Genomic DNA, 57,237 nt, shown 5'->3' on the forward strand with positions numbered 1-57,237 from the left:
TCTTATATTCAAAAAGACAGTAACAAAAAAAGGCCACCTTGCGGCAGCCCTTTCTCAATCAATCGCTCGATTAGTGGTGATGACCACCTTCGCCATGAACATGTCCATGCTCAACTTCTTCTTCAGTTGCCGCACGAACTTCAACGATTTCAACATCAAAGCTTAGAGGCTTTCCTGCTAAAGGGTGGTTACCATCTAAAACTACGCCGTCTTCTTCAACGCCTACAACAACGACTGGTTGTTGACCGTTTGGTGTTTGCGCCATGAATTGCATACCTACTTCAATGCTATCAACGCCTTGGAAGTTTTCACGTGGCACTTTTTGAATCAATTCTTGATGAATTGGTCCGTAACCTTCTTCTGGTGTTACTTCTACTTTCAATGCATCGCCCGCAGCTTTACCTTGAATCGCGTTATCTAAACCTTCGATGATGTTTTGAGCACCACTTAGGAAAACTAAAGGCTCTTGACCTGCTGAAGAGTCAAGAACTTGGCCACCTTCGTCGGTTAGTGTGTAGTGCATGCTCACCACTGTGTTCGGTGCGATTTGCATTGTAATCTCCTAATTATATATTGGCTGGGAACGAGTGCCGAAGAACTGCAATAACTTATTGCCAAACACTGCCACATCACGAACCCTAATGTGAATTCAACAATAATGGTAACGAAGCAATCTTTGCTTTACTACCGTATCAGGCATTTTCTTCAAAAATACAGCGGATTTTATTAGATTTTAGGCAAGAACTGACGAATATCTAATGTATGGCTTTTTCCTAACCAGCACGCCCCCTGCGTGTGATCCCAAAGTTCATCTCCGCTCAATGGATGTAGGAGAACATCTAAGCCGCCACGATTTTGAATCAGCCAAGGCATGATGTCTCCCAAAATAGCGGATGAAAATGAAATTTGCACACTCCACATAGGATGAGGACCAACTTTCTTTTCGTGGAAACGCCCCACACGTACGTCAAACAGCTTAGCGGCTTCATGGGCAACCTGCTGCGCTTCTGATAAGCCATCATGATCTGAATAGTACAAATGTGCGTGGTAGGCTTTAAACTCTTGCGATGGCATAAGCGATCTCATATTGAATGGTTTCGATCAATCATAGCATCTCTAACCACTGTAATAGAGTGATCGACCTTTAACTGTCTGTTTCATATAGTGAAACAAAGCACTCAAGACTATGGTCTAAAGGCATTCAGCATAAGCTGTGCTACATTAAGCACATCTCGTAGCTAGTAATGGAACATGTCACGCGATGACAGCATTTTGGGTAATTCTTGCAATACTCTACATCTTAGGACTTTTCTGGATTGCTAATTGGGGCGATAAGGACAGTCCAATTGCTAAACGACTCACCCGACACCCTCTTGTCTATAGCTTATCCCTAGCTATTTATTGTACCGCTTGGACTTTTTACGGAGCCATTGGTGAAGCCACTCGGTCAGGCTGGAGCTATTTGCCCATTCTGCTAGGACCTGTTCTGTTGTATCTGTTTGGATTTGGCATTCTACGAAAGATGATCTTTGTAAGCCGCAGGCAAAACATCACCTCGGTCGCAGACTTTATCTCTTCGCGCTATGGCAAAAGACCACTCACTGCCCCAGTTGTCATCCTGATCTGCATGCTCGCAGTAATCCCTTATATTGCACTTCAACTTAAAGCCATAGGCTCAAATTTTGCATTATTTGTAAACCAAGATGAAAGCTCCGCCAGCCTAGTGGTCTTTGTTGCAACCGTATTGATCGGGGTCTTTGCGATGTTGTTTGGTACACGCAAGGTCGAAGTAACAGAGTACCGCTCAGGTATGATGCTAGCGATTGGCAGTGAGTCGCTGTTTAAATTAGTGGCCATTATAGCGGTAGGCTTGGTCGCTATTTTTGCGATTCCCCATGATTCTATTGAAAGCTTTATCAAAAGCGCCGACTTGAGCGAATGGCGCAGCGACACCTTTCTCTCATTTCCATTTATTATGCAAACACTGATGGCCGCCGCTGCGGTCATTTGTTTACCTCGCCAATTTCATGTCACGGTGGTCGATCATCAGAATGACAAGCAGTCACGCACAGCACGATGGGTATTCCCTTTATACTTGCTCATTTTTGCTGCGCTTATTCCCCCTATTGCCATTGTCGGACAGAGCCTCTTTAGCAGTGACGTAAACGGTGATACCTATGTCATTCAATTGGCTCTAGAATCACAAAATCTTCCGTTACAAATCCTTATGTTTCTTGGCGGTATGTCTGCCACAACAGCCATGGTCATTGTCGCGACCTTTGCGCTCAGTATCATGATCAGTAACGATGTGATTCTGCCGCTGATGTTGGCCCGGAGCAAAAACCAAAATAGAGCCTTGCCTATTTATAATCGTCGGATTTTGCTGGTACGACGAATCGCCATGCTAGGCATTTTGTCTTTGTCCTTTGTTTATTACCAAGAAATGGCAAACAGTGAATCACTTGCTAGCACTGGCTTGCTTGCCTTCTCATTGGTATTCCAGCTTGTTCCGGCTGTCATTGGTGGTTTGTATTGGAAACGTGGTCATGCCTACGGTGTCTACGCGGGGCTGACGCTTGGCTTTATCTGCTGGTTCTTATGGATGTTGCTACCCTTTACTGCTGGCGGCGAAATGTCGTTAGGCACCTATTCGTCCCGCAGTGAGCTAATTAGCTATGGAGCCCTAATTAGCCTGATTGCTAATATTATTGGTTATGTTTTTGGCTCTTTGTTGGCAAGCGAACGTTTAGTCGACCGTATCCAAGCCACAGCCTTTGTCACCCCCACTTCGGAAGTTGAAAGCCGCTTTTTTAAGCCAAAAAGTAAAGCTATTAATGGCGACTTATTCGTACTCTTGGAAACTTTTTTAGGAGAACAAAAATGCGCTGAAGTGATTCATCATTTCGAACAAAATTACAACGAGAACTTACCCTCAAACCAGCGCCCATCTCGACTATTTATTGAATATTGTGAACGCGTACTTGGCGGGGTTCTAGGTGGTTCTTCTGCTCGTACTATCATCAACTCATTATTGGTTGATAAGCAAATCAAAGTAGAAGAGATGGTGACCTACTTAGATGAAGCTACTCAAGCTATTCAGTTCAACCAAAACCTATTGTTCATCTCGCTAGATAATCTAGACCATGGCATCAGTGTCGTCGACAAAGAACTACGAATGGTGGCTTGGAACAAAACTTATATGTCCCTCTACCCGTATCCAGAAGGCATGTTAAAAATAGGTCTACCAGTCGAAGAATTAATCCGTTTCAATGCCGTCAATGGCGAATGTGGTGTTGGTGATGTTGAAGAGCTAGTAAATAAGCGACTAGAACATCTACGTAAAGGCACAGGACATCGCTTCCTTCGCAGAAGAGCCAATGGCCGTGTTATTGAAATGGTGGGCAACCCGCTCCCCAATGGCGGCTTTGTTACCAGTTTTACCGATGTCACTGAGCACATTGAAAGTCAGCAAGCCCTGAAAGATGCCAACATTGATCTGGAAAAACGTGTGGTTGCTAGAACACAAGAAGTACAGGGCATTAACCAAGAATTGAGACAAGAAATTGACCGACGCGCTCAGGCAGAACAAGAGTTAATGAGCGCTAAGGCCGAAGCTGAGCATGCGAATGCCTCCAAAACAGAATTTCTTGCGCTGGCAAGCCACGATATTTTGCAGCCGTTGAACGCTGCAAAACTTTACCTTGGCGCACTTCAAGACAGCGCAATTCCTGATGATTCCATAACCACCTTGAGCAAGTTAAGTGACTCGCTTGAGTCCACCGAAACCTTGATCTCAACGTTATTAGAAATTGCAAGACTGGATCAAGGTGCTATCAAACCGACTCTTGTTGACACCGACATCCAGCCGATTATTGACCCAATTATCACCGAATTTGCCGTGATAGCAGAAAGTAAAAACCTGCGCCTGTCGACTCACATACGACCTTGCCGGGTTCACAGTGACCCAATTTACCTAAGACGTATCATTCAGAACTTTGTCTCGAATGCAGTCAAATATACTGAGACGGGGCGGGTCTTAATTTCTGTTAGACCAAGACATCAACATGTCTCTATTCAAGTATGGGATACAGGAGTCGGCATCCCCAAAAGCGAACAGAAAAAAGTATTTGATGATTTTTATCGCTGGGAAAACAACCGTGAGCCAGGAATGGGCTTAGGTTTGGGATTAGTAAGACGTATGCAGAAATTGCTTGGTGTTACCACCCAAGTACGCTCAGTTCCCCATAGGGGCAGCTGCTTTACGATATTGGTACCCAATGCGAAGCAACCAGCACTACCTCAGCAAGCCCCTGAAGTAGCCCCCATTACTAAGATCAACAAAGCACTGGCAATGTGCCATATATGGTGCGTCGACGATGATCCTAATAATCTGGAAGCCATGAGCACCTTATTGGATAAATGGCATTGTACTTACCGTACTTTTAATCGTTATGAAGATGCTCTCAATGCTGCAGAGGAAACACTCCCTGAATTATTGCTCATGGACTACCAACTTAATGACCAGCATGATGGAATAGATTTAATCACACGCCTAAGGGCGCGCTTCAATCAGAATATCCCTGCCGTATTGATTACAGCGGTGCGCACAGATGAATTGGCTGAACAATGCAAACAGCAGCACATATCCTATATGCCAAAACCAGCAAAGCCCGCAAAATTACGGGCTTTGGTTCAACACATCATCACACAACGGGATGTTATAAAGGATGAGTAGAAACAGGTGGAGTTAATCCACAACCACGAAGGATGATCTCGCTTAAGGTATCACCAACGCGAACTAAATCTGCTTCGTCGAGCTGTTCTTTTCCTGTTAAAGCAAGAATCTGCGCTTCAAAATCCGCGTAATGCTGGGTCGTCGACCAGATCATAAAGATAAGGGCAACTGGATCGACCTTGCGCATCTTGCCAGTCTCAATCCATTGCTCAATCACACCAACACGAGAGCGCAACCATGGACGTAAGTCCTCTTTTAAGTAATCACCAATGTAGTGAGCACCTTGAATCACTTCTTGAGCAAAGATGCGTGACGATCGACCACTTTCAAAACTTTGACGTAATTTGATTCGAATAAAGCGATCAAGCACAATGGCTGGGTCATCCATGGCCGTGGCCTTATCAAATAGATCATTCCAACTGTCAGCAATGTTGTTCAAAACTTGCTTGTAAAGATTCGCTTTGGAATGAAAATAGTAAACGATATTTGGCTTTGGCAAACCCGCTCGTTCAGCTATATGCTGGAGGCTCGCACCACCAAAGCCTTTCAATCCAAATTCAATTTCAGCCGCTTCTAAAATACGCGAGAAGACTTCTTCTCGGTTGGCTTGACGCTTACTCATGAGTCGTTTTATTCCTTCGATTTATCCACGTAAATGATCTAATTGATCTGATACTAATGTGTTGGGAGCTAACTCGTATGCTCGACCAAAACCTTTGACGAAACGCCCTTTTACTGGACTCAGCTGAAACATCAGAAAATCCCCCAGCGACAGCAACTGAGACGCAACTTCACCGTGTCGTTTGACTAACAAGTCTCCCACAGACGACCATGAAGCCGATTCTCTCTGAATCATGCTAACTGAGACTTCGTATTGTAACCGTTTCCGAGCATAGACAGTATCGCTGCTCGCTTCGTCTTCTATGATCAATACTGAGGCATTTAGAGCCTGCTCTAACGCTTCAGTATGCTGCGCTAAACGACTGACTAATATGTAAAACTCGTCGTCTAGCACGACATAAGGAGCATATGACGCAATAGGAACACCCTGTGCATCCACAACAGCGAGCATTAAGCTGCCCTGCTGATCAAGGAAGGCTTGAATTTCAGTCGCCAGCTCACTGGCTAAACGTTGGTTTTTCACGGTGCCTCCTTGTCGTCCTTAAAACTTAGCCGAGTAGTGCCTTCAATTGTTCAGCACTTGTTAGCTTACCTTCATCATCTATGTTTGGAAAAACAGCTAAGGTAATGTTGTCCTGCTCAAGACTTGGAAGCCACATGCTTTGGAAAGTCTCCAGAGAGACCTCAACAGGCTCACAGTCATCCCATTCATCTATCGCCCACTGAGCAGCGAAGTCTGCATCAGGCCATACCATAACGCAGTCGCCATCATCGGTTTCAACCATCACGAAACCTTCTTCGTTGCTTAGACTCCAAATTGTTTTATGTTCTTTGACTGTTTTTACAAAGTACTCTAATCGAACATCATCAGGGGATGCGAGTAACTGGATGCGTTGATCTAAGCTTAGCTCTTCACTCATTCTGGATCTCTCTTTAAAACGTTAAAATAGCGCCACTTCGGCATCGGTTAGCTCTCGGTACTGACCTTCTTCTAAGTCACCCAAAGCCACCTCAGCGATAGATTCTCGATGTAGACGAACAACTTTATTACCTAATGCTGCCAACATGCGTTTAACTTGGTGATATTTTCCTTCAGAAATACTTAACAATATTTCGTGAGAAGTCACTCGTACAACTTTAGCAGGCTTAGTTGGGTGCTCTTCGCTCTTAAGTTGGACGCCCAGCTCAAGTTGCTTAATCGCTTCATCAGTGATGTCGTCAGCACACCAGACTCGATATTGCTTAAAACAGTCACTCTTAGGCGATGTAATACGATGCAACCATTGCCCATCTGTCGTTAAAAGCAGCAATCCTGTTGTGTCCATGTCCAGACGCCCAACAACACGCAAATCTTTCTGCTCGTGCGTTGCAATCAAATCCAACACGACTGGGTGTTGGCCGTCTTCCGTAGCACATACATAGCCAGCAGGTTTATTCAGTACGAAATACTTATCTCGAGGCCAAGCTAATAAATCATCGCGATGCTTAACTAGATCTTGGTGCGTGACTGTATGATTGGCTTTTTTAGTGACCGTATCATTGACGCTGATCTGTCCTTTGGTGATTAGGATTTTGGCATCTTTTCGTGACAAACCTAATGTATGGGAAACAAAGAAATCGAGTCTAACGGAAGTATCGGAAAAGGGTTTTGACATAGAGGCTGGAAGTGTCTCGTCGCATGAAATTGAGGATTAAATACAGCGAGCCCTGTTTAACTGTGTTGTATGAGCACAAAACAAAACGGGTCAAGCATGATGTCTATATCATACCTGACCCGCTAGCTTTAAGAAACGCAGTTAGCATCTAATTAAAATGAGACGCTGTATCGACCTGGCTTATGATTCATGACCAGCATAAAGTTAAGCACCACAGCGCCCAAGATTGAAATCGCAATCAATGAGAAGTCCACGATAAACACTGACATGAACACCACCATACAATCCACTGTCATCATAAACTTACCAATTGGCACGCCACGAGTTTGGAATAAGTAACGCGCCAGAATATTCAGGCCCCCCAAGCTTGCGTTATGGCGAAACAGCATCACGAAGCCCACACCAATTAAAAACCCGCCAGCAATGGTGGCATAGAATGGGTTAATGTTCTCAAGCTGTAAGAACATCGGCGTAATATCTGAAAATACAGACACTAGAAAAACAGAAGCGAAAGTCTTGAGAGTAAACTCTAGGCCAATACGACGAATCGATAACCAATAAAATGGCAAATTAATCACAAAGAAAATTTGCCCGAAGCTAAAAGACGTTATGTAATTAAGCAAGAAGGCAATCCCTGCGGTACCGCCAGTCAACAAGCCAACTTGCGTATAAAAGTTAATGCCCAAGGCGATCATCATGGTACCCGCGATGATGGCTTGGGCATCTTCTAGAAGAGAATGCCGTTTGATATCAGACACCGCTACAGACATAAAAACTAACCCTTGTTGAATCCTAAAGAGCCTGTATTTTAGTCTCTGTCTAAGCGGTACTCTATGGCTGAGCAAACCCTAAAAATGCACAGCAAGTCTTAAGTGTATACTTTTTTGTACACCACAAGACATCGTGCCAACCTATCGCCTCAAGAGATTAATCACGAGCACTAACAACAATACACTTAAAGCGACCATTAAAATGTTAGTAACCATAGCTACTTTGCCACGACGAGCTGTCGTCATTACGTTGTTTTAACCAACGAAGACGATTAGTGCGTTTCGCGACGGCCAGTTTGCTGCCGTAAGTTTGCGTGAAAAGCTCCCACTCAAATCGTAAGTGGGAAGCCGTCAGCTCAATGAGCTCACGATGCTCTGTCGGTAGCTCAGGCTTAACAATAATACTCTGCAGAAATTGCACACCACGCTCAAAGTAATCATTAGCCTGAAGCCACTCCTTCATAGAAACAGACACTTCTGCGAGATTCATATAGCTCACAATCACCGCCGAAACGGCTGTTTCTGCATCGACCTCAAAGTCATCTTTAAAAGTTGCTTCCGCACATGCTAAGGCTTTACGCCCCAACTCTTGAGCATCTACATAGGCCTCGCGAGTATGTGCTTCATTTGCTTGCCGAGTTAAATGCTGCCAGTAAATCATAGGACCTCCTCTTCTAATGATAAGAATGATTATCATCTAGAAAACAGAAAAAGTCCAATTAAATAAGAAAGGTTCTCATTTTACCATTCAATGCCAGCTTGCGCCTTCACTCCCCCTTCGAAGGCATGACGCTCATTAGCGATTTTACTGTGCGTATCAACACTATCTAATAAGGCTCTCGGTGCCGTTCTGCCGGTCATCACCACATTTTGGTGAACAGGCCTATTCGCTAACGCTTCGACCAGATCATCCGCATCAAGATAACCGTACTTATACATATAAGTAATTTCATCCAGCAGGACAAAGTTCACACGCTCATCCGCAAGCGCTTGTTTTGCCACTTCCCAAGCTTGATTGGCGGCTTTTTGCTCTAACTCAGGGTCGCGCGTTTCCCAAGTAAAACCATGCCCCATCACATGAAAAGACACTTGGGGATGTTGACCAAAAAATAATTGCTCCCCTGTTTCTTTACGACCTTTGATAAACTGAACAACGGTCGCATTTTGGCCATGCCCCAATGCTCGGGCCATCGTACCAAACGCACTGGAACTTTTACCTTTACCATTTCCAGTTAACAAAATCGAAACACCGCGCTCTTCGGTCGCCGCAGCAATTTTCTTATCCACCACCTCTTTCTTTTTCAAACGCTTGGCCATGTCGATTTGCGCTTGCTGTTCTGGGGTTCTCTCCATCGTTATGAATCTCTTTTTTTGAATAATAACCAGCTTGGGTAATACAAGCCTTTATGAATTGCCAGTATTCTCAGTATAAAGATCAAAAAGCTGGCGTAAATCGAGTTATATTCATGCCAAGGCATATTCTGCTCTAGTAGCACGACTAACAAAGCTCCGAGAAATGCTGGTGTGGCATAAAACTCTTTGCCTAGAACCAATGGCGCACGATCACTCAACAAATCTCGGATGATCCCACCTGCAACTCCAGTAATCACCCCCATGGTAATGGCAATCATCGGAGAAAAACCTTGAGCCAGCACGCGCTCCGTAGCGACGACAGTAAATAAAGCCAACCCAAATGAGTCGGCGTAGTGAAACACCTGCTGACGGTTTTCGATCACCCTCACGCCAAAAAAAGCGAATACTGAGGACAAAAATGCAACCCATAAATAAGATGTATCTTGCACCCAATACACGGCATCCAGCCTCAGCACAACATCGCGAATGGTGCCACCGCCCAACGAAGCCACCATACCCAGCAACACAATGCTAAAAATATCCATGTTGCGTCGACCAGCAGAAATCACTCCCGAGATCGCGAACGCGGCAATACCAATCATGCCTAAAATGTACAACAGCATAGATACCTCTTTAACGTACCCAGTCACCCGCGCCTAAGCGATTCAACATGGCATAATGCTCGCCTAGATCTAATTCAGTGATACTGGAATAAGAAGGGTTTAAACGATGGCACTGGTCCAATGGCCATTGACATAAATGCGCCACCAGTACTTTAATCACGCCAGCATGCGTAACCAATACCGTGTCTTTATCCGCCTGACGAATGCCTTCAAACCAGTTTATGACACGCTCCAACAAAGCGGTTAAACTCTCACCATGATATGGAGCGTTATTGGTCAGACATGCCATCCATTCATCAATTTCAGACTTGGGAATGTCATTCCATAAACGATTTTCCCAATTGCCAAAATCTACTTCTTTAATAGCTTCCACAGGCACGGATTGAGGATGTAATGCTTGTGCGAGCAAGCGTGTTCGCACTAATGGGCTGTGAAAGAATTGCCAAGTTTTATCTGGGTAGTGTTTGCTGAGCCAAGTGTGGATGGCTTGTGCATCGTGCGGCCAGCTCTCCACAATCGGAACATCCGTTTGACCATAGCAAAGCCCTTTTGCAACGTCTGGCTTGGGGTGACGAATCAACATTAACTTCATTAGGCTTGCCACCCAAGTAAGGTAAATAACACCAACAGCTCCGCGATCTGTTCACTGGCTCCCAGCGTGTCACCGTTATAACCATTAATTCGACGAACTAAATATAGGGCGGCACAGGCACCTGTGACCACTAACATTAGCGCAACTGAGAACCAAGCATTTACGCCAATCAACACAATGACAAACAGCATAGACAAGGCGATCCAAGCATAGCCACGCAAAGTGAAATCAGAAATCATGCTTTTAGCTTTACTATGACCAAGGCTGACGTAATCCAAGAAAGTCATGATCCCAAGTGGCAACCAACGGGCGCAAACATGAACCGTGATCCAGCCCAATAGCACAAACAACATGCCATCTTGCCACAGAGATTTAGTGATCCACTGGCTCAAGAGCCACCACTTTATTGCAAAGCAAAATATCCCTGCCAGCACACCATAACTGCCAACCCGCGAGTCTTTCATAATGGTGAGGCGCTGTTCTGCCGTCCAACCGCCGACCAAGCCATCGGCAGCATCCATCAAACCATCTTCATGAAAGGCCCCAGTCAATAACACTGCACTGATGATCATTAGCAATGCTTGAAACTCAGGAGACCATCCACTAAAGAGCAGCGGCCAAGCACTCAGCATTGCTACGATCACACCGACCCATGGCAAAAAGCACACGCTAGGCGTGTGCTTTTTAGGGGAGTCCCAATCGATATTCAGCGGGATTCTTGTATAGGTCGCCAGAGATCGCTTAAAGCCCTGCCAATCCTGATCAAGAAGCATTGCTGACTCCAGCGGACTCAAAACTCGCCATTTCATTAAAGAAGGTGACGGCACTTTTAATGATTGGATAACTAAGAATGGCACCAGATCCTTCGCCTAAACGTAAGTCCAGCTTTAAGATAGGTGTGGCGTCAAAGTGTTGTAACAGTGATTTATGGGCCTGTTCATCGGATTGGTGAGCAAAGATGGCATAATCCACCACGGCTTGCCGCAATTTGCTAGCAAATAACAAAGCAACCGTGCAGATAAAGCCATCCACAACAAACGGTTTACCTAACTCAGCCGAGCGTAGCATGGCGCCTGACATGGCTAGAATTTCTAAACCACCTACTTGCGTTGCCACTTCCCAAGGTGCCCATTCACCCACAGGCTTGTTAAGCTCTTGCTCAGCTCGTTTGAGCGACGTCGCAAGAATCTGTGCTTTTTTCGAAACGCCAGCGTCATCTAGCCCAGTCCCGCGCCCTGCTGTGTCTTCTGGCTTCGTTCCTGTTATCGCGCTCATCATGCAAGATGAGACACCTGTATTACCAATACCCATCTCACCAAATAGCAACAAGTCCATCTCACCACATGCATCCACTTCATCAGCCCCAGCCTGCAAGGCTTGATTGACTTGCTCAAGGCTCAAAGCGGCTTGCTCAGAGAAGTCTTGACTCGCGTAGGCCACTTTTCGTTTTGACAGTAGTGGGTGGTCTGGCATGTCAACTTTGACGCCAACATCAACCACCTTTAGTGGTACGTTGTGTTGTTTACAAAAAACGCTTACCGCGGCACCACCAGCTAAAAAGTTCGCCACCATTTGTGGTGTGACTTCTTGAGGAAACGCACTGATGCCTTTATCAACCGCGCCATGATCTGCTGCAAACACTAGCATTTGCGCTTTCTCAAGTTTTGGGACTAACGTTCTTTGAATACGTGCCACTTGAAAAGCGATGCGCTCTAGGCCTCCCAAAGCACCTGGCGGTTTGGTTTTAAAGTCAATCTTATGTTGGATATCGCTGTCTAATTCATGGCCTAGAGGGGCTACTTGGAAGGCTTTTAACACGGGTACCTCACGAACATTCAACCAATTAAAAAAGCAGGTTAAGAACCTGCTTTTACCGCACGCTGACGTACCACTTCGTACAAACACACACCTGTGGCAACCGAGACATTCAAGCTGGTCACCACACCCGCCATCGGCAGTTTAATCAAGTAATCGCATTGTTCACGGGTCAGACGACGCATACCGTCGCCCTCTGCGCCCATTACAATCGCTGTTGGGATCGTGAGATCTTGCTCGTAGACAGTTTGCGTTGCTTCACCCGCAGTACCAAAAATCCAAACACCGAGGTCTTGAAGCTTCTTCATGGTGCGGGCAAGGTTGGTGACAGAGAATACAGGCATACTTTCCGCAGCACCACAAGCAACCTTGCTTACCGTCGCATTAATCGTTGCCGATTTGTCTTTCGGGATCACTACCGCATGAGCACCTGCCGCATCAGCACTACGCAAACAAGCGCCAAGGTTATGAGGGTCCGTTACACCGTCCAAAATTACGATCAATGGCACAGCATCTAGGTTTTTCACTAAACGCTCTAAATCCTTCTCATCACCTGTTTTGGTGACCTCAGCCAACGCCACCACACCTTGGTGAACCACACGCTCTTTGCTTTTACTAAATAGCTGGTCCAAGTCACGGCGCGGCACTTGGCTGACCCGAATTTTCTGTAGCTGACACAGCTTAAGTATGCGCTGCATCTTTTTATCATCACGTCCTTCCTGTAGACGCACTTCTTTCACTTTACCATCTTGGCCCAGCGCATTTTCTACGGCATGAATACCGTATACCCAATCTAAATCTGCCATGTGGCTAACACACTCTTTCTATTCTTTGATTAATCGCGTACACGAGCTTTGGCGTTGCTCTTTTTCTTTTTGGTTTTCGGCTTGGTATTTTTAGCTTTCGTCCCCGTTGCCTTTTTCACAGCTGACGATTTTTTTGACGTTGCGCTGTTGCTTACACCATCGGCTTTCTTGCCCGCTTTTTTAGGGCGTGACTTTTTAGCTTTGGCTTTTACTTTCTGAGCGTCCTTTTTCTTGCCTGATTTTTTCTTAGGCTTGTTATCCCACTCTTCGTCCGCGGGCGCTTTTTGGCCTTCACGATCAGGTCTTGCCTTTGGTTTAACACGTCCACCAAGCTCCATCGGTGGCAACTGAGCCAACTGCATTTCAAGCTCAGTCAATTCATCCAAATCCATGCGTTTTTTAGGCTTTGGACGGCCTTGCAACATTTGCAGGTCAATCTTACGCTGCTCAAGGTTAACACCAGATACGATCACACGTACTTGCTCACCTAAACGGAAAACCTTACCAGTGCGCTCACCAATCATGGCTTGGTGCTCAGGATCGTGAACAAAGTAATCGTCCCCAAGTCCAGACACGTGTACCAAACCGTCGACGTATAAACCGCCTAATTCAACAAACAATCCAAATGGCGTGACAGCAGTGACAATACCATCGAACTCTTCACCCAAGTGTTGTTCAACGTACTGACACTTAAGCCATGATTCCACATCACGAGTGGCCTCGTCCGCTCGACGCTCTGTCACAGAGCAGTTTTCACCGAGTTGATCCATGGCAGCATCATCGTAGCCATAAATCTTGTTCGCTTTTAGGGGCACTGAGCCCGGTACTTTATAGGCTTGAGTGACCTTTGGCGCACCCTCACCACGAATCAAGTAACGAATCGCACGGTGAACTAATAGGTCTGGGTAGCGGCGAATCGGGGATGTAAAGTGGGTGTACGCATCGTATGCAAGGCCAAAGTGCCCCACATTATCTGGTTGATAAACCGCTTGCGACATAGAACGAAGTAACATGGTTTGAATGCTTCGCGCGTCAGCTCGATCACGGATTTTCTCAGCCAAATCGGCGTAATCTTTCGGTGTCGGCTTTAATCCACCACCCAGTTCTAAACCCAGTACGGATAGGTAAGTACGCAAAGCAATCAATTTCTCTTCACGCGGGCCTTCGTGGATGCGGAACAACGCTGGCAGATTCGCTTTTAATAGCAACTCAGCAGAAGCGACATTGGCACACAACATACACTCTTCGATCAGCTTATGGGCATCGTTACGCTCGATCGGCACAATTTGCTCAATCTTAGCGTTTTGATCAAACACCATACGTGTTTCAACCGTGTCGAAGTCCATCGCACCGCGCTCTTCACGTGCTGCACGTAAAACTTGGTATAAGCCATATAAGTCATCAATGTGTGACACGATGTCTTTGTATCGCTCACGCAGCTCAAGACCTTGCTCATCCGGCTCAGCAGCAATCATCTTCGCGACTTTTGAATAGGTCAAACGAGCATGAGAATTGATAATACCTTCGTAAAATTTGTAACCGCGCATTTTACCGCGAGTGGTTAACGAGATTTCAGCCACCATCGCTAAGCGATCAACATTCGGGTTTAGGGAACACAAACCGTTAGAAAGCACTTCTGGCAACATAGGTACAACACGACCGGGGAAGTAAACCGAGTTACCACGCAAGATCGCTTCTTCATCCAACGCGGAGCCTTTCTTCACGTAGTGTGAAACATCAGCAATGGCAACATACAACTTCCAACCGCCTGGTGTTTTTTCACAGTACACTGCATCATCAAAGTCACGAGCGTCTTCGCCATCAATGGTGACAAAAGGCGTTTTCCTATGATCAACGCGATTCACTTTATCTTCTTCTGCGACCTCTGTCGTGAAGTGACTGATTTGCTGTACAACGTCTTTCGGCCATTCATTTGGAATGTCGTACTGGTGAATTGCGACATCAATCTCAAGACCAGGTGCCATAAAGTCACCTAAGATCTTTTTCACAATGCCTTTTGCTGCAACATGACGTTCCGCGTAGGTAACGATCTCCACTAATACATATTGACCGTGCTTCGGAGATAGTCCGGAAGATTGCTCGATCATGATGTCTTGGGAAATACGAGGGTTCTCTGGCGTGACGAACGCTGAACCGCTTTCTTCGTAGTAACGGCCAACCAAAGTACTGTGTTTGCGTTCTTTGATCTCGACCACGACACCATCAAGTCGCCCTTTAATAGTTTTGCCAGACAGACGCGCAACAACTAAATCGCCATCCATAACAGATTGCATTTGTCGAGGAGATAAGAATACATCGTCTTCGTCTTTACGTAGTAAAAAGCCATGGCCGTCTTTTTGACCTTGTACGTAGCCTTCTATTAAGTCGCTCTCTACGATAGGAGAATAAGCATCGTCATAGTTACTAACCAATTGATGATCACGACACATCGCAATTAAGCGTCGGCGTGCGGCTTCAATGGAGTCATCATCTTTTAAACCGAAGGCTTCACATAATTCAGGGTGAGTAACAGGACGACCCACCGAGGCGATGTGCTCTAGTATGTATTCGCGACTAGGAATGGGGTTGTCATATTTTGATGCTTCCCGATCTCGAAATGGGTCTAGAATGTCTTTTTTACTCAAATGGTACCGTCCTATTAATTAGAAGCACTTCTTAGCTTCTATTTTTGAATGAATTAATAATCTAAGTATAAGTTATTATTAGAGAATACTCTCTAAATGGTGCCACATTATTCACTATGGCTGCATCTTTAGCTTCTTAAGCCCTGTAATAACACAACAAAACGGGGCTTTTTATGTCATATCTATGGCGAAAAAATGACACGCAAGTTTGCCTTCATAACTTTTTCGCCACAAATATCGTCTAAATCATGTAATAAATCTGTTATTTCCCTACACAGATCAACTTTTTAGATAGTTCCGTTACTTTACAGCTCACCCCCGATTACGGGTTAAATGCATTTCTGCCATGATTCTGGTGGAAATTTCTTCCACAGACAGGCGTGTTGTATTCAAAAATGGAATACGTTCTTGGCGATAAATCGCTTCTACTTCGTTTAATTCATAACGACACTGGCGCGATGAAGCGTATTTACTTTCCGCCATACGCCCTGTGCGAATCTCATGCAGACGTTCAGGATCAATGGTCAAACCAAACAACTTATGCTTATGTGGTTTTAGCACTTTCGGAAGCCCGAAATCATTAAAGTCATCTTCCGTCAAAGGGTAGTTGGCGGCTTTGATACCGTACTGCATTGCCAGATATAAGCTAGTTGGGGTTTTACCAGAGCGAGACACACCCAATAGAATGATTTCTGCTTCTTCATAATTCTTGACTGAAACCCCGTCGTCATTGGCTAACGCATAGTTGATCGCATCAATACGCCCATCGTAAATCCCTTCCTTTATGCCATGCGCTTTTTGCGCGTTAGGCTGAGCTGGAACGCCTAACGCTTGCTCAATAGGTGACAATAAATCCCCAAAAATGTTGTAACAATGACCATCACAAGACTCGATTATTGAACGAATATTAGGATCTGAAATAGTGAAAAACACTAGGGTGCTTTCCCCTTTCGATCGCTCTTCTTGCAACTGTTTACAGAAACCATGAGCTTGATCTGCGGTTGATAAAAAGGGCACGCTGACCTGTTTAATGGTCACATCAAAGAACGAAAGCATGGCTTGACCAAACACCTCAGCTGTAATGGCCGTACCGTCTGAAACGAAATAAACCTTCACTAAATACCCCTATTTTGTTGTTAAGCAACGACATTGAAAAAACTGATTGAAATAAAACAACATCGAATAATCGATTTTATTCATTTCACATCCTCTTTTTACAATGACTCCTATTGTTCCGTTATGGCAAGCCATTGATCAGGAACAAAATAATAATTCTTATGTGACAAGCTGGAGTGCAGTGTGAGCAAATTTATTAAGTGGTTTAGTGATCTACGTCTTGATGATGTAGGCGAAGTGGGCGGAAAGAACGCATCTCTTGGTGAGATGATTTCCAACCTTTCCGATTTGGGGATTCAAGTTCCAAACGGCTTTGCAACAACCGCTTACGCTTATCAAACGTTTTTAGAAGAAAGTGGCCTTAACCAACAAATCCATGATCTGCTTGATGCTTTGAATGTTGATGATGTTCAAGCACTTGCTCAAGCAGGTAAACAAATTCGTACATGGATTGAAGAAGCACCATTTTCAGACGAATTCAACAATGAAATCGAGCAAGCCTACTCACAACTGTCTAATGATAATGCTGGTGCTTCCTTTGCAGTACGCTCATCAGCAACAGCGGAAGACCTTCCTGACGCATCCTTTGCTGGACAGCAAGAGACTTTCCTAAACGTACAAGGTTTGGATGCTGTTAAGTTAACCATCAAGCAAGTTTTTGCTTCACTGTTTAACGACCGTGCCATTTCATACCGTGTTCACCAAGGCTTCGAACACAAGGGCGTTGCTCTATCAGCCGGCATCCAAAAAATGGTGCGCAGTGACATTGGTGCTTCCGGCGTACTATTCACCCTTGATACCGAATCGGGCTTTAACGACGTGGTGTTCATCACTGCTGCTTACGGACTAGGTGAAATGGTCGTTCAAGGTACCGTAAACCCAGACGAGTACCATGTTCACAAGGGCACGTTACAAGCTGGTCGCCCAGCAGTAGTTCGAAAAACACTGGGCAGCAAAGCTCAAAAAATGGAATACGCAGCGGCTGACAGTGATGAGTTTGTGCAAATCGTACCGGTAACACTGGATCAACAAAATCAATTTGCATTAACCAACGAAGAAGTTGAAGACCTTGCCCGTCAAGCCATGATCATTGAAAAACATTACCAACGCCCTATGGATGTTGAGTGGGCAAAAGATGGCATCGATGGCAAGCTCTACATCGTACAGGCTCGCCCAGAAACGGTTCGTTCGCAATCCAGCACGCAAAGTATGGAACGTTACAACCTTCGTGAAAATGCACCTGTGTTAGTGACAGGCCGTGCTATTGGTCACAAAATCGGCTCAGGAGCAGTAAAAGTCCTGCGATCTATTAACGAAATGGATCGCATCCAAGAAGGTGATATTTTAGTTACGGATATCACCGATCCAGATTGGGAGCCAATCATGAAAAAAGCCTCTGCGATAGTCACTAATCGCGGCGGTCGTACCTGTCACGCTGCCATCATTGCACGTGAGCTTGGCATTCCTGCTGTTGTGGGGACAGGTGATGCAACAGAAACCTTGAAAGATGGCCAAGAAGTAACTGTTTCTTGTGCTCAAGGTGATATGGGCATGGTTTACCAAGGTGCATTGAAATTTGATGTGGTGACCTCTGAAGTGGGCAACATGCCCGATCTACCTGTAAAAGTCATGATGAACGTAGGTAACCCAAACCGAGCGTTTGACTTCGCCATGCTACCGAACGCTGGCGTTGGTTTGGCTCGCCTAGAATTCATCATCAACCGTATGATCGGCATTCACCCGAAAGCACTGCTTAACTTTGATCGTATGGACGCGGGCTTAAAAGAAGAGATCACTCACCGAATCGCAGGTTACGCGGACCCAGTTGAGTTTTACGTTGAAAAGCTTGTAGAAGGTGTATCAACGCTCGCCTGCTCGTTTGCAGACAAACCCGTGATTGTGCGCCTATCTGACTTTAAGTCAAACGAATACCACAACATGGTCGGTGGACCGCAGTTCGAACCAGATGAAGAAAACCCAATGCTTGGTTTCCGAGGTGCGGCACGCTACCTAGACGAATCATTCCGCGATTGTTTCGCATTGGAATGTGAAGCGATCCGCCGTGTACGAAATGAAATGGGCTTCACCAATGTACAGATCATGATTCCTTTCGTTCGTACTCTAGAAGAAGCTGAACAAGTGATTGCTCTACTTGCTGAGCATGGCTTAGTTCGCGGTGAGAACGATCTTAAAATCATTATGATGTGCGAATTACCATCTAATGCTTTGCTAGCTGATGAGTTCCTAGAATTCTTTGATGGCTTCTCAATCGGATCAAACGACCTGACACAGCTAACACTGGGTCTAGATCGTGACTCAGGACTTATTGCCGACAAGTTTGATGAGCGCAATCCAGCCGTTAAAAAGCTACTTAAAATGGCCATTGAGGCCTGTAAAGCAAAAGGCAAGTACGTAGGAATTTGTGGTCAAGGCCCATCAGACCACGCCGATTTTGCAGATTGGCTAGTAGCACAAGGCATCGAAAGTGTATCACTCAACCCTGATACAGTGGTTGAAACATGGCTGCACCTTAATGAAGTACTTACCGAAGCCACTTCATTAAGTCAGGACGCTGTTTAATCGCAGCATTCTCTCTAAGTCATTCGCCCCGCTTTATGCGGGGCTTTTTTTTGCGAATGCAAAAATACTAACGTAGCTGGCTGTCTTTACTGCCACTTCGATTGTATAGGCTGCTTGCCCTATCGTGGTCTTCAAACTCAGATTGACAAGTAATACACAGACGCACTCCAGGGATCACTTGGCGGCGTCTTTCAGGAATCTCAGCATCGCACTCTTCACAAAATTCAAGACTATCCCCGACCGTTAGACGGCTACGAGCGCGCTCTACTGCTGAGTTAACGGTTGCATCAATTTGATCTTGAACTGCGTCGTCATGCGCCCAACCACTTGCCATATACCGCTCCTTATGAATGTAATACACTGATTAATACAACACATCACTGCAGTGATGATAGCATCGACAAATGTAGCCACCGCATTCGGCGAATGAGCCGTTTGATTTTATCTAGCTTAATTACAGAGCTCATCTGCAACTAATGCAAAATCTCGCCTCTGTACTCCTGCCCGATCCGCCTCAATAGCTGCATTCAAAGCCAATAGATTGGCTTGCGCGGCAATGTCACTGATCACCACTAAAACCGCACCAATATTTTGAGAATCTTGAGCAACGCCCATATTAATTAACTCAACACTTGCAGATCGTAGAAATGTTGCAAGGCTATGACTTGAACCTCTAAACAATCATTTTTAAGAGCATTTAACTATTAGATTCAGTCAACTTTAAATCTTAGCCCATTTTTTACCCAAAACATGTGTGAGATCCGTAAGAGCTATAGTATCATCCAAAATCTGTACAATTTACTGACATTAGAAGGAACTAATAATGTTAACGTGCTTTACAATCCGTTGTTCTACATTTGAGCATACTTGCAAGGACTGAATACGATAATGCTCAATCATTTTCTTAGCTCACAGTTAGTAACACTCCTTACTGGCATAATGTTTGGAGCATTTATCGCCCTAGCTACCTCTCTTGGCCTATCAATTGAGTTATGGAGCACTGCAGGTAATTTCTTAACTAGTGTATCCGTTCTTGCTTTGCTAATTATGGTCAATAAATATGCTAGGACTTGGCAATGGAGAGATAGACATCATACCTATAAAGCCATAACCGCTGAGCTCATAAAAACTCTATTAGAAGAGTCTGCACGTGTATTATCGGAAGCAGAAAAGCCATCAGGAATTTACAACCATAGCGCCCATAACCCGATACCTGAAGAGGTTAGGACACGTATCATTTCAAGCCTACAAACCATTACAAATACTGTTGAAACATTGAATAATTTGGGGGTTGATTTGAACGGCGGGAATGAGGCCACCAATATCTCCCTGCGCTGTAAGACAATAGAAGGAATGCTGTTTGACACTGCAGAATGTGTGAGTAGAAAAAAATCAATTATTCAGGAATCGCATCGACTAAAAAGCCTCATTCACCTTCGTGTAAAGCAAGCCTTTAAACAATAAGATCAGGCCTTCAGCCAGATGAGTAGCTTAACTAATGCAGCTGACAGAGTCTGTAGAGCAGTTTCGGTGCAAAACTTCAAAAAAGATAGCATAAAGCAATCAGAGTTTGTATATGAGAACAATGAGAGAGATTAGCTGAAAGCCTTGATATGGCAGACTTTGAGAGGAATTAACAGGAGGTACAAAAACAAAAAAAGGCACCAAATGGTGCCCGGGACCGGAATCGAACCGGTACGATATTTCTATCGCAAGATTTTAAGTCTTGTGCGTCTACCAATTTCGCCACCCGGGCTTAGTTCTGAATTGGAGGCCGGAGTCGGAATCGAACCGGCGTACACGGAGTTGCAGTCCGCTGCATGACCACTCTGCCATCCGGCCTCAATCAGTACTTCTTAAGAGATGGAGCGGGAAACGAGGCTCGAACTCGCGACCCCAACCTTGGCAAGGTTGTGCTCTACCACTGAGCTATTCCCGCGTCTCAAAAGATGGAGCGTATTCTATAGGAATTGAGTAGGACGTCAAGCAAAAATGCCAAATAAATTTTTAACTTAACGACTTTTTTTCAAAAACCAATACCCTCTGCTCAATAAAGATTAATCCTTATACAACAATGACTAAGCTTTAATCAACTATTTAGAGGTCAGCTCAGGCCAAGCCGCTTTTAAGTAAACGAACATCGACCACAAGGTCAGCAGAGCAGCCACCACAAGAATACCAAGACCCAATATTGCCCACTCAGTTCCAGGAGGATTATACAGCAACACAAAAATAGCCATCATTTGCATGGTGGTTTTCACTTTACCTACAAAGGATACTGCCACACTGGCACGCTTGCCCATTTCAGCCATCCACTCTCTCAACGCAGAAATAACAATTTCTCTACCAACAATTACAGCACTGGCTAAGGTCATCCAAATACTATTATATTCAGCGACTAAAACGACGAGAGCCACTGAAACCATTACCTTATCTGCTACAGGATCAAAAAAAGCACCAAACGGAGTTGATTGATTCAAAGCTCTTGCGAGAAAACCATCCAACCAATCTGTGATCGCTGCGATACCAAAAATAGCGGCGCTCGCATAGAAGCGACCTTCCCACGGCAAAAAATAGACAATTACTAAAATAGGAATGAGAAAAATACGTAAAGACGTAAGTAAGTTTGGAATGTTCATAAAAGCCTTTTAAAAGAATCACCAATACTTAAGGGACTGGGTAAGCTTAACTTTTATGGAGGTAGAGGTATATCTCTTGTGCTTTATTTCCTCCGATACCTTTCACTTTTGCGATATCTTCCTGCGATGCCGCAAGTAACTCTTGATAACCACCAAATGCCGTTAATAAATCTTTGCGTCGCTTCGGACCTATTCCAGGAATATTTTCCAAAACAGAGTGTCGTCTTTTCTTGTCACGGCGGCGGCGATGACTTTTGACCGCAAAGCGGTGCGCCTCATCACGTATGTGCTGGATCAAATGCAAAGCAGAAGAGTCCGGCGGCAAAACAACCTCATCCTCTTTTGAACCAATGTACAAGGTTTCCAAGCCAGGCTTTCGTGTATCACCCTTAGCGACACCCAGTAAGAAAATATCTGGCAACCCTAACTCAGCCAACACTTTTTGAGCCTGTGCTAACTGGCCTTTACCACCGTCAATCAGTAGTACATCAGGAGCTGAAATCTCGCCCTCTTTTACTCGTTTATAACGGCGTGTCAAAGCCTGATGCATGGCGGCATAATCATCGCCTGGCTCAATACCTTCAATATTAAAAGAGCGATAACGTTTTTTATCAGGCCCTTCTGCGCCAAACACAACACAAGAGGCAACGGTAGCTTCCCCAGAAGAATGAGAAATATCAAAACATTCCATATGCAAAGGTGGCTCTTTAAAGCCTAACACCTTTTGCAAAGCAGTGATTCGACTGTAATGATTTCGCTTATCCGTTAAACGCGCTTGTAGCCCTTGTTCAGCGTTAAGCTTAGCTAATTCCAACCAGCGCGCGCGCTGTCCTCTCACATTCGCTGTTAGCTCAATTTTTTTGCCCGAGGTTTCAAACAATGCATTCTCAATGGCCTCTTGATCATCAACGGGGTGACTAAGTATCAGAGACTTGGGCAACTCTTGGATACCACCGATGTAAAGCTGCGCAATAAAGGAGGACAGGAGTTCAGACTCACTGATTTCGATTGGCATTTTAGGATAGTGGCTCTTACTGCCAATTACTTTACCTTGGCGCACCATCATGACATGGATACAAAAGCCACCAGGCTGAATAAGTGCTGCGATGATATCCGCATCCCCAGACTGACCATATACATGTTGCTCCTCTTGAACATGCTTTAATTGAATCATCTGGTCACGCAACGCTGCAGCACGCTCGAACTCCATCTGTTTCGCCGCATCCGTCATCTGCTCAGTCAACTCAGTGGTTAACTCGTGATTCTTACCCTGTAAAAACATTCTGGCATGGCGAACATCTTCTGCATAATTTTCATTACTGATAAGAGCAACACAAGGAGCAGAACAACGTTTAATTTGATACTGAAGACAAGGTCGCGTTCGATTGGCGTATACAGAGTCCTCGCATTGTCGGACACGGAACACCTTCTGCATGGCTATTAGGCTTTCTTTGACTGCAACACCACTTGGGTAAGGACCGTAGAGCTTACCTTCTTTGGTTTTACCTCCACGGCGGAATAAAATCGCAGGGTGTTGATGATCAGAAATGAGTATATAAGGATACGACTTATCGTCTCTAAGCAGAATATTATAAGGCGGACGGTGTTGCTTGATCAGAGTTTGCTCAAGCAGCAATGCTTCTGTTTCACTTTTGGTAACCGTGATTTCTATGTCATCAATACGACTTACCAATGCCATGGTTTTAGTCGTTAAGCCTGATGCTCGAAAATAACTCGAAACACGATTTTTTAGATTCTTTGCCTTACCAACGTACAGCAATGCACCTTTGCCATACATTCGATACACGCCAGGGCGTGTCGTTAGATTTTGTACAAAATGCTTTGGATCAAACTCTTGTGACACAAACAGACCTTAAACGAGCCCGAGAACGTTGTAACGCATAGCCAATCGTGCCAGCTCAACGTCACTCTCTATACCAAGCTTAGTAAATATTCTTTTCCTAAAGGTGCTGACTGTTTTGTCAGAGACATTTAGACGGCTCGCAATTTCTTTTGTCTTGACGCAATCAACTATCATTTGAGCAACTTGCAACTCCCTATCAGATAAGCCACCAAATGGTGATTCATGCCCCTCCTTAGAGGTTTTTGCCAAAGCAACTTTTTGCGCTACAACTCGAGAAAGATACTGTTCACCTTTCAATACCGCTTCAAGAGCCTCAATTAGCTCAGACATATCTGAGCCCTTAGCCACGTAACCACTGGCGCCAGCTTCTAACATTTTTGAAGGGTATGGAGCATCATCTATTGCAGAAAGGGCAATAATTTTTGTGTCGGGATAAAGACGGTTAATTTCTCGCGTAGCACCAAGACCGCCTATACCAGGCATATGAACATCCATCAAAACGACATCTACTTTATCTTTACGGAGAGCCTGAAGAGCTTCTTCACCACTGTGAACTGTCTCCCAAACATGAACTCCATTGATGTCCTCAATGACACGCTTTATCCCTTCACACACAACCGTGTGATCATCGACGATCAGAACTTTACGCATCTATACCTCATTTAAAACATCAAACACTCGCGGCTATATTACCGTTTACGAATCTTTGCGAAAAGCATTCACAGTGCAGCTTAGCGTAGTGTTTTGTAAGCCCAATTAACTCCGACCAGTAAAGCTTTGGGCTTTAACGAAGCTATTCGTAGCTATTCGTAGCTATTTGTAATTTTGCAGCATAAGAACAATAAAACTCACATCTCTCTACGCAGGCAACTCGCCTTCATAACCTAACAGTTTAAGCGCTTTTTGCGCTTTTTCACGATAAGTGGTACGAATTTTAGTCCCATTCGTTTTGTACAGATAATAAAGATGTGGCGCAATATCACTTTCGTCTAAGTTGACTTTGTCAGATATTGCTTTTAGCAAAGACTCAACATCGGGCGCTGACTTATCTTCAATCATTATAGGCTTAGGAATGATAAGCTTTTCACCATTAATTACTTTATCTACCAGACGAGTGTAATGCTTTTCAAACAACGGCCAAGTTGTTCGCTCCTCTTCTGTACTCAACGCATGCCAACCTGTTTCTGACCCAGCAAAATACACTGCAGGATGACTCCAATGCTTTTCCCTTGGATTATGTCGGCAACTACACGCTTCTAAATATGCTTGCCTCGGCTCTGGCAAACCATAAGCTTTATATGCTGTTTGGATAACTGCAAGAAACTCAGAAATGGTCGGTGGCCAAGCGTAACGCTCTTTGGTTCGCTCTACTGCATAAGCCAACAACGGCTCTTGAAAGCCTTTTAATGCAATGGCCCACTCTCGCTTCGCCAGCTTAACCTCTTCAGTTGTAGCATAAGCAGAAGCAAACTTGTGCGTATAGATTGCTTTGAAACGAGCAAACAACATATTGACCAGAACTCGCGTGCGCTGCTCAGCTTCGGTCGCTGCTTGCTCTGCACCATCACCAGTCTGTGTCGTGGATGTTGGTGAGGGCGCTGCTAACTTGCTCGCGATTGGATTTAGCATTTGTTGTATAGGTTGCGGTTCCTTCATAGGACTGTCGATCCGATTGCTTATATTGCCATTGACGTTTCACGTACTTAAAAAACTCGCTGTTCCAGGTACGAACATTTTTGCGCTGCTCTTTGATTCTCAATAAGAACTCAGCCATAAGAGACTCCGCAAAGTTCCTTTCGATACCTGCTTGCTGAATTTGCTCAAATGTCGCTTCTTCTGGTAGCCATTGATCAGGCTGACGATTTCTTTCTTTTGCCTCTAAGTACAAATCAAAATCTGATAACCCTCTGCGATCTCTAGGGGAAGCTGCAGGTGGAGCGGTTGAATCTGGTGCCACTCTATTGCGCTGTGTAAATTGAGGAGTAGCAGGAGACTTTGCAACCGCTTCATTCTGTAAACGAGACAACTTGCTAAGCGCATCGTCAGAACCCGGAACAGAGCGTTCAGTTTTTTCAGAGGTAGGCCCTCGTTGGCTGCTTGTTGACCGATCTACTACAGAATCCAGTATGATATCCAATCCTAGCTCAGTTCTCTGGAATTGTAAGCGTTGCGCCATTTGCAAGCTTGATAACAAGCGTACAACATATGGCGCTGTCCAAAAAGGCAACATATCAACAATTTCGCGATGAGAAATTTTCATCTGGCGATTACCAAGATGATGGGCCTTTTGCTGCAAATAGGACAGCAAAACACTTTCTTCTAATCCAAGCTCACATGCAAGGTTAAACGAGACAGGTAACAAAAAATCAGGGGCAGCCATATACTCGACCAAATCGTTCGCGGTGAATTAGTTTACCAAACAGCAAAGCTTTTAGCACGATAACTCTCTTTTCTCCTCATAATCAAGCACCCAAGAAAACTCATTCATAGAATCATGACAAGCACATTTCTTTACAATGAAATGCTGTTGACAGAAAAAAATATGACTCCTATGCTGGAATTGTGCCGCGAAGCTAGAGTTCTTTCTGGCTCGAAAATCGGCCAACTTTACTGAGGAGAAAGTTGTATGTACACAATAAATATTACTGGACACCACGTCGACATCACCCCAGCAATTAAAGAACACATCAACGAGAAAATGGGCAAAATTGCTAAACTTAGTGACCAAATCACATCTGTCAACGTGACGCTTGTTCAAGACAGTAAAGAACAAAAAGCTGAGGCTCGAATACATTTACCTGGCAAAGAGTTGTTTGCCACCGCCTCTTCTGAGGATCGCCTGTTCCACGCTATTGATGGCATGATTGACAAGCTCGCACGTCAAGTAGATAAACATAAAACTAAACAAGCGTCCGGCACACATAAATCCGCTGTAGCGTCTTAGTTTAGTTAATTTCTTTTTCTCAATAACGCCCACTTATATGTGGGCGTTTTTATTTGTACATCAAACACACAAATTATTTATTGAAGTTTGGAACTTCCGCCCGCATAGTTAGTCTTATGTAACAGGATAATCTAACTAGGAGAACCTTATCATGCGTTACACTGATGCCCTTTCGACACATACGTCCCAAGCGGCCAACAAGACGCTGCGTAATACGTATGGCCTACTATCATTGACTTTGCTCTTCAGTGCATTTACCGCTGGACTAAGTATGGCTTTGAATTTGCCGCACCCAGGCTTAATCATCACATTGGTTGGTTTTTACGGCCTACTTTTCTTGACACACAAATGTCAAAACAGTGCACTAGGTCTACTTTGTGTCTTCGCTCTAACAGGTTTTATGGGATTGACACTCGGTCCGATACTGAACGCCTACCTAAGCATGTCTAATGGCGCTTCAATGATCATGAGCGCATTAGGCACTACAGGTCTATCTTTCCTAGGTCTGTCTGCTTACGCGATTGTTTCTAAGAAAGATTTCAGCTTCCTGAATGGCTTCTTAACAGTTGGTTTCTTTGCCCTGCTGTTCGCTATGATTGCTGGCTTCTTCATTCAGCTTCCAGCCCTACAAATCTTTATTTCTGTAGGCTTCACTCTGTTCTCTGCTGCAGTGATTTTGCTACAAACTAGCGAGATCATTCGTGGAGGTGAAACCAACTACATTATGGCAACGGTAAACTTGTATGTATCTCTATACAACATGTTCCTAAGCCTTCTTTCTCTTTTCGGTATGGCTAGCGACGACTAATCAACCTAAGAGATTTCGAAAGGCCGCAGACTGCGCAATGCTGTTCACTTAAGGGGAGCAGCATTGCGATTCACCGGATAACGGGTCTTGTTTATCTTTACCGTCCTAGGTCTAGAAGGCCTAGAACGGTAGTTTATACACAACTCTCCAATACCTGATCTTAGGTGAGCTAAGCGAGTTCCTGTCTTTGATACTGGTTGTGCTTGTGCCATCACAATGAGCTGACTCGCAATATAGCAGTATGCCGCCTTAAAGCTTATTTCACTTGGGGATTTCTGATAAGCAATGGCTACTTGCCCTGCTTCACGCCTTACAACATTGTAGGCTAGTAATAAACTCCAAACCTCCTGATAAATCAGTTCCACCTTCTTGCTTCTAAGAGTGAGAGCATTATTGTTCATTGAGCTTTTGATATCTCTAAAGCCTAGTTCGATTTCCCAGCGCTCATGGTATAACTTGCTCACCATTTCTGTATTGAATTTCGCATAGGGCAAGGAAGTATAAACCGTCTTCTCAACCTTATTGATTTCATAAGTCACAGCGCGGACATCCCAGTATTCAGGTAGGCTTGAATTGCGTTTTCTAGCCTGATCTGAGACCTTCATGCGCAGTAATCTATCCCGTGAGTTGTACTGCTCAACCTCCTCATAAACCAATCCCTTACGAGCAGGGATTAACCAATGGCGATTGTCATTGTCACGATTGATGCTGAGCAAAAGGTCGGCTCCCCAAAAACCTTTATCTAGCAGTGTTACAGAGTGGTCAGGGATACGAGATACAAAGTTCTCAGCCATTCGAATTTCACCTTTGCGATAGGGACTGATTTGGGCATCAAGCATGATGTGAGACCTTGTATTCATAAGACTGACTAGCCTTAGCATAGGATAAGGTGTTTGACGGTTAGTCGAGGTGTTACCAGACCCAAAGTGCTCTCGTAACTCGGGCGTGTCAGGCGTTCGGAACAACGCACCATCAACAGCGAAAACTTGCAATCCATTCCAGTCATCTGCTGGGTAACGCTCACTTCCCCAGTGATAACCTGTTTTGCGAAATAACCACTCAAGAGGCTGGGGACCTAACCGCTGGCGAGCGGAAGAAATGCCACTTTTTGCTAGTAAACAGTCATTAGCCAAGCCTTGGGAGCAGATGTTTAAACGTCGTGCCACATCAGCAATAGGTTCATCTCTGAAGAGCGACATGCCTAACACTAACCAAAGCACCTGATCTGATGGTAATCGCCGCCTACGAATGGTTGCACTCTGAGTGAGCGTAAGGGCGGATTCGACCCATTCAACAGGGATGTTTTGAGTAAAAGTACTTTGGTCTGAGAATTGGTGTAGTTCGTCGATTTCAAGCAAGGTTTGGTGAAGAGGCATAAAAAAATCCAGTAGCCTGATGGTTACTGGATTTTAACTAATTATGCTGTTTTTTTCTTAAGTGAACAGCATTGCGCAGACTGCGGCCTTTTTTGTGTGTAAAATTCTTTTTATTTTACAAGCAACCTATGAATTACTCTCTCTTAATTACAGGAAGCCCTACCGCAAGTAGAGCATGCCATAGCGCTTTGGACTTTGCTGAAGCGGCTGTTGCCAATGGCGATAATACTATTCAAGGCATTTTCTTTTACGAAGAAGCCGTAGCCATTGCCTCGAGCTTGGCCATGCCCCCGCGGGATGAATGCAATATTCGCGACGAATGGTCTGTCTTTGCTAAACAGCGCAACATCCCTCTTTATGTGTGTATCGCCGCAGCACTTCGCAGAGGTCTGCTAAATGAAGCCGAAGCTAAGCGCCATGAAGTAGAACATTTCAACCTGGCAGACGGCTACCAACTCGAAGGCCTAGGCAGCTTAGTTAGCCTAACGCTTGAATCTGATCGCATTGTGAGGTTCAAATAGCATGAGCACTCTGATTTATCTGTCTAGTTCACCGTATACAAGCTCAAGCCTCAAAGAAGCACTAGACTTAGCCTTAGTTTTCGGCACATTTGAACAGTCTGTTTCGATTGCGATCACAGGCGATGCACTAGCTCTTTTAGTCGAAGAGCAAACGCCAAGTAAGCGCCAAGGCAAACATCTATATAAACTATTAGATGGACTTGAGTTCTACGACATTGAAAACATCTACGTCAAAGAGGCTGAAATTAAAGCATTCGGCACATCACTCTGGACTGGCGTACAGGCTATTTCTCAGGAAGCTTGGATCGACATGCTCGAGCAGCATCAACACATCCATCGCTTTTAAGGATTCTCATGAAACTTTATCAGATTAATCAGAGCCAATATCCTCAGAGTGTGGAGCTAGACTGGATCGAGTCTTTAAACGAGGGCGATGCTGTTTTTCTATTTGAAGCAGGTGTTCTTCGCCTAGCCACTCAAGCGCCAACACTAGAAACCCTTTCTCAGAAAAAAGTATCCATCTATTTTCGCCAACAAGATCTAGAGGCCTACGGTTTAAAACCATCTATCGGTAATAGCATCTCAGATCTTGATTGGGTTGGGCTCACACAACAGCACTCAAAAATAGTCTCTTGGTAATACAGCATGACAAATATAGAATTTGACGAAGAAGGCTACCTATTAGACCTAAGCCAATGGGGCGAAGCGTTAGCCGAATCCATTGCCACAAAAGAAGGGCTTGAATTAACCGAGGCCCATTGGGAAGTCTTGCGCGTTTTAAGAAATTTTTACGAGCAGTTTGAAGTCTCCCCAGCCATGCGACCACTGGTAAAAGCTGTTACAAAAGAACTGGGAGCAGATAAAGGCAAGAGCATTTATCTAATGAAGCTATTTCCTGGCAGCCCGCCAAAGTTAGCGGCTAAGATTGCAGGCTTACCCAAGCCCGCTAATTGCTTATAGCGAATAAGCCAAAGGCAGCGATAAGCTGCCTTTATTTTTAGTAATACCTTAATATTACTGACCAAACCAAGAAAGCTTTTCTTGCAGTGTGACCACTTCACCAATAATAAGCAGGGCTGGCGACTTCACTTCATTATCGATTGCCACCTGATGAACGTCTTTTATTGTCGAGGTAAATACTCGCTGATCGTTAGACGTGCCTTTTTCAACAATCGCCACCGGCATAGAAGGACGCATCCCAAAGCGAATCAATGACTGGCTAATCGATTCAAGACCAGTAAGCCCCATGTAGATAACCAGTGTTTGCGCTGGATGAACTAATTCATCCCAAGGCAGTTCTGTCGTCCCATCTTTTAAATGGCCAGTTAGAAAACGAACCGATTGCGCGTAATCACGATGAGTCAGAGGAATGCCAGCATAGGCAGCACAACCTGCAGCCGCTGTGACACCGGGCACCACTTCAAATCGCACTCCTTCACTGACTAGCTCTTCAAGCTCTTCGCCACCTCGTCCAAAAATAAATGGATCGCCGCCCTTTAGGCGAACAACCACCTTTCCTTCTTTGGCTTTCACCGCTAACAACGCGTTAATTTCTTCTTGAGGCAAGCTGTGTAGCGATTTGGCTTTGCCAACGTACAGCTTCTCAGCTGTTTCTGGGATCATCGCAATGATTTGCTCCCCCACTAGACGATCATAAAGCACCACATCCGCTGCAGTTAATAAACGATGAGCCTTCATCGTTAACAAGTCCGGGTCACCCGGCCCCGCACCGATTAAATATACTTTACCAGTCATATATTTCTTATCTCAAATAGAAAGGCCCCGCATACGGGGCCTTTGACAATACAAAACCAAATCGTCTTAACCGATTTGTGTTTTACCGCCCATATATGGCACCAGTGCTTCTGGCACTGTCACGGTACCATCGGCATTCTGGTAGTTTTCGAGGATCGCGACCAAAGTACGACCTACCGCTAAACCAGAACCATTCAACGTATGTGCCAACTCTGGCTTACCGGTCTCAGGGTTACGCCAACGGGCTTGCATACGGCGTGCTTGGAAGTCCCACATATTTGAACAAGATGAGATCTCACGGTATTTCTGCTGACCTGGAAGCCATACTTCAATATCATAGGTTTTGTGAGCTGAGAAACCAAGATCACCACCACATAGCACTACTGTGCGGTAAGGCAAACCAAGCTTCTGAAGAATGGCTTCAGCATGGCCAATCAACTCTTCCAATACTTCAGTAGAACGATCTGGACGACAGATATGCACTAGCTCCACTTTTTCAAATTGGTGCTGACGGATCATGCCGCGAGTATCGCGACCATAGCTGCCCGCTTCACTACGGAAACATGGTGTGTGTGCAACATATTTCTGGTGCAAATCTGCGTCGTTTAAGATTTCATCACGTGCAATATTTGTTACTGGCACTTCAGCTGTTGGAATCAAGTAAAGGTCACTGTTTCCGCTGTCTTTGTCTACTGGCACCTTGAATAGATCTTGCTCAAACTTAGGCAACTGGCCTGTACCACGTAGAGACGCAGCATTCACTAGGTAAGGCACATAGATTTCAGAGTAACCATGCTCTTCAATGTGCGTATTCAACATGAATTGAATCAACGCACGGTGCAAACGAGCAAGATCAGATCGCATCACTGCAAAGCGTGAACCAGTGATTTTCGCCGCCATTTCAAAATCAAGCATGCCTAGCGCTGTCCCCACATCTACGTGGTCTTTGACTTCAAAATCAAATGTACGTGGCTCACCCCAACGGCGAATCTCAACATTATCGTCTTCACTTGTACCAGCTGGCACAGACTCATGTGGAATATTTGGAATGCTCTCTAGCAGTGCATCCATTTGCGCTTGGATGTCATCAAGTTGCACTTTCGCAGCCGCAAGATCATCACCTAGTGTCGCTGTTTTTGCCTTCAACTGTTCTGCTAGTGTTTTGTCACCAGCCTTCATCGCCGCACCGATTTCTTTCGATACGGAGTTACGGGACTGCTGCAGCGTTTCTGTTTCAATTTGAACTGTTTTGCGACGCTCTTCTAAATTTGAGAAAGTCGCCACATCTAAATCAAAGCCTTTTTTCTTCAATAAAGCGGCAATCGCTTCTGGATCCGCACGTAGAGCTTTAATGTCTAACATCGCTGCAACAAAACCTTATGTAATTAAAAAAATGAAAACTGCGTAGGACAGGTCTTAGAAGACTCGTGCAAGGCTAATGCCTGCGGCCAATGCCAATATTCCCAGCAAACAGCTTAATGATAAATAGCTTAAGGCACTTAGCCAAGCCTGCTGGTTCAATAGAGACACAATTTCTAAGGAAAAAGTCGAGAAGGTGGTGAATGCACCTAAAAACCCCACCATGATAAGGGGTCTGAGTGACTCCAAACTAGGCAACCGTTCGCTAATCAGTACAAACGCAATCCCCATGAGAAAGCTACCCAATATATTAATAGACATGGTTGCCATCGGGTATTGTGCTTGCCAGAAGCTATTTATCCACTTTCCCATGGCAAAGCGAGATACAGCCCCCAACGCCCCCCCCAATGCAATCATAAGGTACATCATGGCTACTTTTCTCCTTTCACATAACGCCGTATTGGACTCTCTTGGTCCTGTTGTTCAAGCCAGGCAAGCTTCTCGCCAATCTTCTTCTCGAGGCCACGATCAGTAGGCTGATAATAGCGCTCATTGGCAATTTCCTCGGGTAGATAAGACTCGCCAGCGGCGTAAGCATTAGGCTCATTATGGGCATAGCGATAATCTTCCCCGTGTCCCATGTCCTTAGCAAGACTGGTTGGAGCGTTTCTTAGGTGATTTGGCACTTCAAGACTCGGATGATTTCTGACACTTTCTAGTGCTTGGCTAAAGCCACGATAGACCGCATTACTCTTGGGTGCACAAGCCATATAAACAGCTGCCTGAGCAATGGCTCTATTACCTTCATAAGGCCCTACTCGCTCAAATATATCCCAGGCATTTAAACCCACCTGTAGCGCTCTTGGGTCAGCATTGCCAATGTCTTCTGAAGCAATCGCTAGCAAACGTCTAGCAATATATAGTGGGTCACAACCGCCATCTAGCATACGCGCCATCCAGTACAATGCACCATCAGGCGACGAACCTCGAATGGACTTATGAAAAGCGGAAATCTGGTCATAAAAGACATCTCCACCTTTGTCGTAGCGGCGAATGCTTCCCCCGAGGACATCTTCTAATTGCTCATCGGTAATGGTTTCACCGTCTTCGACAAAGTCAGCCAATATTTCGAGAAAGTTCAGACTACGGCGCACGTCACCATCTGCGGCTTGCGCTAATATGTTTAAATGATGATCGCTAATCTGGATATCTCGTTTGCCTAAACCTCTCTTAGGATCAGCGAGTGCTCGCCCCATCACATCTTGCAGGTCCTCAACACTTGGCGTCTGCAAACGATAAACACGGGCACGAGAAAGTAGTGCAGAGTTCAGCTCAAAAGCAGGATTCTCGGTGGTTGCGCCGACGAAAAGAAAGGTGCCATCTTCAATAAACGGTAAGAAAGCATCTTGCTGGGATTTATTAAAGCGGTGCACCTCGTCCACAAACAACAAGGTGGCCTTTTGTGTCATGAGCCGCCATTGTTTAGCATCGTCTACCGCCGCGCGAATTTCTTTCACGCCGGACATCACCGCGGACAACTCAATGAATTTTGCATCCAGAGAATTTGCAAAAAGCTTCGCAAAGGTAGTTTTACCAATGCCGGGAGTCCCCCATAAAATAAACGAATGCCCCTGACGACGTTCGATCATTTTGCGCAGAGGCTTGCCCTCCCCAACTAAATGCTGCTGACCAACGTATTCATCCAATGTCTGTGGACGCATACGCGCAGCCAGAGGCGCCATGGGATTCACATTGTCCGCGGCAAATAAATCATCCATTGCTTACTGCTCAAACATAACATCTACCGATTCCGGTAGCTTCACTACAAAGTTGCTTTCTGATACGCCATCATGCGCTTCAATATTGGCAAACTCGATCAGCGTTGTCTGGCCTAAAACATCTTTAATGCTCATAGCACTGATCTTTTTATTGTCGAATGATAGCGTCAACGTATCAAATAAGTCTTCTTGCTCTTTAGGCGACAGTTGGTATGTATTTCCAGCTAGCGCCTTTACCTCATAGTGGCTGAGCACATCGTCCGCTGATTCGCCCAATAACGCAGCAGGAGAGTTGCCGACAGAACCGGCAAAAGGCTTGCGCGTTGCCTGCTCTAAATCCACATCCCAAATCGTAACCCATTCACCATCAGAAAGAATGCGCTGTGGAAAAGGGGTAATCGTGTCCCAAACAAAACGATTCGGAGCCGCAAGCAGGAAAACACCCTCACTCTTTTGTACGGCTTCCCCTTGCTCATTACTCGTCACCTGACGAAATTCACCTTCAATATTGCGATTCTGGTCTAATAGTCCTGTCAAAGACTCTGCTGCAGTTTGCGCAGCAGCTGTAGCACTCAACATAAATCCTAATACTGCGAACAAATGCTTCATAATTTCTCCTAGCCCAACCTTTCACCTTATTCAGGTATTAAAATTTCACGCTGACCGTTCGTCCCCATCGGCCCAACCAATCCAGCGGACTCCATCGCTTCCACCAAGTTTGCTGCTCGGTTATAGCCAATTTTCAATCGACGCTGAATGGATGAAATAGAAGCTTTACGCGTTTCAATCACAATTTTCACGGCTTCGTCATAAAGTGGATCCTGATCTTCACCGCCACCACCAGAGCTCAGTTCTTCGGCACTAACTGTCACATCACTGATGTACTCAGGCTCACCACGAGCTTTCCACTCTTCTACCACGGCATGCACCTCCTCATCGGACACAAAGGCACCGTGGACACGAATAGGAGTTGGCAAACCTGCTGGCAAGTAAAGCATATCCCCCATCCCGAGCAATTGATCCGCACCACCCTGGTCTAAGATCGTTCGTGAGTCTATTTTCGATGACACTTGGAACGCCATTCGTGTTGGGATATTGGCTTTAATCAAGCCCGTAATAACATCAACCGATGGTCGCTGAGTGGCCAACACCAAATGGATCCCCGCAGCTCGAGCTTTTTGCGCAATACGAGCAATCAACTCTTCGACTTTCTTACCCACAATCATCATCATATCGGCAAATTCATCGACAACAATCACGATATAAGGCAGAGGCTCAAGATATGGTACGGTTCGTGCCACCCCATCCTCTGAGAACATCGCCATTTCCGGCGTCCAAAGTGGGTCTTCTATTGGCTGGCCCGCTGCAGCCGCTTCTCGTACCTTTTTGTTAAAGCCTGCAATATTTCGAACACCAAGCTTCGACATCAATTTATAACGGCGCTCCATTTCATCTACCGACCAACGCAGACCATTTGCCGCGTCTTTCATGTCCGTGATAACAGGTGTTAGCAAATGTGGGATGCCTTCATAAATAGAAAGCTCCAACATCTTCGGATCCACCATGATCATACGCACTTCGTCTGGCGTTGATTTAAGTAGCATACTTAAGATCATGGCGTTCACACCAACAGACTTACCTGAGCCTGTTGTACCCGCCACAAGTACGTGAGGCATCTTAGCCAAGTCCACCACAACCGGTTCACCTGATATATCGTGACCTAATGACAAAGTTAGCGGAGATGAAGCATTGTCGTACAAAGGGGTGTTAATCACTTCTGAGAAGTAAACCGTATCTCGGTGCTGGTTAGGGATTTCAATACCGATCGTTGACTTGCCAGCAATGACTTCAACAACACGTACACTCATCACACTTAATGAGCGTGCAAGGTCTTTGGCGAGGTTAGTAATACGTGAAACCTTCACACCCGGCGCAGGTTGAATTTCGAAACGCGTAATCACTGGTCCAGGATTGACTTCAACCACTTCCGCTTTAACACCGAAATCCAATAGACGCTGCTCTAACAAGGCAGAAAGATCAAGCAACTCTTCCTCGGTATAGCCACCCTTTTTAGGCTTAGGTGGTGTTAGCACGCTTCTATCGGGTAAAGTATAAGCCGCTTCACTTCGCTCAACCTCGGTGTATGGACCACCTAAACCGTCTAATTGTTTCGCTTCCGAAAGAGTTTTTACTGCCGGTCTATGAATACTTAAATCGGGCTGTGGCTGACGAGCAGATTTTTCCTCTGAATTCGTTGATTTAGATTCAACACGCTCAGCAGCTCTTAGCTGATAATCTTCCCTGTCTTGACTCAATGGAACATTAAACTGATCGTCATCGGATTTTTGTTCAGCAATCGGCATCTCTTGAGTTTTCGCTATCCCAGCTTTCTTAGGGGATGCTTTGGGTGTTGATTCCCAGACCTCATCAAAACGGACCTCTTTATCGTCTTCTTCGATATAGAGGGTATCTTTGAAATCAAACTTATCTTCATCAAAAGACACATCATCTAAACCCGCAAAGCTTGGCTCTTGATGCTCTCTTTTCTGGTTATCAGAACTAGCTGCTGCCTCATCGTCTCGCTGTCGCTGAAACTTGCTCTTAACCCTATGCCAGAAACTCAGCGATGACTCTTCATCGGTTTGTTCATTTTCAATTGAAGGCGTATCTAACTGTTGTTTTTTGCGGAAAATAGCAGGCTTATCTAACTCGTCTTCATCAAGAGCCTGATCAGAAGTCTTAGAAGTATTTGACTTTCTTGCCTTAACTTTCTTTGTGGTCGTTTTGGTTTCAGCCTGCTCATTGTCTCTTTCGTCTCCACCACGTTTTAGAGCATTAGCAACTTTTAGGAAAATAAACTCTGCACGCTCACCGATATATTCCAATAGTAGGGACCAGTGAATCTGGGCAAGCAAGGTGATTGCTAAAAGAAATATAGCCAAGCTAACAAGCGTCGCTCCATCGTATCCAATCCAATGGTAAAGAAGCTGCCCAAGGGCCTGCCCTAATATGCCTCCCGCACCAAATTGAAGAGAAATATTCCCAACCGTATGCAAAAAGCATAAGGCGGAGCCTGATGTTAGGTAGAGAATACTGCCTGTACAACAGAGAATCGCATTATTCGCAGGAATCATTTTATGAGGGTTGCACCATAAGATGAAAGCCACAGCAAGAAATAGAATAGGTAATGAGTAAAATAAACTACCAAAAAAAGCAGACAAAAGATCAGATAAAATAGCACCAATTGGCCCCATGGAGTTGGCTGTCAAGCCACCACTACCTGAATAAAACCACCCTGCATCATCTGGATTGTAACTATATGTCGCCAAAGCAAAAAATATAAAAAACAATAATGCGGCAATGAATGCTGCTTGCTTTGCAAATGTCCCCCAGATCAGTGATCGTACAGACTCACGCTCTGCTTGTGTCAAAAGCCACCTTCCAATGTATTAAGCCAATGTTAGGATGCAAGCTTACCATAAAAAAAGCCAGCCCGAAGGGCTGGCTTTCGCTTTTGCTAAGATAGGGAAATCTTAGAAGAAAGCTTTCACGCCAACAGTGTGTTGCTCTGCACCATTAGTGCTTGAGTCAGCAGCTAGGTCACCGTTGTAGTTTTTGTAGTAGTAAGTTAAATCGCCGTATGCGTATTCGGCTACGAAGTAAGTGCCGTCCATATCGTTTTCTTCATCGCTTGAATATTCAAGAGTCAAAGTCAACGCATCTGTTGCTGCAAGCTGAGCAGAAACAGTGATTTGCTCAACATCAGTAGTAGTGTCAGTGCCTTTCTCACCAACACCGTAGTTAGCAGAGAAAGTTGCTGGGCCAGCATTAAATTGTGCACCAACGTTCACTGCATTTGCATCACCTAGTACACCACCAGAGATACCAACTTTTGCAGCGCCTAGATCAGCAACATAAGAGATTGCTGCACCTACATCAGAATCATCTGAAGAGTTAGTAGTTGCCTCTAGAGCGATAGTTAGACCAGGTGCAGCTTTGTAACGAAGACCTGTATTATCAGTATCACCTTGAGCTGTCTTAAGGTCAACGCCACCGTATAACTCATCCATACCCATGAATGAACCTGTTGCTACGGACCCATCAAAACGACCAAAAGATACTGCGCCTTGTTTTACGTATAGTTTCTCAAAGTTGATGTCTGTTCCTTCGTCATCACCAGTAGTTTTCACTTCTACTTCAGCGTAAACAACGCCAGTATCAACAGAAAGTTCGATTTCACCAAGATCTGTACCATCAGCAAGATCACCAGTATCTTTCGATTCACCATAGTAGCTAGTGTATTCGATACCCGCTTCACCAGAGAAAACCGGCTCAGCAGCAAAAGTAGATGTAGAAACAGCAGCCGCAACAGCAGATACCGCGAAAACAGAAGCAAGTTTAATCGCTTTCATTCAAGATTCCCCTTTAATTATATATGTTCGGTCTCAAGACCTTCTTGAAAGGCTTTACTACCTATTCAAAGAAACGCTGACAAATCAACGACTCAGGTATATTAAAACCTATCAATTTCAGTTTTGTGACATAAGCACAACACTAAAAAAATTTTAGTTCATGACTCACAGTGCGATTGGTTTTTTTTCTCACCGTTTTGAACTAACTTGATTAAAACCAAGTTTTCCTTTGCTGGTCAAGCTCTATAAGCACTTTTTTTGAGTTTTTTTTGCAAATTTTGAATTTAATTTATGTCTAAATGACAGAAACAGCATATCAGGCCCTCAAAAAACGCAGCTTTTATACTACAAGTATGCACAATCAGAAAAAAACGCTTTATCAAGGCAATCACAAGACTAAGCCTAGTAAAATACGACAAAAAATATGGATAATACGCACACTCGAAAGGCATTTAGAAGAATTTTCATGCAGGATAACTCTTACAATAGAAAAAATGATGCGCAGGAACTGGTCATATTGACAGAATCCCCCTTCGACACACCAAACCCGTACAAGGCTCTGTTAGAGCCTGAGGGGTTATCGGCTGTCGGAGGAGACCTGAAGCCCGAGCGTTTAATTCACTTGTATCAACATGGATTTTTTCCATGGTACAGCGATCCTGATCCCATTTTATGGTGGCATCCCTTAGATCGATGCACATTGAAACCAAAGGACTTTCACGCAAGCCGCTCTTTGCTAAAATCCATTCGTAATAAACACTGGACCTGTCGTGTAAACCACGACTTCCATAACACCATCAAACTCTGCAGCAACCTAAGAGCGGAAAAAGAGGGCACATGGATCTCTGATGACATCATTGAGGCTTATACAAGGCTACATCACAAAGATTACGCATTTTCCATTGAGGTATTTCTCAATGGCGCGCTAGCTGGGGGCTTTTATGGTATTGCAATGGGCAATATGTTTTTTGGAGAATCAATGTTCTCATTGCAGCCCAATGGCTCGAAGGTTGCCCTATGGCAACTTTGCCATTTAGCCCCTGAACTTGGAATTGAACTCATTGACTGCCAAGTGCATTCAGATCATTTAGTTTCTTTAGGGGCTAAGATGTTACCAAAGGAGGAATTTATTACGATGCTTAAGCAATATGTCAATCCCCCCTGCCAAAACAAGAGATTGAAACATCTTGCAGCGGAAAAATACGCACGTAAAGTTGGAGCAGCTTTAGACTAAATTTGCTTTTTTAGGGTATTTTGGGCAAAATACCGCCGAAATTTTAGCAAACTCGCCAATCACAAGCCTATTTTTAGCCTAAATAGCGAGACCATGCTTAACCTTAATTAAGAACAGGACACTGATTGTGGCAAAAGAAGACAGCATTGAAATGGAAGGTACGATTGTCGATACCCTTCCAAATACCATGTTCCGCGTAGAACTTGAAAACGGTCACGTTGTGACAGCGCACATCTCAGGTAAGATGCGCAAAAACTATATCCGTATTTTGACTGGTGACAAAGTAAAGGTCGAGTTAACACCTTACGACTTGTCCAAAGGTCGCATCGTTTACCGTTCTCGTTAATTTAAAACGATAACGCAAAACAAAACGCCGCTTAACCTCTGGTTAAGCGGCGTTTGCGTCTCTAAAGCAGACGAAAGCAAAGTAACCGGTGAGCTGCTATTAACAGCTCACCGCTTCTTTACGTACAGAGAAATCCAGTTCGTCTTTCTCTTCATTTAGAGAAACCGATACAACACCTCCTTCGGTTAAATCACCGAACAAGATCATATTCGCCAATGGTTTTTTCAAGTATTCTTGAATCACGCGCGCCATCGGGCGAGCACCCATTTGACGATCATAACCTTTGTTCGCCAACCAGCCGCGCGCTGTATCGCTGACCTCAATCATGACACCTTTCGAGTCAAGTTGCGCTTGAAGCTCCACAAGGAACTTATCAACCACATTGAAGATCACCTGTTCGTCCAACTGTTTGAACTGAATCACTGCATCTAAACGGTTACGGAACTCAGGAGTGAATGTTTTATTAATAACTTCCATTCCGTCAGTTGAATTGTCCTGCAATGAGAAGCCGATTGAACGTTTAGCCAGCACTTCTGCCCCCGCGTTAGACGTCATGATCAGAATAACATTGCGAAAATCGGCTTTACGACCATTGTTGTCTGTAAGCGTACCGTGGTCCATTACTTGTAGCAGAAGGTTAAACACCTCAGGGTGAGCTTTCTCGATCTCATCAAGCAACACGACACTGTGAGGGTTCTTAGTCACCGCTTCCGTTAGAAGTCCACCCTGGTCGAATCCTACGTAGCCTGGTGGCGCACCAATCAAACGCGACACAGCATGACGCTCCATGTACTCGGACATATCGAAGCGAATAAGCTCAAGGCCTAATGCTTTAGCTAATTGACGTGTCACCTCGGTTTTACCAACACCAGTTGGGCCCGCCATTAGGAATGAGCCAATTGGCTTTTGCTCTGCTTTCAAACCAGCACGAGATAATTTGATTGCATCAGATAAGGATTCAATCGCTCCATCTTGCCCAAACACCACCATTTTCAGGTTGCGCTCAAGATTGCCCAGTACCTTACGGTCATCCGAATTAGCCGCTTTCACTGGCACACGAGCAATTTTTGAAACGATTTCTTCAATGTCTTCGACGGTAATGGTTTCTTTGCGAGAATCTTCTGGCTGAAGGCGTTGAAACGCTCCCGCTTCATCCACTACATCAATTGCTTTATCTGGCATATGACGGTCAGGAACATAACGCTGTGCTAGCTCAGAAGCAGCCTTCAATGCAGCATCTTCATATTTGACCTTATGGTGCTCCTCGAATGAGCCAATAATGCCTTTAAGAATTTCGTAGGTATCATCAACACTTGGTTCGTTCACATCCACTTTCTGGAAACGACGAGCCAAGGCGTGGTCTTTTTCAAAAATGCCACGGAACTCTTGGAAAGTTGTAGAGCCGATGCAACGTAATTGACCAGAGCTCAATGCTGGCTTCAATAGGTTCGATGCGTCCATCACGCCGCCAGAAGCAGCACCTGCGCCAATAATGGTATGAATTTCATCAATAAACAAAATCGCGTTTGGTAGTTTTTTCAACTCACCAAGTAAGTGCTTAAGTCTCTTTTCGAAATCACCACGGTACTTAGTGCCCGCCAACAGTGCACCTAGATCCAGTGAGTACACCACACCATCAGCGATAACATCAGGCACTTCACCGTCAACAATACGTTTAGCGAGGCCTTCAGCAATAGCGGTTTTACCCACACCAGACTCGCCAACCAACAAAGGGTTGTTTTTACGACGGCGAGATAAGGTTTGTACTACACGCTCAACTTCGTATTGACGACCAATCAATCGATCAATACGGCCAGCCTTGGCTTCTTCGTTTAAGTTCGTAGCGTATTTTTGAAGTGGTGCCTTAGCTGTGTCTTCACCATCCTCATCATCATGCTCAACGGAATCTTCTTGAGAAGAAGCATTCCCTAACTTTGAAATACCATGGGCAACAAAGTTAACCACATCAATTCGAGCCACATTGTGACGACGCAAAAGATAAACGGCCTGGCTTTCTTGTTCGCTGAACATCGCTACAAGAACATTCGCACCAGTCACTTCACGTTTCCCTGAGGATTGAACGTGGAAGACGGCACGCTGAAGCACGCGTTGAAAACCAAGAGTTGGTTGTACTTCCCTCTCTTGATCACCTTCCGGGATAAGAGGGGTGGTGCTGTCGACGAACTCTTCTAACTCCTTGCTCAAAGTTTCTAAGGTGACACCACAAGCCTCAAGCACTTTTGACGCTGCAGTATTGTCAATCAAAGCCAGCAGTAAATGCTCAACTGTCATGAACTCGTGACGCTTATCACGAGCGGCTTTGAAGGCATTATTCAAGGTTTGTTCTAGTTCTTTATCTAGCATCGCTTATCCCTCTCTTGAAATCATTCGACTTGTTGCAAGTCGCACATTAGGGGGTGCTCATTTTGTTCTGAAAACTGCTGCACCATAGCTACTTTGGTTTCTGCAATACCAAATGGGTAAACGCCACAAATACCTTTACCTTTGGTATGCACTTCCATCATTACATGCTGGGCTTTCTCTGCATCCATATTAAAAAAGCGCTGAAGAACAAACACGACAAAATCCATTGGCGTGTAATCATCATTAAACAGTACCACCTGATACATGGATGGTGGCTTAAGTTCGGTTTCATCTGGCGCAATGGCAACAGATGAATGCCCGATATCATCGTCCTCTAAATTTAGCTTAATTTGCTCCGATGCAAACATCTGGGACCTCAAACACTACAAATATTCACGTTAATTTGCATTTTCACAATGCCCGATTACTCAGAAATTGGAAAACAATAAGAATTTTACAAATCCACGATAGGGTTCTACGCTCAACTAGAGTGTGGTTAAAAGTCAAACAATTAAACCCTGTAAATTTATACGGAGTTTAACAGATCTTTGGCCTCATAGATTGCAACGAATGTGTTTACAACGCTTATTTGCGGTTCGGCTAATCGGGCCTAAAGAGTATTGAAGGAGTGACTCATGCATCGTGGATCCGTTAAATGGTTTAATAACGCAAAAGGATACGGCTTTATAGTATCCGACAGTTTTGAAGAAGATTTGTTCATTCACTATTCAGCGATCAACGTTGAAGGTTACAAGACGCTAAAGGCCGGCCAAGCCGTCACGTTTGACGTGACGCCGGGCAAAAGAGGTTTGCACGCAACTGAAATCACTCCTATTACATCAGAAGCGACTTCCGCTGTGACAGAGCGCGAAGCGGAAACTGCTTAAACATAGGATAGCTCGCTCTTAACTGACGGCTTAAAGAATTTTAAAAGTCGTGAACACGCAAGCACCTTTGGTATGATGGGCGCCTTAGGTGCTTTTTGGCGTCTACACTCTTTTTATAAATAAACCACTCAAGTATTAAGATGCTACTGCTACTAAATAAGCCCTTCCAAGTCCTTAGTCAATTTACTCATGACGGCGATAAAGACACTCTTGCAAGCTATGTCGACATTGCTGACGTCTATCCAGCAGGGCGCTTAGATTATGACTCAGAAGGATTGCTGTTACTGACAGATCATGGCCCACTACAACATTTAATTGCTTCGCCAAAGTTCAAAATGCCAAAAACCTATTGGGTTCAAGTGGAAGGTGACATCACCGCAGAGGCGATTGACCAACTCTCAAAAGGCGTTGAACTAAAAGACGGGCTAACCAAACCTGCTAAGTGCCAACGCATCGAGGCGCCCAATATCTGGCAACGAACGCCTCCCATTCGTGAGCGTGCCAACATCCCGACTAGTTGGATTGAGTTACAGATTACGGAAGGAAAAAACCGACAAGTACGTCGCATGACGGCCCATGTTGGCTTTCCAACACTTCGTCTGATTCGTGCTGCGATTGGCCCCTACTCGGTTGAAAATATCCCTGTGGGCACCTATGAAACAGTAGAACCCACTGAAACATTAGCAGCACAGGTAAAAGAATTTGAACGAGAAAAAGCGCGAAAGCCTGCCTCATCTCACCGTCGCCGCCCTCATAGCGGACAACGGCCGTTATCTAATGGTCAAAGAAACACAAGACGGTCAGATCGTTCTCAACCAACCAGCCGGGCACGTGGAAAACGGTGAGTCACTCCAACAAGCAGTGATCAGAGAAACGCTGGAAGAAGCAGGCTGGCAAGTTGAACCGACAGCGATTTTAGGCATGTACGCCTTCACCCCTTATGCAGGAGCCGATACGTACCATCGGATTTGCATTATTTGCCGCCCAGTCGGTCATATGACCGATAGTCTAGATCCAGACATCCTGTGTGCAGACTGGTTTACAAGAGCGGAAATTGAGCAACACCCGCAGCGTAGCCCACTGATCTTGGAATGCATCAACGACTTTGAAAATGGTCAAAACTTCCCTATCAATATGATTAATAATCATCACTTGGAAGCAAAATAAAGATCTTGATCAAGCGTTCAGATACAATACGACACTTATTCTAATGACGGGCCTTTACCCCGTTTCAACTATTAGAGAGCAATCATGAGTAAAGAAAACCCAAACGCATCCATTAAAGTTATCGTCGGCATGTCCGGTGGTGTCGATTCATCTGTTTCTGCCCTATTGCTTCAACAACAAGGCTACCAAGTAGAAGGCTTGTTTATGAAAAACTGGGATGAAGACGATGGCACTGAGTACTGTACAGCTAAGGAAGATTTGGCAGATGCGCAAGCTGTCTGTGACAAACTAGGCATTCATTTGCATACGGCAAACTTCGCTGCAGAATACTGGGATAACGTATTTGAGCACTTCCTTGAAGAGTACAAGGCTGGTCGCACACCAAACCCTGATATCTTGTGTAACAAAGAAATCAAATTCAAAGCTTTCCTAGAGTATGCCCTTGAGCTTGGCGCAGATTACATCGCCACTGGTCACTATGTTCGTCGTGGTGAAAAAGATGGCGAGCCAGTACTTTTGAAAGGCCTTGATAACAACAAAGATCAAAGCTACTTCCTTTACGCGGTTGGTAAAGATGAAATTGGTCGCACCTTCTTTCCTGTTGGTGAACTTGAAAAGCCAGAGGTACGCCGCCTTGCCGAAGAGTACGACTTAATTACTCACAATAAAAAAGACAGCACAGGCATCTGTTTTATTGGCGAACGTCGCTTTAAAGATTTCCTTGAGCAATATTTACCTGCCCAGCCAGGTAATATTGAAACGCTGGAGGGCGACATCATTGGCAAGCACCACGGTTTGATGTATCACACCATTGGCCAACGCCAAGGCTTAGGCATAGGTGGGCTATCAAAATACCCTGATGAGCCATGGTATGTAGTAGAAAAAGACCTTCAGCGTAACGTACTGGTTGTCACACAAGGTGGCCAACACGAATCTCTGTTTAAAACGCATCTTATCGCAGATAACTTCGATTGGGTCGCGCGTGAAAAGCCAAACATGCCGCTAACTTGTATGGCGAAATGCCGATACCGTCAGCCGGACCAAGAATGTACGATTTCAGAATTAGCCGATGGTCGTGTTGAAGTCAGTTTTAAAGAACCTCAACGTGCGATTACACCAGGGCAATCCGTTGTCTTTTACATTGGTGAGCACTGCCTTGGTGGTGGCATCATTAACGTTGCTTTTAACAAGTAAAGGCATGTCTAACTGGAGTAAGCAATGCAACACGATTTAAAAGAGCAAGCCATTGCCCTCTCCGCTATTTTTCAAGCGGCAGAGCTGGTTGCGAATTTGGCACGCAAAGGCACCGCAGACGAAGCATACAGCAAGCCATTACTTGAAAGCATTTTGGTCGTAAATTCCTCCTCTACGGAGGATATTTACGGTGGCTCATTCGACTGTCAGGGTAACTTGGCTTTAGGTCGTCGCATTGCCAAAGAAGTGATGGGAAAAGGTCGCGATGCGATTAACCCTGACACCATTCGCTATGCGCTAAGCATGATTCATCTCGAATCCAAACTGCAAAAAGACAACAACACCCTAAGTGCAATTGGCAGACACTTATCACAAGTGGAACGCCAGAAAGAGCACTTTGATTCTGTGCTACATGAAAACATGATTGCCGGTATCTCAGGCATGTACCAAGAAACACTTAGTAAGATGTCGTTTCGTATACAAGTACATGGCGACGCTCGACATCTGCAACAGCCTCATACAGCGAACCAAGTGAGAGCATTGTTGATGGCTGGTGTACGTGCCGCCATGCTTTGGCGTCAAGTTGGTGGTCGACGTTGGCACTTAATCTTTAAGCGCAAGGCCCTAATTAAGCAGTTGGAAGCCCGTTTCTAAGTCACTTCTCAACACATCATACAAGAAGCTCATAATGCAGTGAGCTTCTTGCTGATCGACCATTATACGCCACAATCATTTAGATCAATCTTGACTATATTCGCGGTCAATATTTCTCAAACCTTCATTTAAGGTAGTATATTGACCAAAATTTTAATCATAATTAAATTGATTACTGGGAATGGCGGCCAAAAGTCACCTTCTATCCAAGCGGCTAACTAGCCAGAATGTTAGGGGAATTACATGTCAAAACAAACGATTTACTACACGTTGACAGACGAAGCACCAGCACTTGCAACAGCTTCACTACTGCCAATCTTTAGTTCATTTGCGAAAGAAGCAGACATCGAGCTAAAACTTACGGATATTTCATTAGCTGGCCGAATCCTTGCAGCGTTCTCTGATCGTCTTCCAGAAGATCAACGCGTTGAAGATGGTCTTTCTTTCCTAGGTGAGTTAACGGCTGATCCAAGTGCAAACTTCATCAAGCTACCAAACATCTCAGCTTCTATCCCACAGTTAAACGCTGCGATCAAAGAGCTTCAGGGCCAAGGCTACGCTATCCCAAGCTACCCAGAAACAGCTGAATCTGAAGAAGACAAAGAAGTTCAAGCACGTTACGCTAAATTGCTAGGTAGTGCGGTTAACCCAGTTCTTCGTCAAGGTAACTCTGACCGTCGTGCGCCAGCAGCGGTTAAGGCTTACGCTCGTAAACACCCACATTCCATGGGTGAATGGAAGAAAACTTCTCAAACTCACGCAGACTACATGCGTGACGGCGATTTCTTCTCATCTGAGCAGTCCGTGACAATGGACAAAGCACAAGACGTTCGCATCGAGTTTGTAGACCAAGCTGGTAACGTTGAGCTTAAGAAAACACTTCCTTTACTGGAAGGCGAAGTGCTAGACAGCATGCGTATGAGCGCAAGCAAACTACGTGACTTCTTCGAAACGTCTCTACAAGAAGCTAAAGATGCGGGCATCATGTGGTCACTGCACGTGAAAGCAACCATGATGAAAGTGTCTCACCCAATCGTTTTCGGTCACGCAGTAACTGTATTCTACAAAGAAGTGTGGGATAAGTTCGGTGACCTGTTCGAACAAATCGGTGTTAATCCTAACAACGGCCTAGGTAGCGTTTACGATAAAATTCAAACACTACCACAATCACAACAAGACGAAATCCTTCAAGCGATCCATGATTGCTACGAGCACCGCCCTGAAATCGCAATGGTAGATTCTGTGCGTGGTATCACTAACCTACACGTACCTTCTGACGTCATCGTAGACGCATCTATGCCAGCGATGATTCGTAGCTCTGGTAAGATGTGGGGCCGTGACGGCAAGACTAAAGACACTAAAGCAGTGATGCCTGAGTCAACTTACGCACGTATTTACCAAGAAGTGATCAACTTCTGTAAAACAAACGGCGCATTCGACCCGACTACAATGGGCACCGTACCAAACGTTGGTCTAATGGCTCAAAAAGCGGAAGAATACGGTTCACACGACAAAACATTCGAAGCAAAAGCTAACGGTGTAATGCGTGTCGTAGATGCCGCTGGCAACGTGCTAATGCAGCACGAAGTAGAAGCAGGTGATATCTGGCGTGCATGTCAAACTAAAGACGCTGCGATCAAAGACTGGGTGAAACTAGGTGTTACTCGTGCTCGTAACTCTAACACGCCAGCAGTATTCTGGTTGGACGAAGAGCGTGCGCACGATAACGAGCTACGTAAGAAAGTTGCTCTATACCTACAGGACCACGATCTTGAAGGTCTGGATATTCGTATCATGTCTTACAACGAAGCGATCCGTTTCTCTATGGAGCGCATCATCCGTGGCCTAGACACTATTTCAGTAACGGGTAACGTACTACGTGACTACCTAACTGACTTATTCCCAATCATGGAACTAGGCACTTCTGCGAAAATGCTATCTATCGTACCAATGCTAAATGGCGGTGGTATGTACGAAACGGGTGCTGGTGGTTCTGCGCCTAAGCACGTACAGCAGCTTCAAGAAGAAAACTACCTACGCTGGGACTCTCTAGGTGAATTCCTAGCGACAGCAGTATCGTTCGAAGAGCTTGGTATCAAGCAAGGTAACGAGAAAGCGAAAGTACTAGCAACTTGCCTAGATAAAGCGACTGGCCAGCTTCTAGATAACAACAAGTCACCTTCTCGTAAGATCGGCGACATCGATAACCGTGGTAGCCACTTCTATCTAGCGATGTACTGGGCACAAGAATTGGCAGCTCAAACAGAAGACGCTGCATTGGCTGCGAAATTCGCACCACTTGCGAAGACTCTGACTGAGAACGAAGCGAAAATCGTTGAAGAGCTAAACACTGTTCAAGGTTCTGCAGCTAACCTAGAAGGTTACTACCACATGAACCTAGAAGAAGTTGCGAAAGTAATGCGCCCAAGTGCGACATTCAACGCGGCGCTTGAGTCTCTATAATTTAGACTTTAACTAGCAGCTTTAATGATCAAAAAACCACTCGATGACTCGAGTGGTTTTTTTGTTTATAGGAATAATTATTATGTGCCATAAAAAAAGAGCCAACATATGGCTCTTTTCATCAATATTTTAGCGGTAAGATTACAATGCCAAAGGGCTAGCTTATAGCTGCTAGGGAGCCAAAACTTGGTTCCGAGTGGGCACTGTTCAAAGCGCGAGTCGAATGCGGCATATATACCAAATTTGCCATGGCATCAGGATCAACCGGAGTAATATTCCCCATCCAAGCCACCTTACGCTCATCTCTTGGCGAGATCCCCAAATGTTTTCGGTAACAGCGACTAAAGTGAGGCGTTGAGATAAAACCGCAAGCCGCTGAAATTTCAACGATAGACATACTTGATTGTTTCAACAACTGACGGGCACGATCTAGTCGAAGCCTTAGGTAATAGCGTGAAGGTGAGCAATCAAGGTATTTATGAAACATACGTTCCAATTGACGTCTAGACACATCCACAAATGTCGCTAGTTCATCTAGATCAATCGGCTCTTCCAGATTGTTTTCCATCAACTCAATCACATCAACGAGCTTTGGCTTACAACCGCCTTTGTTAAGCTGACGCAAAGGTACGCGCTGCTGATCAAACTCGCTACGGATACGGTCGCAGATAAACATATCAGACACCGCGCTGGAAAGCTTTGCACCATGCTCACGAGCAATAATCGTTAAGAACATATCAAGAGGAGCACTACCGCCTGTCGCCGTGAAACGTCCCTCGTCCATCGAGAACAAACGGTTATTACAACGGACTTTAGGGAAACTTTCCTGAAGAGCCGTCATACATTCCCAATGCACACTGCAGTTGTAGCCATCTAATAGACCCGCATGCGCTAATACATAAGCACCTGTACAAATGCTACCGAGCGTAATGCCTTTACGAGCCTTTTGTTGCAACCAGCTAACCTGCTTAGAAGTAAAAGCCCTAGTGATATCTAGTCCACCTGCTACGATAATCATATCCAGTTCAGGAATATCGTACATAGAGGTATCAGCAGATAAACTTAAGCCATCACTTGCACTGACAGGATCGCCTGACTCAGAAATCATGCACCATTGATAAAGCTCTTCTCCGTAGAGCTGATTGGCCATTCGCAACGGCTCAAGAGCAGAAGCCAATGCAATCATTGTAAAATTATCCAGCAATAAAAAACCAACGCGCGTCACTTTTTTATTGCTGGATGCACCATTTGTTTGGGAAGTTGAGACCATGAGTGTGCCCTCTTATACGTGATATATAGCGTAAGCAATTAGCAGGCCAAATAGGCTATATTCACTTATTTTTTATTATGACGGACCGACAGTTAGCTGTTGGGTATACGTCTCTCCACTTATGCTGTCTGTTTAGTAAATAAATACGCCAAAACAGACACCGTATAATAATTGAGCCCCCCTGATGAAATATCACATGAGCGACACCAATCAAACCATTTTTAACCAAAAACGACCAAGCAAAATTTAACTCATAACGACAAAATGTCGTCACCAGATATCACCAAGACCACTTTTCTAAACATAGGGTAAATTGGTTTCATTTGCTTAGCTTAAATAAATAATTTTCACGGACACGTTAAGCACCTTTTTAGGGCATAACGCACACTTATTGCCAGACATCTGAAACATAATCACTATCTGAGAAACGGTGCCTGACTTGTGCTTGAAATAACTCAGCCGTCGCGATCGCATCAGTCAAAGCGCTGTGCATTTGGTAGCGAGGTAAACCATAACGAACACGGCTGTCAGCAAGTCGAATCGAAACTTGTTTAGCACCAAACCAGCGCTTCAATTCAGAGCGCCAACCCATTCGGTGCCATCGAGCCTCAATCGCCATGGTATCAATCATAGGGAAAATCAATTCTTGTCCCATTAGCCGAGCCGATGCCTGAGCCAGAAATTCGCGTTCGATGAATTGATAATGCACGACAACAACTTTGCCTTGTAATTCGGGTAGCAAGGACTGCAGCACCTTATCCAAACTGGGGGCTTGGGATAAATCTGAATGGGTAATGCCATGAATCACCACTGATTCATCCGAGAGTTGTCCTTGGGGACGCACTAACCAGTGCTTGGCTTGGGCAACTTTAATGCGCTGAAGAGTAAATGGAACCAGACCAACACTCACGATTTCATCTTGCTCTGGACACAGACCCGTCGTCTCAAAGTCCAAAGCGACAAACTCTGCTGCCCGTAATGTCTTATCTTGTATGAAGTCCAACTGCGATTGATAAAAGCACTTAAGCAAAGGCTCTTGAATCGTTTTGCTTTGCTCTTGTAGATAATCAAGCCATGAAAAACGTCGCTTGTGTTTAAACATGTGCGCAACTCTACTTAGGAAAAAGGGTAGCGATATTTTAGAAAGCGCTGGCTACTGCTGAGGACATTAAACGCTTCTTTTAGATTGCGCCTTTCAATATCAGATAGCTTGTCAGGCTCAATGGTATTGTCTACCTCTTCTCCAGACTCAACGTCTTCCGCTTGATGACGTATCCGCACCATTGCCAAATACTCCAAGGCGTATTTCAGTTCCTGGCCTCGCTTGTCCGGTAAAATACCAGATTCAATTACATCTTCGAGTCGCTCACTGGAGTTTCTGGCTCTAGAGCCAACGGCCATAGCATGCACGCGGATAACATCCACTAATGGCGCCGTACCACGTCGTTTCAAGTTGATTGTGCGGCGATGGGCGCCATCCTGCTCCATGACAAACTCTTTGAAAAAACCAAGTGGCGGGGTTCGTAGCAAAGCATTTCGCGCCAAACTAGCAAGGAATTTAGGCGTTTTCTGGGCTCGGTTTACGATAAATTGGTACGCCCATGCGACATTTCCCCAAACTCCCTCTAGATCAAAGAAGACAGAGCAATTAAGCAAGGCATCAGGATTAGGAACATCAATCCAGTCAGCAAAACATGTACGCCACTCTGATAGTGTTTTTCGCCATCTAGGATTAGTGGCCATAATACGCCCACTACAATATGGGTAACCGCAACGGAGACAAACTCGGCCAAAGACTCAAAATAGTCACCGTGCTTCGCTGTCTCGTAATCATCAGACAATATTAATGCATTATCTTGATCCGTAGTTTGTCATCCACCTCCACAAAGTAAGCGAACTCATCAAAGTATCGCAAAGCTCATTAAATAGCGTTTCCGGGACAAAGTAGATTAGAGAGTCTTCTAAAGCACGTGAGGGCAGACGCACTCTGTTCTTCATCAGCAAGCCAAGCTGGCCAAATACGTCACCAACACTAAGACGGTTGTAGAGGTGTCCGTTACGGCGGTAAATCTCAACTGAACCGCTACGAATAAAGCAGAAGTCGTGTATTTCATCGCCGAAACAATACACGTCAGCGCCTTGGCGGTAATAACTAATTTCGATGGCAGAAGCGACTGAATACAGCGCGTCTTGGGGGAGAAATGAAAAAGGTGGGTAACGCCCTATGAACTCGGCAATTTCAATATGTTCCGCTTCCATAGGGCGCCCTCAGACAATGTTAGTATTCAATCACAACATCAGATTTAGCCACGGTACAGCAAGACAACACATAGCCTTCGGCCACATCTTCGTCTGTAATACCACCATTGGCCTCCATATGCGTTTCACCTTCTTTCACCAGCACTTTACAAGTACCGCAGATCCCCATACCACACGCTTTAGGAATGTGAAGATTCAACTTAGCCGCAGCATTGTGCAGTGTTTCACTTGGCGCAACTTGAACACTCATCGTCATGCCACTACTGATGACTTCAACGCGATGCATATCTGCAGAGTCCAGAGCGTCAGCTTCTGCCTGTGCAACCTCAGCCAATTCAATGGCGTCTTCGACAATCGCTTCTGGTGTTTCACCAAATGACTCTTCATGATAACGACTCATATCGAAGCCTTTTGCCTTAAGCAACTCACGCACCGCTTTCATGTATGGTGCAGGGCCACAACAGAATACTTCGCGCTCCATGAAATCAGGCGTTGTCAGCAGCAGCTTTGTCTCATCAAGGTATCCGCGATAGCCGTGCCACGCTAAGCCATTGTGCATTCGTTCAACAATGGTATGAACACTAATATTATTCACTCGTGAAACCATGTGGTCCAGCTCACGAGGATAGATCAGATCACGAGGAGAACGTGCGCTGTGAACAAATGAAATATCAACATCCGCACTGGTATCAAACCACCAACGAGCCATAGACATGACAGGGGTAATCCCCACACCGCCGGACAGCAGTAAAACTTTGTCTGCAGGAAAATCAATACAGTTAAAGTTCCCTACAGGACCATGCACCGCCAACTCAACGCCGACATCCATGTTGTCATGTAACCAGTTCGACACCAACCCGCCTGGAACGCGCTTAACCGTAATAGAGAAGCTATAAGGCACGGAAGGCGAGCTAGATATAGTGTAAGAACGCATCACTTGCTTGCCTTCTATTTCTAGCTCTAACGTGACAAATTGCCCTGGCTTAAAGAAGAACATGACCGGCTGCTGCGCCATAAAACAGAACGTATTTACGTCCCAAGATTCTTGAATAACTCTTACACAGCGAACGTTGTGACGACCATTAACCCAAGTCTGGGTATTAACGGGAGCAAGATATTCAGCCGAAGAAGCTGTAGTAGGGTTTGTCATAGTGGCTCTCTCTTTATTGGCGTTGACGTTTCACCTATTGGGAGCATTGTCGTTCGAGGCATCAGAATTGAGTTGACCTTTAACGACATCGACTTGCTCATAGCAGTCAATCCACTATGACACCATGGCTATGCCTAGGGCATGCGTCGATTTATGTATGAGAGGATGTCGTGTTTGGTCATCTTGCAAAGCCAAACTTAGGTGACGATAGCGTCATTATTATAACGACAACGGGCCAGTCTAAACTGCCCAAGACATGTTGCTCCGACGAGGGAAACAACATTAACTCGGCTTTTGTTATTGAGGATCACTCAACATGAATCAAAATGATCTGCTAAACATGCGTTACTCTACGATTGAAGATGCGCGCGCAGAAATGTCAAAACTGTTGGAAGCTCGTCCTGCGAACCACTCTTTGGACGCTCCGCTATACAACGACCCTCACATGTTTCGCGTGGACGTAGAAGAGGTATTTCAAAAGGAATGGCTATTTGTTGGCATGACCAGCGAAATCCCTAAGCGTGGCGATTATTTCACGGTAGAAATTGCACAAAACCCTGTCATGGTGATTCGCGATGCAGATGGCTCTGTTAACGCATTCCATAACACTTGTCGCCACCGTGGTTCACGTATCTGCCTTGAGCACCGTGGTAAAGTGGCAAACCTAGTCTGCCCTTACCACCAGTGGACATATGACTTGAAAGGCAACCTGCTGTTTGCGGGAACCGAAATGGGCGATGGCTTCGATAAATCTCAGCACGGACTGAAAAAAGCACATTGTAAAACCGCTGGCGGCTTTATCTTCGTTGCACTAGGCAAAGAAGCACCGGAAGGTGACTTTGATGAGTTCTTAGCAACGCTTGAAGAGTACATGGCTCCTTACGATGTCGAAAACACGAAACTGGCCGCTGAATCCAATATGTACGAAAAAGCTAACTGGAAGCTTGTATTGGAAAACAACCGTGAGTGTTACCACTGTGCTGGCAGTCATCCAGAGTTGTTAAACACCATTCTGGAATGGGACGACACGAACGACCCACGTGCGCCACAAGATTTCCTAGATCATTATGCTGATCAAGCGGCTAAATGGGACGCAGAGGGCATTCCTCACGAGCATAAAAGCTTTGGACCAGGTAAGCGCAACCGTATTGTACGTATGCCACTGAAAAAAGGCACAAAGGTTATGACGATTGATGGCGAAGCGGGCTGTAAGAAAATGCTAGGCCGCATTCAAAACCCTGAGCTTGGCTCAATGCGTATCTTGCATCTACCAAACTCTTGGAACCACATGCAATCTGATCACTTTATCGTGTTCCGCGTACTGCCAATTTCAGCTCAAGAGTCAATGGTGACAACTAAATGGTTCGTCCATAAAGACGCAGTGGAAGGCCAAGATTACGACCCTGTTCGCCTGCGACAAGTTTGGGACGCTACCAATGATCAAGACCGAATTCTTGGTGAGCAAAACCAGTTAGGCATTAACTCTATTGGTTACCAGCCTGGTCCATACTCTGAAACCTACGAGTTCGGTGTGATGAACTTCCTAGAATGGTACTCGGAGACCATTCAGAAAAACCTTAAGAAATAGCCTACCCACGAAAAAGCCAGCTAAATGCTGGCTTTTGCCTTTACAGTCTGCCGTTACATCAAGATGCTACCTTAAAGGCTTTGTAACACCAGCAAAAGAAAGACACTTTAAAAATAATGAAATAAAGTAAACTGTATACTATTCCATGAATCAGCGTTTGTACGCGTGTAGTGATTTTCAATACGCCACTGCCAATCCTTAGCCCAATCATAGCTGTAAGCTAGAATTGCCTCATGCCGTTCGGTGTCAAACGAGCTTAGATCAAGGAGGTATTGATAACTTGCTAAGGCATTGCTTTTATTACCATTCCACAGCCACTTTAATTGTGGACCTGATTGAAGCAGGTATCCCTTATCAAGCTCGGAATCAATAGAAGCCCTGCCATTCAAAAAGCCCCCTACTAATACGTTTGGAGATAATCGAGTAGTTCCCCCTGCCCCGCCGTGAAGACGGAACAGCAAATCATCATCGTATGCTACATCTCGTATTAAGCTGGCATTAATGTGCCAAGACTTTGGCATCATCAATGCATTGGTAGGCGCCATAGAATGGATATTCACAAAGTTAAAGTGGTTCAACTCAACACTGTCTTTTAATCGAAGAGAGCCACTAAACATGGATAATTCAGCCCCTTTTAGATAGCCACCTTGGGGATCCAAAACATCGTGGTAAGACGGCCTGTAATCAATAATGCCGAACTGCTTACTATTTTGATGTCTTAAGGCCACACCAATTCGTGAAGTGCTATGCCCTTGATCATCCCTAACAGCGGGTTGATTTACTGGAAGAAACACTTTGCTCACGTCTAGTTTACTGCGTAGAGAAAGTAGTTTGATTGAGCGCGAGCTCAGGTGAGCTAATGTCGACTTCTTACGAGCCGATAAATAACGACTGTATTCATAAGCAATATCTAGAGTTTGAGCCTGATCTACTTCACTCAGCTGGTTAAGTTCCGTTAAATCCAATTGCTCGGGTATTACTAAACGCTTAGCGATATCTATTTGGCTATGCTCAACTTGCTCAAGCATACTCTCAATTATATTTAAAGAAGAGGGACGATATTCTGCCTTCCCCAGTATCCCTTGAGCCTTAACTTCCCTCACGGTATCAGCAGGGATGGCCCACAAAGAAAATTGGCTCGCCAAGTTTAATCTAGGGCTTGCCGCATCAAGCATTGTTAACAGTTGGTAAGAGCAGTTTTGTGAAAAAAAGTAATACGGAATAGATGTACCTTTAATCTCCCAAATATGCCGGATAAACTGATCCACTTCTTGATCAGTTAAAAGCAACTCGTATTCCCAAATATCACGGTTCTCTAAGAAATTGTACTCTTTTACCTTTTGGTAATAAGGCATGACCGAAGCAACTCCAGGGTACCCTCCAGTCAATCCTTTATAGCTAAAGACCAGTTGATTATCATTCGGATCTGTATTTGCAGCATAGTTCACGGCAAAATCAAGCAATGGCGTATCATTCCCTTTCTTCTTTACCCTGAATAAAGTGTGCCCATACATTGAGGATGGGCTATTTAAATAAGCGGAAGGAAATACTAAGTAAATTTTTTCTGCGTTAATTTTGCTTTTCCATTCCTCAAACTCAGGGCAGTCAACCTCTTTAAATTGGCTATGTGGCAATTTCGATTTAAGCCAAGCAAAGCGGCCAGGAAAACGACACTGAGCTAATTGATTTGGCTCAGCTGTCTGGTCTATTTTCTGAAACGCATGAATGGTCGCAGTCAATTCATCCAAGGCAGATGTCTGTCCACGAGGAGACAAGAAGAACTCACTATCCTCAATCTGACTACCTTGCTGCTTAATCACTCCAATTCGGTCGTAATGGAGCATGCTAAGCCATTGCGAGTCGCTCGCTAACAACTCGACTTGGCTGTTCGATA

The 57,237-nt window shown here is 44.9% G+C and carries 57 protein-coding genes, 3 tRNA genes and 1 pseudogene (1 of these 61 only partly in view); 18 read left to right on the top strand and 43 right to left on the bottom strand.

Going from position 1 to position 57,237, the window contains the following annotated elements; translation table 11 throughout:
* Positions 1-70 precede the first annotated feature (70 nt).
* Together ACXAC1_RS01330 and ACXAC1_RS01335 are read right to left on the bottom strand one after the other, a co-directional pair.
* Positions 71-553, bottom strand: coding sequence for an FKBP-type peptidyl-prolyl cis-trans isomerase (locus ACXAC1_RS01330; RefSeq protein WP_475057922.1), 483 nt, complete (start codon positions 551-553; stop codon positions 71-73).
* A gap of 173 nt (positions 554-726) precedes the next feature.
* Positions 727-1,074, bottom strand: coding sequence for a DOPA 4,5-dioxygenase family protein (locus ACXAC1_RS01335; RefSeq protein ID WP_475057925.1), 348 nt, complete (start codon positions 1,072-1,074; stop codon positions 727-729).
* Between the two features lie 187 nt (positions 1,075-1,261).
* On the opposite strand from ACXAC1_RS01335, the gene ACXAC1_RS01340 reads away from it, so the two are divergent.
* Positions 1,262-4,735: a sensor histidine kinase gene (locus ACXAC1_RS01340; protein WP_475057928.1), complete on the top strand. Its 3,474-nt coding sequence runs from the start codon at positions 1,262-1,264 to the stop codon at positions 4,733-4,735.
* Here the strand turns inward: ACXAC1_RS01340 and ACXAC1_RS01345 are convergent.
* The 14 genes from ACXAC1_RS01345 to ppsR form a co-directional block, all read right to left on the bottom strand.
* Positions 4,719-5,357, bottom strand: coding sequence for a TetR/AcrR family transcriptional regulator (locus ACXAC1_RS01345; protein WP_133560452.1), 639 nt, complete (start codon positions 5,355-5,357; stop codon positions 4,719-4,721). The genes ACXAC1_RS01340 and ACXAC1_RS01345 overlap by 17 nt on opposite strands.
* A 21-nt stretch (positions 5,358-5,378) precedes the next feature.
* Positions 5,379-5,879 carry a HugZ family pyridoxamine 5'-phosphate oxidase gene (locus ACXAC1_RS01350; protein WP_475057930.1) on the bottom strand — a complete coding sequence of 167 codons (501 nt, stop codon included), beginning with the start codon at positions 5,877-5,879 and terminating at the stop codon, positions 5,379-5,381.
* Between the two features lie 25 nt (positions 5,880-5,904).
* The gene (locus ACXAC1_RS01355) at positions 5,905-6,276 is read right to left on the bottom strand and encodes a DUF2750 domain-containing protein (RefSeq protein WP_475057933.1); all 372 of its coding nucleotides are present in this window, start codon (positions 6,274-6,276) and stop codon (positions 5,905-5,907) included.
* A gap of 21 nt (positions 6,277-6,297) precedes the next feature.
* A complete protein-coding gene (locus ACXAC1_RS01360) occupies positions 6,298-7,011 on the bottom strand; it encodes a pseudouridine synthase (protein ID WP_475057935.1) in 714 nt (237 codons plus the stop codon).
* 152 nt (positions 7,012-7,163) lie between these two features.
* Positions 7,164-7,781, bottom strand: coding sequence for a YitT family protein (locus ACXAC1_RS01365; protein WP_475057937.1), 618 nt, complete (start codon positions 7,779-7,781; stop codon positions 7,164-7,166).
* A 205-nt stretch (positions 7,782-7,986) separates the two neighbouring features.
* A complete protein-coding gene (locus ACXAC1_RS01370; RefSeq protein WP_133560462.1) occupies positions 7,987-8,442 on the bottom strand; it encodes a tetratricopeptide repeat protein in 456 nt (151 codons plus the stop codon).
* Positions 8,443-8,522: 80 nt separating this feature from the next.
* Positions 8,523-9,134: a cob(I)yrinic acid a,c-diamide adenosyltransferase gene (gene cobO, locus ACXAC1_RS01375; RefSeq protein ID WP_475057939.1), complete on the bottom strand. Its 612-nt coding sequence runs from the start codon at positions 9,132-9,134 to the stop codon at positions 8,523-8,525.
* Positions 9,135-9,136: 2 nt separating this feature from the next.
* A complete protein-coding gene (locus ACXAC1_RS01380; RefSeq protein ID WP_133560464.1) occupies positions 9,137-9,757 on the bottom strand; it encodes a trimeric intracellular cation channel family protein in 621 nt (206 codons plus the stop codon).
* Positions 9,758-9,767: 10 nt separating this feature from the next.
* A complete protein-coding gene (locus ACXAC1_RS01385) occupies positions 9,768-10,349 on the bottom strand; it encodes a histidine phosphatase family protein (RefSeq protein ID WP_475057942.1) in 582 nt (193 codons plus the stop codon).
* Entirely contained in the window at positions 10,349-11,122 is a 774-nt protein-coding gene (locus ACXAC1_RS01390; protein ID WP_475057944.1) for an adenosylcobinamide-GDP ribazoletransferase, read from the bottom strand. The genes ACXAC1_RS01385 and ACXAC1_RS01390 overlap by 1 nt, the downstream gene beginning before the upstream one ends.
* Positions 11,112-12,167, bottom strand: a complete 1,056-nt coding sequence (gene cobT, locus ACXAC1_RS01395; RefSeq protein ID WP_475057946.1) for a nicotinate-nucleotide--dimethylbenzimidazole phosphoribosyltransferase — start codon at positions 12,165-12,167, stop codon at positions 11,112-11,114. The genes ACXAC1_RS01390 and cobT overlap by 11 nt, the downstream gene beginning before the upstream one ends.
* Before the next feature lie 38 nt (positions 12,168-12,205).
* Positions 12,206-12,970, bottom strand: coding sequence for a 23S rRNA (guanosine(2251)-2'-O)-methyltransferase RlmB (rlmB, locus tag ACXAC1_RS01400; RefSeq protein WP_475057949.1), 765 nt, complete (start codon positions 12,968-12,970; stop codon positions 12,206-12,208).
* A gap of 29 nt (positions 12,971-12,999) precedes the next feature.
* Positions 13,000-15,615: a ribonuclease R gene (rnr, locus tag ACXAC1_RS01405; protein ID WP_475057952.1), complete on the bottom strand. Its 2,616-nt coding sequence runs from the start codon at positions 15,613-15,615 to the stop codon at positions 13,000-13,002.
* 312 nt (positions 15,616-15,927) lie between these two features.
* Positions 15,928-16,731, bottom strand: coding sequence for a posphoenolpyruvate synthetase regulatory kinase/phosphorylase PpsR (ppsR, locus tag ACXAC1_RS01410; protein WP_228189623.1), 804 nt, complete (start codon positions 16,729-16,731; stop codon positions 15,928-15,930).
* 183 nt (positions 16,732-16,914) lie between these two features.
* On the opposite strand from ppsR, the gene ppsA reads away from it, so the two are divergent.
* Positions 16,915-19,311, top strand: a complete 2,397-nt coding sequence (gene ppsA, locus ACXAC1_RS01415; protein ID WP_475057954.1) for a phosphoenolpyruvate synthase — start codon at positions 16,915-16,917, stop codon at positions 19,309-19,311.
* A gap of 67 nt (positions 19,312-19,378) precedes the next feature.
* Here ppsA and ACXAC1_RS01420 read toward each other — a convergent pair whose 3' ends face one another.
* Both ACXAC1_RS01420 and ACXAC1_RS01425 read right to left on the bottom strand, forming a co-directional pair.
* On the bottom strand, positions 19,379-19,645 hold the full coding sequence (locus ACXAC1_RS01420) for a DksA/TraR family C4-type zinc finger protein (protein ID WP_475057957.1): 267 nt from the start codon (positions 19,643-19,645) through the stop codon (positions 19,379-19,381).
* Positions 19,646-19,761: 116 nt separating this feature from the next.
* A complete protein-coding gene (locus ACXAC1_RS01425) occupies positions 19,762-19,926 on the bottom strand; it encodes a methyl-accepting chemotaxis protein (protein WP_475057959.1) in 165 nt (54 codons plus the stop codon).
* 273 nt (positions 19,927-20,199) lie between these two features.
* On the opposite strand from ACXAC1_RS01425, the gene ACXAC1_RS01430 reads away from it, so the two are divergent.
* Complete coding sequence (locus ACXAC1_RS01430; RefSeq protein ID WP_475057961.1) at positions 20,200-20,775, top strand: hypothetical protein; 576 nt, start codon at positions 20,200-20,202, stop codon at positions 20,773-20,775.
* Positions 20,776-20,980: 205 nt separating this feature from the next.
* Here ACXAC1_RS01430 and ACXAC1_RS01435 read toward each other — a convergent pair.
* The 8 genes from ACXAC1_RS01435 to ACXAC1_RS01470 form a co-directional block, all read right to left on the bottom strand.
* A tRNA-Leu gene (locus ACXAC1_RS01435) sits at positions 20,981-21,067 on the bottom strand.
* A gap of 12 nt (positions 21,068-21,079) precedes the next feature.
* A tRNA-Cys gene (locus tag ACXAC1_RS01440) sits at positions 21,080-21,153 on the bottom strand.
* A 22-nt stretch (positions 21,154-21,175) separates the two neighbouring features.
* Positions 21,176-21,250, bottom strand: a tRNA-Gly gene (locus ACXAC1_RS01445).
* Between the two features lie 154 nt (positions 21,251-21,404).
* Positions 21,405-21,950 carry a CDP-diacylglycerol--glycerol-3-phosphate 3-phosphatidyltransferase gene (gene pgsA, locus ACXAC1_RS01450; protein WP_475057964.1) on the bottom strand — a complete coding sequence of 182 codons (546 nt, stop codon included), beginning with the start codon at positions 21,948-21,950 and terminating at the stop codon, positions 21,405-21,407.
* 46 nt (positions 21,951-21,996) lie between these two features.
* Positions 21,997-23,814, bottom strand: coding sequence for an excinuclease ABC subunit UvrC (gene uvrC, locus ACXAC1_RS01455; protein WP_475057966.1), 1,818 nt, complete (start codon positions 23,812-23,814; stop codon positions 21,997-21,999).
* A 9-nt stretch (positions 23,815-23,823) separates the two neighbouring features.
* A complete protein-coding gene (locus tag ACXAC1_RS01460) occupies positions 23,824-24,465 on the bottom strand; it encodes a response regulator (RefSeq protein WP_475057968.1) in 642 nt (213 codons plus the stop codon).
* Between the two features lie 207 nt (positions 24,466-24,672).
* Positions 24,673-25,443, bottom strand: a complete 771-nt coding sequence (locus ACXAC1_RS01465; protein ID WP_475057971.1) for a replication protein P — start codon at positions 25,441-25,443, stop codon at positions 24,673-24,675.
* Positions 25,379-26,194, bottom strand: a complete 816-nt coding sequence (locus tag ACXAC1_RS01470; protein WP_475057974.1) for a DnaT-like ssDNA-binding domain-containing protein — start codon at positions 26,192-26,194, stop codon at positions 25,379-25,381. Before ACXAC1_RS01470 ends, ACXAC1_RS01465 begins: the two co-directional genes overlap by 65 nt.
* A gap of 246 nt (positions 26,195-26,440) precedes the next feature.
* Between ACXAC1_RS01470 and hpf the strand changes: the two genes are divergently transcribed.
* Positions 26,441-26,758 carry a ribosome hibernation-promoting factor, HPF/YfiA family gene (gene hpf / locus ACXAC1_RS01475; protein ID WP_133560492.1) on the top strand — a complete coding sequence of 106 codons (318 nt, stop codon included), beginning with the start codon at positions 26,441-26,443 and terminating at the stop codon, positions 26,756-26,758.
* A 151-nt stretch (positions 26,759-26,909) separates the two neighbouring features.
* Positions 26,910-27,566, top strand: coding sequence for a Bax inhibitor-1/YccA family protein (locus tag ACXAC1_RS01480; RefSeq protein WP_475057977.1), 657 nt, complete (start codon positions 26,910-26,912; stop codon positions 27,564-27,566).
* Between the two features lie 44 nt (positions 27,567-27,610).
* Here the strand turns inward: ACXAC1_RS01480 and ACXAC1_RS01485 are convergent, their stop codons facing one another.
* Positions 27,611-28,942 (bottom strand): IS4 family transposase, encoded by a 1,332-nt coding sequence (locus ACXAC1_RS01485; protein WP_475057654.1) that lies wholly within the window; start codon positions 28,940-28,942, stop codon positions 27,611-27,613.
* Positions 28,943-29,070: 128 nt separating this feature from the next.
* Here ACXAC1_RS01485 and tusD point away from each other — a divergent pair, with 128 nt between their 5' ends.
* The 4 genes from tusD to ACXAC1_RS01505 are packed head-to-tail and all read left to right on the top strand — an operon-like array spanning position 29,071 to position 30,423.
* Positions 29,071-29,463 (top strand): sulfurtransferase complex subunit TusD, encoded by a 393-nt coding sequence (gene tusD, locus ACXAC1_RS01490; protein ID WP_475057979.1) that lies wholly within the window; start codon positions 29,071-29,073, stop codon positions 29,461-29,463.
* 1 nt (position 29,464) lies between these two features.
* Entirely contained in the window at positions 29,465-29,809 is a 345-nt protein-coding gene (locus ACXAC1_RS01495; RefSeq protein WP_475057981.1) for a DsrE family protein, read from the top strand.
* An 8-nt stretch (positions 29,810-29,817) separates the two neighbouring features.
* On the top strand, positions 29,818-30,102 hold the full coding sequence (locus tag ACXAC1_RS01500) for a DsrH/TusB family sulfur relay protein (RefSeq protein WP_475057984.1): 285 nt from the start codon (positions 29,818-29,820) through the stop codon (positions 30,100-30,102).
* 6 nt (positions 30,103-30,108) lie between these two features.
* A complete protein-coding gene (locus ACXAC1_RS01505; protein ID WP_475057986.1) occupies positions 30,109-30,423 on the top strand; it encodes a TusE/DsrC/DsvC family sulfur relay protein in 315 nt (104 codons plus the stop codon).
* 54 nt (positions 30,424-30,477) lie between these two features.
* On the opposite strand, the gene cobA is transcribed toward ACXAC1_RS01505, so the two are convergent.
* The 7 genes from cobA to ACXAC1_RS01540 form a co-directional block, all read right to left on the bottom strand.
* A complete protein-coding gene (cobA, locus tag ACXAC1_RS01510) occupies positions 30,478-31,218 on the bottom strand; it encodes a uroporphyrinogen-III C-methyltransferase (protein WP_475057988.1) in 741 nt (246 codons plus the stop codon).
* Between the two features lie 66 nt (positions 31,219-31,284).
* Positions 31,285-32,580 carry a serine--tRNA ligase gene (gene serS, locus ACXAC1_RS01515; RefSeq protein ID WP_475057990.1) on the bottom strand — a complete coding sequence of 432 codons (1,296 nt, stop codon included), beginning with the start codon at positions 32,578-32,580 and terminating at the stop codon, positions 31,285-31,287.
* 54 nt (positions 32,581-32,634) lie between these two features.
* Complete coding sequence (gene crcB / locus ACXAC1_RS01520; protein ID WP_475057992.1) at positions 32,635-33,006, bottom strand: fluoride efflux transporter CrcB; 372 nt, start codon at positions 33,004-33,006, stop codon at positions 32,635-32,637.
* 2 nt (positions 33,007-33,008) lie between these two features.
* Entirely contained in the window at positions 33,009-34,355 is a 1,347-nt protein-coding gene (locus ACXAC1_RS01525; RefSeq protein ID WP_475057994.1) for a replication-associated recombination protein A, read from the bottom strand.
* A gap of 3 nt (positions 34,356-34,358) precedes the next feature.
* Positions 34,359-34,964, bottom strand: coding sequence for an outer membrane lipoprotein periplasmic chaperone LolA (gene lolA, locus ACXAC1_RS01530; protein ID WP_475057998.1), 606 nt, complete (start codon positions 34,962-34,964; stop codon positions 34,359-34,361).
* Positions 34,965-34,990: 26 nt separating this feature from the next.
* Positions 34,991-37,786, bottom strand: a complete 2,796-nt coding sequence (locus ACXAC1_RS01535) for a DNA translocase FtsK (protein ID WP_475058000.1) — start codon at positions 37,784-37,786, stop codon at positions 34,991-34,993.
* A gap of 102 nt (positions 37,787-37,888) precedes the next feature.
* Positions 37,889-38,767 (bottom strand): hypothetical protein, encoded by an 879-nt coding sequence (locus tag ACXAC1_RS01540; protein WP_475058003.1) that lies wholly within the window; start codon positions 38,765-38,767, stop codon positions 37,889-37,891.
* A gap of 466 nt (positions 38,768-39,233) precedes the next feature.
* Between ACXAC1_RS01540 and aat the strand changes: the two genes are divergently transcribed.
* Entirely contained in the window at positions 39,234-40,001 is a 768-nt protein-coding gene (aat, locus tag ACXAC1_RS01545; RefSeq protein WP_475058005.1) for a leucyl/phenylalanyl-tRNA--protein transferase, read from the top strand.
* Positions 40,002-40,128: 127 nt separating this feature from the next.
* On the top strand, positions 40,129-40,347 hold the full coding sequence (infA, locus tag ACXAC1_RS01550; protein ID WP_055461515.1) for a translation initiation factor IF-1: 219 nt from the start codon (positions 40,129-40,131) through the stop codon (positions 40,345-40,347).
* 99 nt (positions 40,348-40,446) lie between these two features.
* Here the strand turns inward: infA and clpA are convergent, their stop codons facing one another.
* Together clpA and clpS are read right to left on the bottom strand one after the other, a co-directional pair.
* Positions 40,447-42,711, bottom strand: a complete 2,265-nt coding sequence (gene clpA / locus ACXAC1_RS01555) for an ATP-dependent Clp protease ATP-binding subunit ClpA (RefSeq protein ID WP_475058008.1) — start codon at positions 42,709-42,711, stop codon at positions 40,447-40,449.
* A gap of 20 nt (positions 42,712-42,731) precedes the next feature.
* The gene (gene clpS, locus ACXAC1_RS01560; RefSeq protein WP_133560522.1) at positions 42,732-43,079 is read right to left on the bottom strand and encodes an ATP-dependent Clp protease adapter ClpS; all 348 of its coding nucleotides are present in this window, start codon (positions 43,077-43,079) and stop codon (positions 42,732-42,734) included.
* A 267-nt stretch (positions 43,080-43,346) separates the two neighbouring features.
* Here clpS and ACXAC1_RS01565 point away from each other — a divergent pair, with 267 nt between their 5' ends.
* The 6 genes from ACXAC1_RS01565 (at position 43,347) to ACXAC1_RS01590 (ending at position 49,076) form a co-directional block, all read left to right on the top strand.
* Positions 43,347-43,598 (top strand): cold shock domain-containing protein, encoded by a 252-nt coding sequence (locus ACXAC1_RS01565; RefSeq protein ID WP_475058010.1) that lies wholly within the window; start codon positions 43,347-43,349, stop codon positions 43,596-43,598.
* Between the two features lie 140 nt (positions 43,599-43,738).
* Complete coding sequence (locus tag ACXAC1_RS01570) at positions 43,739-44,443, top strand: pseudouridine synthase (RefSeq protein ID WP_475058012.1); 705 nt, start codon at positions 43,739-43,741, stop codon at positions 44,441-44,443.
* Positions 44,376-44,765, top strand: a complete 390-nt coding sequence (locus ACXAC1_RS01575) for an NUDIX domain-containing protein (RefSeq protein ID WP_475058014.1) — start codon at positions 44,376-44,378, stop codon at positions 44,763-44,765. The genes ACXAC1_RS01570 and ACXAC1_RS01575 overlap by 68 nt, the downstream gene beginning before the upstream one ends.
* 84 nt (positions 44,766-44,849) lie before the next feature.
* Complete coding sequence (mnmA, locus tag ACXAC1_RS01580) at positions 44,850-45,959, top strand: tRNA 2-thiouridine(34) synthase MnmA (protein WP_475058017.1); 1,110 nt, start codon at positions 44,850-44,852, stop codon at positions 45,957-45,959.
* Positions 45,960-45,983: 24 nt separating this feature from the next.
* On the top strand, positions 45,984-46,613 hold the full coding sequence (hflD, locus tag ACXAC1_RS01585) for a high frequency lysogenization protein HflD (RefSeq protein WP_475058020.1): 630 nt from the start codon (positions 45,984-45,986) through the stop codon (positions 46,611-46,613).
* 243 nt (positions 46,614-46,856) lie between these two features.
* A complete protein-coding gene (locus ACXAC1_RS01590) occupies positions 46,857-49,076 on the top strand; it encodes an NADP-dependent isocitrate dehydrogenase (RefSeq protein WP_475058022.1) in 2,220 nt (739 codons plus the stop codon).
* Between the two features lie 157 nt (positions 49,077-49,233).
* On the opposite strand, the gene gbdR is transcribed toward ACXAC1_RS01590, so the two are convergent.
* The 6 genes and pseudogenes from gbdR to ACXAC1_RS01620 form a co-directional block, all read right to left on the bottom strand.
* Positions 49,234-50,346, bottom strand: coding sequence for a choline metabolism transcriptional regulator GbdR (gene gbdR, locus ACXAC1_RS01595; RefSeq protein WP_475058024.1), 1,113 nt, complete (start codon positions 50,344-50,346; stop codon positions 49,234-49,236).
* Between the two features lie 388 nt (positions 50,347-50,734).
* On the bottom strand, positions 50,735-51,448 hold the full coding sequence (locus ACXAC1_RS01600; RefSeq protein WP_475058027.1) for a 3'-5' exonuclease: 714 nt from the start codon (positions 51,446-51,448) through the stop codon (positions 50,735-50,737).
* Between the two features lie 14 nt (positions 51,449-51,462).
* Complete coding sequence (locus ACXAC1_RS01605) at positions 51,463-52,089, bottom strand: putative nucleotidyltransferase substrate binding domain-containing protein (RefSeq protein WP_475063761.1); 627 nt, start codon at positions 52,087-52,089, stop codon at positions 51,463-51,465.
* Positions 52,069-52,187 (bottom strand): annotated as a pseudogene (locus tag ACXAC1_RS01610) (DUF294 nucleotidyltransferase-like domain-containing protein); the annotation flags it as partial. The gene ACXAC1_RS01605 and the pseudogene ACXAC1_RS01610, both read right to left, overlap by 21 nt.
* 10 nt (positions 52,188-52,197) lie before the next feature.
* Positions 52,198-52,605, bottom strand: a complete 408-nt coding sequence (locus ACXAC1_RS01615) for a cyclic nucleotide-binding domain-containing protein (RefSeq protein ID WP_475058029.1) — start codon at positions 52,603-52,605, stop codon at positions 52,198-52,200.
* A gap of 19 nt (positions 52,606-52,624) precedes the next feature.
* Positions 52,625-53,755: an FAD-binding oxidoreductase gene (locus ACXAC1_RS01620; RefSeq protein WP_133560542.1), complete on the bottom strand. Its 1,131-nt coding sequence runs from the start codon at positions 53,753-53,755 to the stop codon at positions 52,625-52,627.
* Positions 53,756-54,071: 316 nt separating this feature from the next.
* Here ACXAC1_RS01620 and ACXAC1_RS01625 point away from each other — a divergent pair, with 316 nt between their 5' ends.
* The gene (locus tag ACXAC1_RS01625; RefSeq protein WP_475058031.1) at positions 54,072-55,343 is read left to right on the top strand and encodes an aromatic ring-hydroxylating oxygenase subunit alpha; all 1,272 of its coding nucleotides are present in this window, start codon (positions 54,072-54,074) and stop codon (positions 55,341-55,343) included.
* A gap of 107 nt (positions 55,344-55,450) precedes the next feature.
* Here the strand turns inward: ACXAC1_RS01625 and ACXAC1_RS01630 are convergent, their stop codons facing one another.
* On the bottom strand, positions 55,451-57,237 hold the 3' portion of the coding sequence (locus tag ACXAC1_RS01630; protein ID WP_475058034.1) for an Lnb N-terminal periplasmic domain-containing protein. Its footprint extends 70 nt past the window's final position; 1,787 of the gene's 1,857 nt are visible here — the last part of the coding sequence; the start codon falls outside the window, past its right edge; the stop codon is at positions 55,451-55,453.

It is taken from the genome of Marinomonas sp. AWM4_232 (genome assembly GCF_056158325.1).

Bases quoted from the DNA above. Each gene is read 5' to 3' on its own strand.
- ACXAC1_RS01330 (WP_475057922.1), bottom strand. From the start codon at position 553: ATGCAAATCGCACCGAACACAGTGGTGAGCATGCACTACACACTAACC.
- ACXAC1_RS01335 (WP_475057925.1), bottom strand. From the start codon at position 1,074: ATGCCATCGCAAGAGTTTAAAGCCTACCACGCACATTTGTACTATTCA.
- ACXAC1_RS01340 (WP_475057928.1), top strand. From the start codon at position 1,262: ATGACAGCATTTTGGGTAATTCTTGCAATACTCTACATCTTAGGACTT.
- ACXAC1_RS01345 (WP_133560452.1), bottom strand. From the start codon at position 5,357: ATGAGTAAGCGTCAAGCCAACCGAGAAGAAGTCTTCTCGCGTATTTTA.
- ACXAC1_RS01355 (WP_475057933.1), bottom strand. From the start codon at position 6,276: ATGAGTGAAGAGCTAAGCTTAGATCAACGCATCCAGTTACTCGCATCC.
- ACXAC1_RS01360 (WP_475057935.1), bottom strand. From the start codon at position 7,011: ATGTCAAAACCCTTTTCCGATACTTCCGTTAGACTCGATTTCTTTGTT.
- ACXAC1_RS01365 (WP_475057937.1), bottom strand. From the start codon at position 7,781: ATGTCTGTAGCGGTGTCTGATATCAAACGGCATTCTCTTCTAGAAGAT.
- ACXAC1_RS01370 (WP_133560462.1), bottom strand. From the start codon at position 8,442: ATGATTTACTGGCAGCATTTAACTCGGCAAGCAAATGAAGCACATACT.
- cobO (WP_475057939.1), bottom strand. From the start codon at position 9,134: ATGGAGAGAACCCCAGAACAGCAAGCGCAAATCGACATGGCCAAGCGT.
- ACXAC1_RS01380 (WP_133560464.1), bottom strand. From the start codon at position 9,757: ATGCTGTTGTACATTTTAGGCATGATTGGTATTGCCGCGTTCGCGATC.
- ACXAC1_RS01385 (WP_475057942.1), bottom strand. From the start codon at position 10,349: ATGAAGTTAATGTTGATTCGTCACCCCAAGCCAGACGTTGCAAAAGGG.
- ACXAC1_RS01390 (WP_475057944.1), bottom strand. From the start codon at position 11,122: ATGCTTCTTGATCAGGATTGGCAGGGCTTTAAGCGATCTCTGGCGACC.
- rlmB (WP_475057949.1), bottom strand. From the start codon at position 12,970: ATGGCAGATTTAGATTGGGTATACGGTATTCATGCCGTAGAAAATGCG.
- ACXAC1_RS01420 (WP_475057957.1), bottom strand. From the start codon at position 19,645: ATGGCAAGTGGTTGGGCGCATGACGACGCAGTTCAAGATCAAATTGAT.
- ACXAC1_RS01425 (WP_475057959.1), bottom strand. From the start codon at position 19,926: ATGGGCGTTGCTCAAGATTCTCAAAATATTGGTGCGGTTTTAGTGGTG.
- ACXAC1_RS01430 (WP_475057961.1), top strand. From the start codon at position 20,200: ATGCTCAATCATTTTCTTAGCTCACAGTTAGTAACACTCCTTACTGGC.
- pgsA (WP_475057964.1), bottom strand. From the start codon at position 21,950: ATGAACATTCCAAACTTACTTACGTCTTTACGTATTTTTCTCATTCCT.
- ACXAC1_RS01460 (WP_475057968.1), bottom strand. From the start codon at position 24,465: ATGCGTAAAGTTCTGATCGTCGATGATCACACGGTTGTGTGTGAAGGG.
- ACXAC1_RS01465 (WP_475057971.1), bottom strand. From the start codon at position 25,443: ATGCTAAATCCAATCGCGAGCAAGTTAGCAGCGCCCTCACCAACATCC.
- ACXAC1_RS01470 (WP_475057974.1), bottom strand. From the start codon at position 26,194: ATGGCTGCCCCTGATTTTTTGTTACCTGTCTCGTTTAACCTTGCATGT.
- hpf (WP_133560492.1), top strand. From the start codon at position 26,441: ATGTACACAATAAATATTACTGGACACCACGTCGACATCACCCCAGCA.
- ACXAC1_RS01480 (WP_475057977.1), top strand. From the start codon at position 26,910: ATGCGTTACACTGATGCCCTTTCGACACATACGTCCCAAGCGGCCAAC.
- ACXAC1_RS01485 (WP_475057654.1), bottom strand. From the start codon at position 28,942: ATGCCTCTTCACCAAACCTTGCTTGAAATCGACGAACTACACCAATTC.
- tusD (WP_475057979.1), top strand. From the start codon at position 29,071: ATGAATTACTCTCTCTTAATTACAGGAAGCCCTACCGCAAGTAGAGCA.
- ACXAC1_RS01495 (WP_475057981.1), top strand. From the start codon at position 29,465: ATGAGCACTCTGATTTATCTGTCTAGTTCACCGTATACAAGCTCAAGC.
- ACXAC1_RS01500 (WP_475057984.1), top strand. From the start codon at position 29,818: ATGAAACTTTATCAGATTAATCAGAGCCAATATCCTCAGAGTGTGGAG.
- ACXAC1_RS01505 (WP_475057986.1), top strand. From the start codon at position 30,109: ATGACAAATATAGAATTTGACGAAGAAGGCTACCTATTAGACCTAAGC.
- cobA (WP_475057988.1), bottom strand. From the start codon at position 31,218: ATGACTGGTAAAGTATATTTAATCGGTGCGGGGCCGGGTGACCCGGAC.
- serS (WP_475057990.1), bottom strand. From the start codon at position 32,580: ATGTTAGACATTAAAGCTCTACGTGCGGATCCAGAAGCGATTGCCGCT.
- crcB (WP_475057992.1), bottom strand. From the start codon at position 33,006: ATGATGTACCTTATGATTGCATTGGGGGGGGCGTTGGGGGCTGTATCT.
- ACXAC1_RS01525 (WP_475057994.1), bottom strand. From the start codon at position 34,355: ATGGATGATTTATTTGCCGCGGACAATGTGAATCCCATGGCGCCTCTG.
- lolA (WP_475057998.1), bottom strand. From the start codon at position 34,964: ATGAAGCATTTGTTCGCAGTATTAGGATTTATGTTGAGTGCTACAGCT.
- ACXAC1_RS01540 (WP_475058003.1), bottom strand. From the start codon at position 38,767: ATGAAAGCGATTAAACTTGCTTCTGTTTTCGCGGTATCTGCTGTTGCG.
- aat (WP_475058005.1), top strand. From the start codon at position 39,234: ATGCAGGATAACTCTTACAATAGAAAAAATGATGCGCAGGAACTGGTC.
- clpA (WP_475058008.1), bottom strand. From the start codon at position 42,711: ATGCTAGATAAAGAACTAGAACAAACCTTGAATAATGCCTTCAAAGCC.
- clpS (WP_133560522.1), bottom strand. From the start codon at position 43,079: ATGTTTGCATCGGAGCAAATTAAGCTAAATTTAGAGGACGATGATATC.
- ACXAC1_RS01565 (WP_475058010.1), top strand. From the start codon at position 43,347: ATGCATCGTGGATCCGTTAAATGGTTTAATAACGCAAAAGGATACGGC.
- ACXAC1_RS01570 (WP_475058012.1), top strand. From the start codon at position 43,739: ATGCTACTGCTACTAAATAAGCCCTTCCAAGTCCTTAGTCAATTTACT.
- ACXAC1_RS01575 (WP_475058014.1), top strand. From the start codon at position 44,376: ATGGTCAAAGAAACACAAGACGGTCAGATCGTTCTCAACCAACCAGCC.
- mnmA (WP_475058017.1), top strand. From the start codon at position 44,850: ATGAGTAAAGAAAACCCAAACGCATCCATTAAAGTTATCGTCGGCATG.
- hflD (WP_475058020.1), top strand. From the start codon at position 45,984: ATGCAACACGATTTAAAAGAGCAAGCCATTGCCCTCTCCGCTATTTTT.
- ACXAC1_RS01590 (WP_475058022.1), top strand. From the start codon at position 46,857: ATGTCAAAACAAACGATTTACTACACGTTGACAGACGAAGCACCAGCA.
- gbdR (WP_475058024.1), bottom strand. From the start codon at position 50,346: ATGGTCTCAACTTCCCAAACAAATGGTGCATCCAGCAATAAAAAAGTG.
- ACXAC1_RS01600 (WP_475058027.1), bottom strand. From the start codon at position 51,448: ATGTTTAAACACAAGCGACGTTTTTCATGGCTTGATTATCTACAAGAG.
- ACXAC1_RS01605 (WP_475063761.1), bottom strand. From the start codon at position 52,089: ATGGCCACTAATCCTAGATGGCGAAAAACACTATCAGAGTGGCGTACA.
- ACXAC1_RS01615 (WP_475058029.1), bottom strand. From the start codon at position 52,605: ATGGAAGCGGAACATATTGAAATTGCCGAGTTCATAGGGCGTTACCCA.
- ACXAC1_RS01620 (WP_133560542.1), bottom strand. From the start codon at position 53,755: ATGACAAACCCTACTACAGCTTCTTCGGCTGAATATCTTGCTCCCGTT.
- ACXAC1_RS01625 (WP_475058031.1), top strand. From the start codon at position 54,072: ATGAATCAAAATGATCTGCTAAACATGCGTTACTCTACGATTGAAGAT.